Origin of the sequence: Streptomyces sp. NPDC088725, from assembly GCF_044751305.1 — a bacterium.
GTDB lineage: Bacteria > Actinomycetota > Actinomycetes > Streptomycetales > Streptomycetaceae > Streptomyces.
This window is the reverse complement of sequence record NZ_JBIVLO010000003.1, coordinates 396,157-450,254: the sequence shown is the minus strand read 5'-3', so window position 1 is coordinate 450,254 and position 54,098 is coordinate 396,157. Positions and strand designations below refer to the sequence as shown.

The 54,098-nt window shown below is 70.0% G+C and carries 63 protein-coding genes (1 of these 63 running past the window's edge); 48 read left to right on the top strand and 15 right to left on the bottom strand.

Going from position 1 to position 54,098, the window contains the following annotated elements; translation table 11 throughout:
- The 6 genes from ACIP6N_RS09115 to ACIP6N_RS09090 all read right to left on the bottom strand — a co-directional run.
- Positions 1-873, bottom strand: partial view of a lantibiotic dehydratase C-terminal domain-containing protein gene (locus ACIP6N_RS09115; protein WP_401814075.1) — the 5' portion only. Its footprint begins 285 nt before the window's first position; only the first 873 of its 1,158 coding nucleotides appear in the window; its start codon is at positions 871-873; the stop codon falls past the left edge of the window.
- Positions 870-3,665: a lantibiotic dehydratase gene (locus tag ACIP6N_RS09110; RefSeq protein ID WP_401814074.1), complete on the bottom strand. Its 2,796-nt coding sequence runs from the start codon at positions 3,663-3,665 to the stop codon at positions 870-872. Before ACIP6N_RS09110 ends, ACIP6N_RS09115 begins: the two co-directional genes overlap by 4 nt.
- Positions 3,666-3,753: 88 nt before the next feature.
- Positions 3,754-5,343, bottom strand: a complete 1,590-nt coding sequence (locus ACIP6N_RS09105; protein WP_401814072.1) for a nitroreductase family protein — start codon at positions 5,341-5,343, stop codon at positions 3,754-3,756.
- A gap of 124 nt (positions 5,344-5,467) precedes the next feature.
- Positions 5,468-7,432 carry a TOMM precursor leader peptide-binding protein gene (locus ACIP6N_RS09100; protein ID WP_401814071.1) on the bottom strand — a complete coding sequence of 655 codons (1,965 nt, stop codon included), beginning with the start codon at positions 7,430-7,432 and terminating at the stop codon, positions 5,468-5,470.
- Entirely contained in the window at positions 7,422-9,761 is a 2,340-nt protein-coding gene (locus ACIP6N_RS09095; protein ID WP_401814069.1) for a TOMM precursor leader peptide-binding protein, read from the bottom strand. The genes ACIP6N_RS09100 and ACIP6N_RS09095 overlap by 11 nt, the downstream gene beginning before the upstream one ends.
- A gap of 31 nt (positions 9,762-9,792) precedes the next feature.
- On the bottom strand, positions 9,793-10,884 hold the full coding sequence (locus ACIP6N_RS09090; RefSeq protein ID WP_401814068.1) for a BTAD domain-containing putative transcriptional regulator: 1,092 nt from the start codon (positions 10,882-10,884) through the stop codon (positions 9,793-9,795).
- 279 nt (positions 10,885-11,163) lie between these two features.
- Between ACIP6N_RS09090 and ACIP6N_RS09085 the strand changes: the two genes are divergently transcribed.
- The 32 genes from ACIP6N_RS09085 to truA all read left to right on the top strand — a co-directional run bounded on the left by ACIP6N_RS09085 (position 11,164) and on the right by truA (position 29,457).
- Complete coding sequence (locus ACIP6N_RS09085; RefSeq protein WP_401814067.1) at positions 11,164-11,364, top strand: hypothetical protein; 201 nt, start codon at positions 11,164-11,166, stop codon at positions 11,362-11,364.
- Positions 11,365-12,045: 681 nt separating this feature from the next.
- The gene (gene rpsJ / locus ACIP6N_RS09080) at positions 12,046-12,354 is read left to right on the top strand and encodes a 30S ribosomal protein S10 (RefSeq protein WP_003948644.1); all 309 of its coding nucleotides are present in this window, start codon (positions 12,046-12,048) and stop codon (positions 12,352-12,354) included.
- Positions 12,355-12,368: 14 nt separating this feature from the next.
- Positions 12,369-13,013, top strand: a complete 645-nt coding sequence (gene rplC, locus ACIP6N_RS09075) for a 50S ribosomal protein L3 (protein WP_401814066.1) — start codon at positions 12,369-12,371, stop codon at positions 13,011-13,013.
- An 8-nt stretch (positions 13,014-13,021) separates the two neighbouring features.
- Positions 13,022-13,672 (top strand): 50S ribosomal protein L4, encoded by a 651-nt coding sequence (rplD, locus tag ACIP6N_RS09070; protein ID WP_401814065.1) that lies wholly within the window; start codon positions 13,022-13,024, stop codon positions 13,670-13,672.
- Positions 13,672-14,082, top strand: a complete 411-nt coding sequence (gene rplW / locus ACIP6N_RS09065) for a 50S ribosomal protein L23 (RefSeq protein ID WP_401814063.1) — start codon at positions 13,672-13,674, stop codon at positions 14,080-14,082. Before rplD ends, rplW begins: the two co-directional genes overlap by 1 nt.
- A 39-nt stretch (positions 14,083-14,121) precedes the next feature.
- On the top strand, positions 14,122-14,958 hold the full coding sequence (gene rplB, locus ACIP6N_RS09060; RefSeq protein WP_401814062.1) for a 50S ribosomal protein L2: 837 nt from the start codon (positions 14,122-14,124) through the stop codon (positions 14,956-14,958).
- Between the two features lie 12 nt (positions 14,959-14,970).
- Positions 14,971-15,252: a 30S ribosomal protein S19 gene (gene rpsS, locus ACIP6N_RS09055; RefSeq protein ID WP_040024281.1), complete on the top strand. Its 282-nt coding sequence runs from the start codon at positions 14,971-14,973 to the stop codon at positions 15,250-15,252.
- A 41-nt stretch (positions 15,253-15,293) separates the two neighbouring features.
- Entirely contained in the window at positions 15,294-15,641 is a 348-nt protein-coding gene (rplV, locus tag ACIP6N_RS09050) for a 50S ribosomal protein L22 (protein WP_401814417.1), read from the top strand.
- A complete protein-coding gene (gene rpsC / locus ACIP6N_RS09045) occupies positions 15,641-16,507 on the top strand; it encodes a 30S ribosomal protein S3 (protein ID WP_401814061.1) in 867 nt (288 codons plus the stop codon). Before rplV ends, rpsC begins: the two co-directional genes overlap by 1 nt.
- A gap of 5 nt (positions 16,508-16,512) precedes the next feature.
- Positions 16,513-16,932 (top strand): 50S ribosomal protein L16, encoded by a 420-nt coding sequence (rplP, locus tag ACIP6N_RS09040; protein WP_014154587.1) that lies wholly within the window; start codon positions 16,513-16,515, stop codon positions 16,930-16,932.
- Complete coding sequence (gene rpmC, locus ACIP6N_RS09035; RefSeq protein WP_401814059.1) at positions 16,932-17,156, top strand: 50S ribosomal protein L29; 225 nt, start codon at positions 16,932-16,934, stop codon at positions 17,154-17,156. The genes rplP and rpmC overlap by 1 nt, the downstream gene beginning before the upstream one ends.
- The gene (gene rpsQ / locus ACIP6N_RS09030) at positions 17,156-17,440 is read left to right on the top strand and encodes a 30S ribosomal protein S17 (RefSeq protein WP_401814058.1); all 285 of its coding nucleotides are present in this window, start codon (positions 17,156-17,158) and stop codon (positions 17,438-17,440) included. Before rpmC ends, rpsQ begins: the two co-directional genes overlap by 1 nt.
- 100 nt (positions 17,441-17,540) lie before the next feature.
- Positions 17,541-17,909, top strand: coding sequence for a 50S ribosomal protein L14 (rplN, locus tag ACIP6N_RS09025; RefSeq protein ID WP_003966950.1), 369 nt, complete (start codon positions 17,541-17,543; stop codon positions 17,907-17,909).
- A gap of 2 nt (positions 17,910-17,911) precedes the next feature.
- Positions 17,912-18,235, top strand: coding sequence for a 50S ribosomal protein L24 (rplX, locus tag ACIP6N_RS09020; protein ID WP_401814057.1), 324 nt, complete (start codon positions 17,912-17,914; stop codon positions 18,233-18,235).
- Entirely contained in the window at positions 18,235-18,792 is a 558-nt protein-coding gene (gene rplE / locus ACIP6N_RS09015) for a 50S ribosomal protein L5 (RefSeq protein ID WP_401814056.1), read from the top strand. The genes rplX and rplE overlap by 1 nt, the downstream gene beginning before the upstream one ends.
- Positions 18,793-18,794: 2 nt before the next feature.
- Entirely contained in the window at positions 18,795-18,980 is a 186-nt protein-coding gene (locus ACIP6N_RS09010; protein ID WP_003948630.1) for a type Z 30S ribosomal protein S14, read from the top strand.
- 242 nt (positions 18,981-19,222) lie between these two features.
- Positions 19,223-19,621, top strand: coding sequence for a 30S ribosomal protein S8 (gene rpsH, locus ACIP6N_RS09005; protein WP_319680019.1), 399 nt, complete (start codon positions 19,223-19,225; stop codon positions 19,619-19,621).
- A 21-nt stretch (positions 19,622-19,642) separates the two neighbouring features.
- Positions 19,643-20,182, top strand: coding sequence for a 50S ribosomal protein L6 (gene rplF / locus ACIP6N_RS09000; RefSeq protein ID WP_401814054.1), 540 nt, complete (start codon positions 19,643-19,645; stop codon positions 20,180-20,182).
- 3 nt (positions 20,183-20,185) lie between these two features.
- Positions 20,186-20,569: a 50S ribosomal protein L18 gene (gene rplR, locus ACIP6N_RS08995; protein ID WP_401814053.1), complete on the top strand. Its 384-nt coding sequence runs from the start codon at positions 20,186-20,188 to the stop codon at positions 20,567-20,569.
- A 45-nt stretch (positions 20,570-20,614) separates the two neighbouring features.
- Positions 20,615-21,214: a 30S ribosomal protein S5 gene (gene rpsE, locus ACIP6N_RS08990; protein WP_401814051.1), complete on the top strand. Its 600-nt coding sequence runs from the start codon at positions 20,615-20,617 to the stop codon at positions 21,212-21,214.
- Positions 21,214-21,396 (top strand): 50S ribosomal protein L30, encoded by a 183-nt coding sequence (gene rpmD / locus ACIP6N_RS08985; RefSeq protein WP_401814049.1) that lies wholly within the window; start codon positions 21,214-21,216, stop codon positions 21,394-21,396. The genes rpsE and rpmD overlap by 1 nt, the downstream gene beginning before the upstream one ends.
- Position 21,397: 1 nt before the next feature.
- Entirely contained in the window at positions 21,398-21,853 is a 456-nt protein-coding gene (rplO, locus tag ACIP6N_RS08980; protein WP_401814048.1) for a 50S ribosomal protein L15, read from the top strand.
- A 255-nt stretch (positions 21,854-22,108) separates the two neighbouring features.
- A complete protein-coding gene (secY, locus tag ACIP6N_RS08975) occupies positions 22,109-23,428 on the top strand; it encodes a preprotein translocase subunit SecY (RefSeq protein WP_401814046.1) in 1,320 nt (439 codons plus the stop codon).
- Positions 23,428-24,093: an adenylate kinase gene (locus ACIP6N_RS08970; protein WP_401814045.1), complete on the top strand. Its 666-nt coding sequence runs from the start codon at positions 23,428-23,430 to the stop codon at positions 24,091-24,093. Before secY ends, ACIP6N_RS08970 begins: the two co-directional genes overlap by 1 nt.
- A 130-nt stretch (positions 24,094-24,223) precedes the next feature.
- Complete coding sequence (gene map, locus ACIP6N_RS08965) at positions 24,224-25,060, top strand: type I methionyl aminopeptidase (protein ID WP_401814043.1); 837 nt, start codon at positions 24,224-24,226, stop codon at positions 25,058-25,060.
- A 226-nt stretch (positions 25,061-25,286) separates the two neighbouring features.
- The gene (gene infA, locus ACIP6N_RS08960; protein WP_014047798.1) at positions 25,287-25,508 is read left to right on the top strand and encodes a translation initiation factor IF-1; all 222 of its coding nucleotides are present in this window, start codon (positions 25,287-25,289) and stop codon (positions 25,506-25,508) included.
- Positions 25,509-25,566: 58 nt separating this feature from the next.
- Positions 25,567-25,680, top strand: coding sequence for a 50S ribosomal protein L36 (rpmJ, locus tag ACIP6N_RS08955; protein ID WP_003956441.1), 114 nt, complete (start codon positions 25,567-25,569; stop codon positions 25,678-25,680).
- Positions 25,681-25,880: 200 nt separating this feature from the next.
- A complete protein-coding gene (gene rpsM / locus ACIP6N_RS08950) occupies positions 25,881-26,261 on the top strand; it encodes a 30S ribosomal protein S13 (RefSeq protein WP_401814042.1) in 381 nt (126 codons plus the stop codon).
- 67 nt (positions 26,262-26,328) lie between these two features.
- A complete protein-coding gene (rpsK, locus tag ACIP6N_RS08945) occupies positions 26,329-26,733 on the top strand; it encodes a 30S ribosomal protein S11 (protein WP_040024299.1) in 405 nt (134 codons plus the stop codon).
- A gap of 131 nt (positions 26,734-26,864) precedes the next feature.
- Positions 26,865-27,887 carry a DNA-directed RNA polymerase subunit alpha gene (locus tag ACIP6N_RS08940; RefSeq protein WP_040024300.1) on the top strand — a complete coding sequence of 341 codons (1,023 nt, stop codon included), beginning with the start codon at positions 26,865-26,867 and terminating at the stop codon, positions 27,885-27,887.
- Positions 27,888-28,008: 121 nt separating this feature from the next.
- Entirely contained in the window at positions 28,009-28,530 is a 522-nt protein-coding gene (rplQ, locus tag ACIP6N_RS08935) for a 50S ribosomal protein L17 (protein WP_401814041.1), read from the top strand.
- A 75-nt stretch (positions 28,531-28,605) separates the two neighbouring features.
- Positions 28,606-29,457: a tRNA pseudouridine(38-40) synthase TruA gene (gene truA / locus ACIP6N_RS08930; RefSeq protein ID WP_401814039.1), complete on the top strand. Its 852-nt coding sequence runs from the start codon at positions 28,606-28,608 to the stop codon at positions 29,455-29,457.
- A gap of 30 nt (positions 29,458-29,487) precedes the next feature.
- On the opposite strand, the gene ACIP6N_RS08925 is transcribed toward truA, so the two are convergent.
- Together ACIP6N_RS08925 and ACIP6N_RS08920 are read right to left on the bottom strand one after the other, a co-directional pair.
- The gene (locus tag ACIP6N_RS08925; RefSeq protein ID WP_401814038.1) at positions 29,488-29,994 is read right to left on the bottom strand and encodes a GtrA family protein; all 507 of its coding nucleotides are present in this window, start codon (positions 29,992-29,994) and stop codon (positions 29,488-29,490) included.
- Between the two features lie 129 nt (positions 29,995-30,123).
- Entirely contained in the window at positions 30,124-30,999 is an 876-nt protein-coding gene (locus ACIP6N_RS08920; RefSeq protein WP_401814036.1) for a hypothetical protein, read from the bottom strand.
- Between the two features lie 154 nt (positions 31,000-31,153).
- Between ACIP6N_RS08920 and ACIP6N_RS08915 the strand changes: the two genes are divergently transcribed.
- The 4 genes from ACIP6N_RS08915 (at position 31,154) to glmM (ending at position 35,631) form a co-directional block, all read left to right on the top strand.
- Positions 31,154-32,782: an ABC-F family ATP-binding cassette domain-containing protein gene (locus ACIP6N_RS08915; RefSeq protein ID WP_401814034.1), complete on the top strand. Its 1,629-nt coding sequence runs from the start codon at positions 31,154-31,156 to the stop codon at positions 32,780-32,782.
- A gap of 308 nt (positions 32,783-33,090) precedes the next feature.
- Positions 33,091-33,534: a 50S ribosomal protein L13 gene (gene rplM, locus ACIP6N_RS08910; protein ID WP_401814032.1), complete on the top strand. Its 444-nt coding sequence runs from the start codon at positions 33,091-33,093 to the stop codon at positions 33,532-33,534.
- Positions 33,535-33,576: 42 nt separating this feature from the next.
- On the top strand, positions 33,577-34,107 hold the full coding sequence (gene rpsI, locus ACIP6N_RS08905) for a 30S ribosomal protein S9 (protein ID WP_401814031.1): 531 nt from the start codon (positions 33,577-33,579) through the stop codon (positions 34,105-34,107).
- Between the two features lie 159 nt (positions 34,108-34,266).
- Entirely contained in the window at positions 34,267-35,631 is a 1,365-nt protein-coding gene (glmM, locus tag ACIP6N_RS08900) for a phosphoglucosamine mutase (protein WP_401814030.1), read from the top strand.
- A 170-nt stretch (positions 35,632-35,801) separates the two neighbouring features.
- Here the strand turns inward: glmM and ACIP6N_RS08895 are convergent, their stop codons facing one another.
- Entirely contained in the window at positions 35,802-36,002 is a 201-nt protein-coding gene (locus ACIP6N_RS08895) for a hypothetical protein (RefSeq protein WP_401814029.1), read from the bottom strand.
- 162 nt (positions 36,003-36,164) lie between these two features.
- The gene (coaA, locus tag ACIP6N_RS08890; protein WP_401814028.1) at positions 36,165-37,160 is read right to left on the bottom strand and encodes a type I pantothenate kinase; all 996 of its coding nucleotides are present in this window, start codon (positions 37,158-37,160) and stop codon (positions 36,165-36,167) included.
- Positions 37,161-37,323: 163 nt separating this feature from the next.
- On the opposite strand from coaA, the gene glmS reads away from it, so the two are divergent.
- The 3 genes from glmS (at position 37,324) to ACIP6N_RS08875 (ending at position 41,158) form a co-directional block, all read left to right on the top strand.
- Positions 37,324-39,171: a glutamine--fructose-6-phosphate transaminase (isomerizing) gene (gene glmS / locus ACIP6N_RS08885; protein ID WP_401814027.1), complete on the top strand. Its 1,848-nt coding sequence runs from the start codon at positions 37,324-37,326 to the stop codon at positions 39,169-39,171.
- 54 nt (positions 39,172-39,225) lie between these two features.
- Positions 39,226-39,594, top strand: coding sequence for a holo-ACP synthase (locus tag ACIP6N_RS08880; RefSeq protein WP_401814026.1), 369 nt, complete (start codon positions 39,226-39,228; stop codon positions 39,592-39,594).
- A 121-nt stretch (positions 39,595-39,715) separates the two neighbouring features.
- Positions 39,716-41,158, top strand: coding sequence for an NAD(P)H-hydrate dehydratase (locus ACIP6N_RS08875; protein ID WP_401814024.1), 1,443 nt, complete (start codon positions 39,716-39,718; stop codon positions 41,156-41,158).
- A 47-nt stretch (positions 41,159-41,205) separates the two neighbouring features.
- On the opposite strand, the gene ACIP6N_RS08870 is transcribed toward ACIP6N_RS08875, so the two are convergent.
- Entirely contained in the window at positions 41,206-42,414 is a 1,209-nt protein-coding gene (locus ACIP6N_RS08870) for a cytochrome P450 (RefSeq protein WP_401814022.1), read from the bottom strand.
- Between the two features lie 201 nt (positions 42,415-42,615).
- Between ACIP6N_RS08870 and alr the strand changes: the two genes are divergently transcribed.
- From alr to tsaE, 3 genes are all read left to right on the top strand, one after another.
- Positions 42,616-43,815 (top strand): alanine racemase, encoded by a 1,200-nt coding sequence (alr, locus tag ACIP6N_RS08865; protein ID WP_401814416.1) that lies wholly within the window; start codon positions 42,616-42,618, stop codon positions 43,813-43,815.
- 92 nt (positions 43,816-43,907) lie between these two features.
- Positions 43,908-45,161, top strand: a complete 1,254-nt coding sequence (locus ACIP6N_RS08860) for an alpha/beta fold hydrolase (RefSeq protein WP_401814020.1) — start codon at positions 43,908-43,910, stop codon at positions 45,159-45,161.
- On the top strand, positions 45,133-45,738 hold the full coding sequence (gene tsaE / locus ACIP6N_RS08855) for a tRNA (adenosine(37)-N6)-threonylcarbamoyltransferase complex ATPase subunit type 1 TsaE (RefSeq protein WP_401814018.1): 606 nt from the start codon (positions 45,133-45,135) through the stop codon (positions 45,736-45,738). The genes ACIP6N_RS08860 and tsaE overlap by 29 nt, the downstream gene beginning before the upstream one ends.
- A gap of 399 nt (positions 45,739-46,137) precedes the next feature.
- Here tsaE and ACIP6N_RS08850 read toward each other — a convergent pair whose 3' ends face one another.
- Positions 46,138-46,665 (bottom strand): hypothetical protein, encoded by a 528-nt coding sequence (locus ACIP6N_RS08850; RefSeq protein ID WP_401814414.1) that lies wholly within the window; start codon positions 46,663-46,665, stop codon positions 46,138-46,140.
- Between the two features lie 127 nt (positions 46,666-46,792).
- On the opposite strand from ACIP6N_RS08850, the gene tsaB reads away from it, so the two are divergent.
- Genes tsaB through ACIP6N_RS08825 form a run of 5 tightly spaced genes read left to right on the top strand, consistent with a single transcriptional unit; the run spans position 46,793 to position 50,275 of the window.
- Positions 46,793-47,446, top strand: a complete 654-nt coding sequence (gene tsaB, locus ACIP6N_RS08845; protein WP_401814016.1) for a tRNA (adenosine(37)-N6)-threonylcarbamoyltransferase complex dimerization subunit type 1 TsaB — start codon at positions 46,793-46,795, stop codon at positions 47,444-47,446.
- A gap of 50 nt (positions 47,447-47,496) precedes the next feature.
- Positions 47,497-48,099 (top strand): ribosomal protein S18-alanine N-acetyltransferase, encoded by a 603-nt coding sequence (rimI, locus tag ACIP6N_RS08840; RefSeq protein ID WP_401814411.1) that lies wholly within the window; start codon positions 47,497-47,499, stop codon positions 48,097-48,099.
- A complete protein-coding gene (gene tsaD / locus ACIP6N_RS08835) occupies positions 48,092-49,222 on the top strand; it encodes a tRNA (adenosine(37)-N6)-threonylcarbamoyltransferase complex transferase subunit TsaD (protein ID WP_401814015.1) in 1,131 nt (376 codons plus the stop codon). The genes rimI and tsaD overlap by 8 nt, the downstream gene beginning before the upstream one ends.
- Positions 49,219-49,473 carry a hypothetical protein gene (locus ACIP6N_RS08830; RefSeq protein ID WP_401814013.1) on the top strand — a complete coding sequence of 85 codons (255 nt, stop codon included), beginning with the start codon at positions 49,219-49,221 and terminating at the stop codon, positions 49,471-49,473. Before tsaD ends, ACIP6N_RS08830 begins: the two co-directional genes overlap by 4 nt.
- Before the next feature lie 58 nt (positions 49,474-49,531).
- On the top strand, positions 49,532-50,275 hold the full coding sequence (locus ACIP6N_RS08825) for a histidine phosphatase family protein (protein ID WP_401814012.1): 744 nt from the start codon (positions 49,532-49,534) through the stop codon (positions 50,273-50,275).
- A 46-nt stretch (positions 50,276-50,321) separates the two neighbouring features.
- On the opposite strand, the gene ACIP6N_RS08820 is transcribed toward ACIP6N_RS08825, so the two are convergent.
- Together ACIP6N_RS08820 and ACIP6N_RS08815 are read right to left on the bottom strand one after the other, a co-directional pair.
- Positions 50,322-50,918 carry an NADPH-dependent F420 reductase gene (locus ACIP6N_RS08820; protein WP_401814011.1) on the bottom strand — a complete coding sequence of 199 codons (597 nt, stop codon included), beginning with the start codon at positions 50,916-50,918 and terminating at the stop codon, positions 50,322-50,324.
- A 41-nt stretch (positions 50,919-50,959) separates the two neighbouring features.
- The gene (locus tag ACIP6N_RS08815; protein ID WP_401814010.1) at positions 50,960-51,778 is read right to left on the bottom strand and encodes an inositol monophosphatase family protein; all 819 of its coding nucleotides are present in this window, start codon (positions 51,776-51,778) and stop codon (positions 50,960-50,962) included.
- Positions 51,779-52,265: 487 nt separating this feature from the next.
- On the opposite strand from ACIP6N_RS08815, the gene ACIP6N_RS08810 reads away from it, so the two are divergent.
- Entirely contained in the window at positions 52,266-53,489 is a 1,224-nt protein-coding gene (locus tag ACIP6N_RS08810; RefSeq protein ID WP_401814009.1) for a lipase family protein, read from the top strand.
- A 104-nt stretch (positions 53,490-53,593) separates the two neighbouring features.
- Here ACIP6N_RS08810 and ACIP6N_RS08805 read toward each other — a convergent pair whose 3' ends face one another.
- The gene (locus ACIP6N_RS08805) at positions 53,594-53,911 is read right to left on the bottom strand and encodes a hypothetical protein (RefSeq protein WP_401814008.1); all 318 of its coding nucleotides are present in this window, start codon (positions 53,909-53,911) and stop codon (positions 53,594-53,596) included.
- Positions 53,912-54,098 lie beyond the last annotated feature (187 nt).

Sequence of the window (54,098 nt, the reverse complement as noted above, 5' to 3'; positions counted from 1 at the left end):
GGCCCGGTCGCGCAGTTCGGCGCAGTGCTCGGCCCAGCCCCGCAGGAACGCGGGCAGCCGTTCCGGCTCGCCCTGGGACACCGCGTCCCGGATACGGCGGAAGTGGTCGGGAAGGCTTGTGCCCATCGCGGTGTAGGCGCGGTCGTAGCCCTGGGTGGCGGTGTAGTTCGTTCCGTTGAACGCCCGGTCCCAGAAGGAGTGGTAGCGGTCGAGGAAGGCGAGCAGCGCCTCGTCGTCCTTGAGGAACGTGCCGGACATGACCATCATCAGCTGGGCGGAGAGCCCGAGGAGCACGGTGCGCAGGTGCAGGTTCATGCTGCGCGCGGCCTCGATGACCAGGTCGCTGGAGCGCTGGAAGTGCCACTCGGCGAGTGCGACACCGCTGGGACCGCCGTATTTGCCGTACTCGGGCTCGTACGGCCGGTCCTCGAAGGAGTTGTTGGGGCGCAGCCGCATCCGGCCCTCGGGGCCGAGGAACTCGGCGCGCTGGTCCTCGGTGTACTCCAGGGTGAACAGGGTCTCGTACAGCTCGGCGAGGAAGCCCGCCTTCACCTCGTACAGCGCCGGCCGTTCGCGCAGGAAAGCGGCGAGGGCGGCGTGTGCCCGGTCCCGGACGACGGGGGCGTCGGCGGCCCGGCGGGGACGCAGGCGCAGCCGCAGGTGCGGGCCCTCCAGCCAGTAGTTGATGAAGAAGTACCCGGCGAGCAGGCCCTCCTCGGTGAGGCTGTCCACCAGCGGCTTGACGCATTGCAGAAGCAGCGGGCGGGGGCTGGCGGCGTAGAAGACGTGCACGGCCAGCCAGTCGCCGGGAAGGTCGTCGGCCAGCGGGTCGGGGGCGACAGGGGAAGTGGTGGGTGCGGAGGGTGCGTTCATTGGGTTCTGTCCTCTTCGGGCAGGCGGGCCGGGCCGGGCAGCATCTCGACGGCGAGTTCCGCGACGTGTCGCCCGCGCGGTGAGGTGACGTGGAGTTCGCTCTCGCCGGGCAGCATCTCCTCGAAGACGGTGCGGGCGTGCCTGCCGGACAGGAGCCCTTCGAGCGCGGTGAGGGAGAGCGGGCTGTCGAAGTCGACGTACTGGGGCTTGGAGCCGCCGAACCAGCCGCCGCCCTCACCGGAGCTCTCCTCGTGGACGGTGGCGAAGACCCGGGCGGGCAGTCCGTGCCGGACGCGCCAGCGGTGCCAGGCGAGGTACCAGTCGCCGTCGGTGGCACCGGGAGCGCGCAGCGGGAGGCTGCCGTCGGCCGCGGTCCAGGAGCGCCGCTGGAGTACCAGGGAGTGGTGGCGGACCCGGGGCCTTCGCGTGACGCCCCCCTCCTCCGGCCCGGCCGGCACCCCGCGCCACACGTCCGGAACGGACCGGGCGGTCGGCGAGAACAGCAGCAGGGTGCGGGGGATCTCGGGCAGCACCATGGGGACGAGGTAGCCGAGATAGAGCGGGACGACCTCGCGGTCCAGGCGGCGTGAGCGCAGGACGAGCCGGTCGGTGGCCGCGTCGTGCACGGCGTGGAGGTCGTCGAGGTGCAGACGGGCCTCCTCGGGAGCGGTGCTGTGCTCACCGGGGCAGATGATCTCGTAGTCGGTGACGCGGCCGTGGAGATTGAGGTTGGTGGTGGCGGCGCCGGCGGTGATCTCGGCGAAGACCGCGCCGGGCGGCAGCAGTCGGCGCAGCTCCTCGCGCAGCGCGTCCGTCAGGCCGGTGGTGTCCGCGCCGTCGAAGCAGTGGGTGAAGCGGGTGAAGGGGAAGCACAGGCCGCCGAAGGAGTCGTTGAGCACCACCAGCGGATCGCCTTCCCGGCGGGCCAGTTGAAGGAAGTGGCTCTGCGGCTGGAAGGCGGGCGCGGCGGTGCCCAGCGCTTCGGCCACCTCGTCCACGACAGCATCGTCGAGAACGAACTCATCTGCCCCGCAAGGTAGTTCGGCCCAGAGCGTGCGCATCCTGGTGGTCAGGGCCGCGCGCGCCCGGTCGATGGCGGTGATCTCCGGCATGCCGAGCCAGTTCTCCTCCGGGGCGAGGCTGCCGTCCGGGAGACGGTCGTCCTTGGTCGCGGTGAACTGGAGGTACTGCCGGAAGATGTCCTCGTGGAAGTCGTGGACCAGCCGCAGCAGGTCCTCGCACCGCCCGCCGCGTCCGAAGCGGGCGAGGAAGAAGCCTTTGAGGGTGAGCCGCTGGGGCAGCGCCACGTCGAAGGCGGGCAGCACACGCCCGATCGAGCGGAGCGGGGCGGCGGCGAGCGCGGTCCACTCGGCGAGGCCGGCGGTGGTGGCACCGGCGGAGACGTCCTCGTAGACCAGGGTCTGCGGCAGCACGGGCCGTTCGGCACCGAGGCCGGTCTGGATGGAGAGGAGGCCGGAGCGGAGCGTTCTGAGCAGGGCGCGGCGGCCTGGGACGTCCGCCGCCGGGTACCGGGCGAGGACATCGGCCGGTCCGTCCAGGTGGGCGGCGAGTTCGTCGGCCCAGGGGCGTTCGAGTGCGCGCAGCGACCTCTGGAAGGCGCGCAGCGGCTCGGGTTCGTGAACTCCGGCGGCGAGGCCGGGCAGTTGCAGCATGCCGAGGTCGAGCAGGGCGGTGAGGTAGTGTCCTGCGGCCTCGTCGCCTGCGCCGGTGGTGGTCGCCAGCCAGCGTGCGAGGTCGCCGTGGCGGAGGGTGCCTTCGTGGTCCCGCAGCAGGGCGAGCATTCCGTCCAGGGTGCCCCGGCGGCGGAGGAACAGAAGCCGGTCCTGGGCGGCGTCGAAGCTGACCGAGGCGCTGTCGTCGCCCGCGGTGACGGCCCGCTGGACGTAGCGGATACGGTCGTCGTCCAGTTTCCATCCGGAGGCGAGGGCGACCGGCAGGCCGGCGCGGCGCCGCGGGTCGGCGGCGACCAGCTCGGCGAGCCGGGTGAGCACGACGACGTTGAGCCGGCAGTGGCCCGTCCAGTCGTCGCCGACGTGGGTGGCGGCCGGGGTGCCGTCCGCGTCCGCCGTCGCGAAACCGCCGAGGGCGACGCCGGTGAGGGTGCTGAAGGGACTGGTCTTGCACGCGGTGCGGTAGACGTAGGAGAGCAGGGAGCGCTCCATCTTGCGGGCCCGCTTGCCGGGTACGGGGGAGGGGTCGGCGGCGAACGCGTCGAGCCGTTCCTCCAGGGTGGGCGAGGCGAGCAGCAGGCCCCTGCGCAGCCGGTCGTCCAGGGCGAGTTCACGCAGGGCCGTGCGGGTGCGGGCGAGTCCGGCCGCGAGGACGGTCTCACCCTCGGCGCGCAGTTCGGCCCAGCGGACGCGGGCGTCGAGCCAGGCATCCAGGCCGGCTCCGGTGCTGCCGCCGATCCCGGCGGCCAGGGCGCGGGCCGCGTCGAGGTCCGTCGGCAGGCGGTTGTTGAAGACGTTCCGGCGCAGCGCGAGCAGACGACGGCGCTGTGTGGCGTCCTCGGTGGCGCCGACCACGGCGGACAGCGGGTCGCTGAGGACGGCGCCGAGGCCGGTGAGCCGGTCCTCCTCGGCGGCGGCCCGGACGGCCCAGTCGGCCGCCTCCGGGGCGCGCAGGGTGACCACGGTGTCGGCCGGGAGGCCCGCGACGCGCAGCATGAAGCGGCTGTGCAGGGCCGCGGACTCGCCGGCGGCGATGGGTCCCTCGGCCGGATCGCCGGCGGCGATGGGTCCCTCGGCCGGGCTGGTGGCGGTGGGGCTCATGCCCTTCCCCTTTCGTGTGGGGTGTGCTGACCTTCGCCGGAGGGCCGCCGGGGCGACGGGTGGTCCCGGGGCGGGACGGTGCTTCGGGTCATGGCGCGACGATGTCGTAGCGGTAGTCGGCGGAGCGGGAGCGTTCGTGGCCGACCATCATGATCAGCAGCGGGATCTCGCCCGACTCGGCCAGCCCGAGTTCTTCTTCGAAGGAGACGCTGTCGAAGCCGAGGGCGACGCCGCAGCCGGTGCCGACCGCTGAGGCGGTGGTGTAGACGGCCTGGGCGACGGCGCCGACGACGGCGTTGACCAGCCGGTAGCCGCGGTCCCCGACGGCGTCGAGCACCGCGTGGGTGCGGGCCACGGGCACCAGGACGGCGGCGGCCTGCTCCACGTTGTAGTTGGCGAGGAAGTAGTTCTGCTGAAGAAAGGGGCCGTAGTCGCCCGACTTCATCAGCACCAGCTCGCCGGTGTCCCGGTCGTACTCGTAGAGGCCGGCGGCCACCTCGCGGACATGGTTGACGAAGACGCACAAGCGGGTCAGGGGAGCGCCGCCGGGCGATTCGGCGTCGCTGTCCAGCGTGCCCGCGGCGACCGCGGCCCGCAGCAGGGAGGAGAGCCGGGCCGCGTCGAGCGGCTCGGCGGACGTGAACCGCCCGAAGCTGCTGCGGCGTTCGCGCAGCGCCCGGCGTACGGAGACCTCCAGCGGCGCGGGCGACGGCAGCGGGACGCGGTCGCCGGGTACGGCGGGAGAGGCGAGGGAGCCGTCGAGGACGCCGGGGGCGGGCCGGTCCGCGGCGCCGTCCAGGGTGGCGGCGTGGATGCGGCGCAGAGTCGGGAAGGGCAGTATCCGGCGGGACTTCTCGTCGGGCACCCGTCGTACGAAGGCGCCGGGCGTCGGTGGTGCCGGTGCCGCCGGAGCCGTGGCGGCCCAGCGCAGTGGTACGACGGCGAATATCCCGTCCTCCTCGGGAGCCAGCCCGAGGAGTCGGCCGAGCCGTGGCTCGTCGAACCAGAAGGCGCTGCCGAGACGCAGGCCGTGCGCGCGGGCCCACATGCGCCAGGTCTGCACCAGGGCGCCGATGTCCATCGTCACGGCGTGGTAGCAGAAGCTGTTGTACTTGAACGAGTTCTGCCAGAACGTCACGCCGAGGACGAGGAACTGGTCGGTCTCGGCGGCTTCTTCCAGATCGCCGAGCGCCGTGCGGACCTCCGCGCTCACATCGCCCGACAGGAGCCGTGTGACGCGGTGGCGCGGAGTGTCGTAGTAGTAGACGCCCGGGGTCAGGGGGCCGCTCGCGCCGCTGATCCAGTGGACGCCGATGGGGTAGAGGCCGCCGCCGGAGGCGGTGCCGCGGGACCAGTTGGCGTGGGAGTAGAACGGCAGGGAGCCGAGGTCGGTGTTGGCCTGGACGGCGAGGCGGCGCCCGGTCAGACCGTAGGAATCGCGGAGCATCGCTCCGAGCAGAGGCAGCGTGAACGCTCCGGTGCCCGACCGGCCGAACAGGCCCCGGCCGAGGGTCGCGTCCTCGGCGCAGCCGCCGTCGGGCAGCGGCACGGACGGGGCGCCGGGGAAGAACTTGCCCTTGCGGGGACGGTCGGACCAGTCGGGGACGAAGTCCGCCGGTTCCATGGGGACCCGGCCCCGCCGCATCACCGCGGTCGCGTACTCATGGGCGTATCCCACGGTCACTCCCTCTTCTTCTCGTGCTCGTCTGCGATGGCCCGCCGCGGCTGAGGTGCCCGGCGCCGGATGGTGGGTGGTACGAACGTCTGGTGCTGCTGCGTTGGTCCCGCGGGGCGCGCGGAGTTCAGGGGAACGGGTGCGGGGCCGGGTTGAGGCCGTCCGGCGGCAGGTCGCCGCCGCACAGTCCGGCCTCGCGCAGCGCGGTACGGGCCCGCGGCATCAGGGGGCCGCGCTGCCGGCTCCAGCCGAAGTCGATCGGGATCAGACCTGGCACCAGGACCTTGACCGTGTGAAAGCCGAGGGCCCGCTGTTCGGCGGCGGTCTGGTCGACCACCACCACGTCGAATCCCCGCGCCGTCACGGCACCGACGCACGCCTCCACGTCCTCCCGCAGATCGGCCGAGGCGGAAAGGGCGCCGGGCCCCGAGGCGAGCGACGACAGCGCCACCCGGTCCGCGTCGTCCCGGCCGCGCAGCAGGAAGTCGGTGTACCGGCCCATCTCGGGCAGTCCGTACAGGAGCGGGTGGTCGTGCAGCACGCGCACCTCCCCGAAGTCGTCCGCCATGCGGCGCAGCCGGGACTCCTCGCGGGCGGTACGGCGGCGGAGGTTGACGGAGTCGGTGGCGATCTCACAGAGCCCGCCGGCGAGCGCGGCCTCCGGATCGAGGGAGGCGCCCGCACCGAAGCAGAGCAGTCCCGGCCCACCGTCGACGCGTTCGGCGACCGCGGTCACCACCGGCACCGGGAAGGTGACGCGGGTGTCGAAGAACCGCGCCCGGTACCCGTACATCGCCAGCCGGTCGACCATGGCACGGGTCGCCGGCCGTGTGCTGCTCGACGGGTCGATCTCGGGCAGCCGGGCCCGGCCGAACCACGACAGCAGGAACGCGTCGCGCTCGACGGTCTCCATCAGCCCGTGGTAGACGGCCTCGGCGAGACTGCCGCCGGAGGCACAACCGTTGGAGCTCTCCTGGACGAAGCGCCGCCGGACGCCACCCGGTGCGTGGTAGTACGCCACGACCTCGGGTACGAGAACCGGCCGGTCCTCGCGCAGCGACCAGCCCCACACCCACCGCAGCGGGCGGTCCGGGGCGAAGCGCGGCGCGTCCGGTTCGGCGGCGTGGAAGGCGTCGGAGTACAGACCGGTGACCCGCGGATCGACCACCGGGTCGCCGAGGTCGGCGAGGTCGTCGACGGAGGCGGTCACCACGGTCCGCCTGGCGCGGGCCCGCATCCCGGCGTACCGCTCAAGACCCTCCAGCAGCCCCACCCGCACACTCGCGCCGTACGTCCCGGTGTGGCCACCCCAGTAGCAGTCCCGCAGGTAGTCGCCGGAACGAGTGGTGAACGCGCCGATCGCGGAGGAGGTCGAGGCGGACGTCAGATCCGGTACGGCGCCCGGGCCGAGCATGCCTGTGACGGGGTTCGCGAACGCCTCGGGCACCAGGCCGTACGCGTCCAGCGGGCGCACCCGGAAGCTGTCCGGGGCGTGCTTGGGGCTGGATTCCAAGGTGATCCGGGCGGCCTCGGCGGTGTCGTCGGGGCGTGACCCGCAGGACGGGCACTCACCGTCCGGCACCAGCGGGAACCGGGCGACGCGCAGCGTCTCCAGATCCAACAGCCAGACCCATGGATGGCGGGCGGGGCGAGGCCGCCCGGCCGCCGCCGCGACGAGGGCGGACAGGGCATCCACCGCGAAGTCGGCCCGCCACGGCGGAGTGCCGGTGGCCCGGGTCTCCCCGCCGCGCTCGACGGCGTCCCTCAGGTACCCGGCCCGCACCGACTGCCAGCGGCGGGCCAGACACCTCGGACAGCCCGGGCCGCCGGCCGCGGTCACGGGGCCGACCACGGCATGGTGCCCGTACAGCCCGACCTGAACGGTGCCGGGGGCGAGCCGGTCCGATCCGTCACCCAGCTCGTCGCGACGACCGAGCGGGACCACCACGGCCGGCGGCGTGCCGGGGTGGCGGCCCGCGCGCCGGCCGAGGGAGGCGGTCAGCGCGGCGCAGACCTCGTCCCACGGCCCGGTGGGCACCGGTTCGTGCGGCGCGGCGCGGCCACGCGGCGCGGCCGCGGTCTCAGTCGGCACAGTTCTCTCCGCGGGTCAGCAGGACGCGCACCGTGTGGATGCGGCCGGCCGCGAGGTCGGGTGCGGGCAGCGGCACCGCGAGGGCGTCCCGGCCGGCGGCGGCGAGGCCGTCGAGCACCGCGGCCCAGGTGGTGCCGGTGTCCGGCAGCGGTACGGCACCCTCGCCGACGAGGGTGGCGGCGTCCAGGTCGGCCCACAAGGGGTCGCCGGTGTCGGGGTCTTCCGTGCCGCGACGCAGCTGTTCCGCGCCGATCAGGTCGCGCAGGGCCTCCAGCGCGGCATCCCGGTGCCGCAGACCGCTCCCGGTCGCCCAGCGCACCGCCCCGGTCTCCGGATCGGTGAGGCGGGCCAGGACGACAGGCAGCAGACCACCGCCGGCGGCGGTGAGGTCGAGGATCTCGACGGTGACGCCGAGGTTGTCCGCCGAGCGCAGCAGGAAGAGCGTCTCGGGATCAGCGGCGAGGGAGGACGCGTCCACGGCGGGCACGGGGGCGGTGCGGCGGACGGCGCCGCGCAGCGCGTCGAGGGCGAGCGCGGTCGCCAGGGCACGGGCGAGCGCGGCACGCGGGCTGCCGGCGGCGCCGGTGCCGGCCGAGGTGGGCTCGAACAGGCCCAGGTCGTTCCAGCGGCCCAGCGTGCGGGCGGCGCCCACCGGCACCAGCACGGTCCGGCCGTCGGTCATGGACACGGCCTCGCTCCAGTGGGCGACCTGGTCCGCCGGGACGTCGAGACCGCTGGAGACGGCCAGTTCGGCGGGCGCGACGCGCGTCCATTTGCCCGCGGCGGCCTGGAGCGTGGCGGCGCCGAGCACGCGGGGCGGTACGACGTGTTCGGCGTACACCTCCGCGGCGCGGAAGAGAGCGGTGAGGCGGGCGCCGGCCACGGTGTGGACGTCCGCCGCGGAGATGCGGCGGATCCGGCCGGGCGCGATGCCCAGGCGGACGGTGCTGACCTTGAGCGGTGTCTGCTCCCAGTCGTCGTCGGCGAACGCGGTGAAGACACCGGTCCGCTCGTGGACGAGGACGTCACGCTCCTCCAGTGCCGCGAGCAGGATCCGGGCGGCGTCCTCGTCCGCGGCTCCGTCGGCGGGCAGCGCGGCGGGTTCGTCGTCCGCGTGGGGCGTGCGCAGCACATCGCCGGGGAGCGCGGCGGGTTCGGCGGCGCCGGTGTCCTCGGCCGCGCAGTACGGACAGCGGGGGTGCGGCAGCAGCGGCTCGGTCAGCACGTCGAGGGAGTCGAGGTCCTGGACCACGACCTGGTTGCGGGTCTCGGCGGGCAGCGCCCCGGTGGCGAGGCGGAACACCTCGAAGGCGAGGAGGTTGCCGAGCATGCCCGCGAGCGGGCCGGTGATGCCGGGCACGGGGGCGCCCAGCGGTGCGGCGGGGCCGACGGAGGCCCACAGCTCCGCACTGTCGGCGGCGTCGGCGCCCGCACCGAGCCGCAGGGCGGCGCAGCACCAGCAGCCGGGGGTGCCGGCGGTCATCAAGGGGCCGACGACGGCACGGTTGCCGAAGGTCCATGCGGCGAGCAGGCGGCGGCCCGCGGGTACGCCCTCGGCGAGCAGCCGGAGCAGCTGACGGCGCCCGGCCGCACCGGTGACCAGAACGGTGTCCCAGCCGTCGAGGTCGTGCCAGCCGTATGTCCCGTCGCCGGGACGGGCTCCTCCGGTGTACGTGGCTCCGGCGGGCGACGTCGCGGCGGCGGGCGCGGCCAGCCAGACCAGACGGGGGGCGCAGCCCGCTTCGGCGAGGATCGCGGCCTCCGCGTCGAGGCCGGCCGTGCTCTCGGCGCCGTGGGCTCCGGGGGAGCGCACGTCGTGCGGCGGGTCGGGCTCGGTGACGGCCACGGCGGCGCAGCCGTTGCGGAGAAGGCCGAGCGCTGCCCAGCGGGACAGGGCGTCGTCGCCCAGGACGGCGACCGGGGCGGAGCGGAAGCGCAGGAACCGGCCGGGCGCGTCGTCCGCGTAGTGGTCGAGGTAGTCGAGCTGATCGGCGAAACGCTTCGCCACCTGGGGCGACACGGCGTCCGCCGGAGGTATGGACCCGGCGTCCCGGGCGAAACCACGCGCGTAGAGTGCGCGCACGAGTTGGACCACCATGTCGCGCTGCTTGTCCCCCAGACCGGCGCACAGCTCCTCGACGCGGCGCTCGCCGTTGAGGTGGGGCACGATCACCGCGGCGAACCGGTAGGCGGACTGGGTGACGACGTTGAACCCGCCGTGGGCGTTGTGGAAGAGCACCCCGGACGGGGTCCGGGTGAACAGGACGTCCCTGCGGATGCGGGGCCGCGACTGAGCGATCTCCTCGTAGGGCGCGGGAGCATGAGCCATGAGGGCGAAAACCTCCGGAGAGCGGGGACGGTCAGCCGGCGGCCGACGGGGGGAGGTCCGTCGGGTCGGTGGTGGCGGCGGTCGGCAGGCTGGCCCCGGCCGCATGGACGAAGAGCCGGAGCAGGGCGTGGACGCGGTAGCAGCCGGACGGGTCCTCTTCCAGCAGCCCGGCATTGACGAGGGCGCGCAGGACCAGGGGGCCGGGGGCCGGTGGAGAGGCCCGTTCGAGACCGGTCGGTGCCTCGGCGGCGGGCGGCGGTGACAGGCCTGCGGCAGTCAGCGCGGGGTGCCCGCCGGTCGGTTCGCCGCGCAGGACGGCGCCTTGCAGGTCGCGCAGCGCGGGGCCGGGATCCACGCCCAGCTCCGAGGTGAGGTGGGCGTGGATCCTGCGGTACTCGGCCAGTGCCTCGGCACGCCGCCCGGAGCGGTACAGGGCCTCGATGAGCAGGGCGGACAGCCTCTCGTGCCCGGGATCGGCCCGGACCGCCTCGCGGACCTCGGCGATCATCTCCCGGTGCTGTCCCAGACGCAGTTCACCGTCGAAGACCCGCTCGACGGCGAGAAGCCGCTCCTCGGCGAGGCGCGGCACGAGGTCGCGATGGAGCTCGTCGGAGTGCACGTTGCCGAGGACAGGGCCCTTCCACAGGCACAGCGCGGTCCGTGCGAGGTGCAGCGCGGACTCCGGATCGTCGCTGGCACCGGACCGGGCCAGCAACTCGCGGAACCGTAAGAGATCGAGGGTGTCCGCGTCGGCGGGGAGCCGGTAGCCGCCGGGGACGGCTTCGATGGCGTGGTCGGCTATGCCGTACTTGGCGAAGAGCCGGCGCAGTCGCAGCACACAGGTGTGGAGCGCCGACCGGCCGCCGGCCGGGGGCCGGCTTCCCCAGACCACGCGCTGGAGCAGATCGGCGGAGACCACCTCGCCGGGATGCAGCAGCAGCGCGGCGAGCAGCGAAGCCGGTTTGGACGGCTGCAACACGACCGTCTCGTGGCCGTCGGTGATGGCCAGCAGGCCGAGTACCAGGAAGCGGGGCCGGCCGGTGGCCGCCGCCGCGGTCGTCGGTTCGGGGAGCGAGTCGTCAGGCGCGGGGGCACCGGGTTTCACCACCACAGCCTTTCGCATCGCACGATGGGTGGGGTTGTACACCAACGGCCTTGCGGGTAAGCGCACTTGACCACGACGGGGTGGTGTGGCGGGTGCAAGCGGGCTACCGAGGATGAAACCTAGATTCGCTCGGGCACCGCGTCCAGAGGTTGGCATGAAACATCTGGTTATATCCGAGGTCGTCGAAGCTTCTGATGCCCAAGTACGGCGATGTGGTTTCGGCGGGCGGCCGGCCTGGGCATGACTCCGGCCAGGAGTGTCGCGGCATCCCCGTACGCCGCACACAGGGGAGGATTCATGCAGTGGTGGGCGCTGATCCCAGTCGCCTCGATGGTCACCGGGCTCGCCGCTCTGTACCTCATAACCCGGCGCAAGCGCCGGGCCGAAGGTGCTGATGAGCGTTATGAGGAACTCTCGCGGAAGTACACCGCGCTGCTTGAGGACTCCACGTCGGGCGAACTGCCCAACGGCCAGTCCCGCCATCCGGATTCGCACTGAGCGTCCGGCGCACGGTCACCGGAAGACCCCGACGGGCCCGCCTGCTGGGCGAGTCCGCCGCCCGGCAGAGGTATCGATCCACGGCCTTGCGCCGCGAACGCGCTCCGCGGTGTCGCGGCGGTCTCCCTCGGGGTGTGCTCATCGGGCTCTCGCCCCGTCGCCGTATCGCTGATGCCTGACGTCCCGGTTCCACGGACGCGAAAGAAGCGGTAAAAGCGGGAAATCGGCATCCCTCGCCCGGCGCCGGTCGGCCATACGATTCGCCCGGTACCCCATGGGGTACCCTTTCGGGCCGCGATTGGCCAGGGCTGCAAGTGCTATGGCACACTGTCCAGGTTGCTCGGTTGAGCGCCAATGCTGCACGCCTCCCGCCGGGAGGACCGGAAGCGAGTCCCACTGTACTCGTCGTCCCAACTGCCTTACGGGGCAGCGCTAGGACGGACGTACGGGAATCTTCCGGGAAGTGTCAGCAGGGTGCCGGCCAGGCACCCGGTAGGTGTTCGGCCTCCGGTTCCGCGGTCTTCGGGTCCGCACCCTTCGGTTGGGAAATCCTTCGGGACTTCTCTCTGGAAGGGATGCGACACGCCCGACCTCGGGGGTCGGAGACAGAACAAGCGGTGCACGACATCGCAGCCCTACCAGGTCCCAGAGCGTTACGAGAGACAGGACTACGAAGTAGCCATGGCGGGACAGAAGATCCGCATCCGGCTCAAGGCCTACGACCACGAGGTCATCGACTCTTCGGCGAAGAAGATCGTCGAGACGGTGACGCGTACTGGTGCGTCGGTCGCAGGCCCGGTGCCGCTGCCCACAGAGAAGAACGTGTACTGCGTCATCAAGTCGCCGCACAAGTACAAGGACTCGCGCGAGCACTTCGAGATGCGCACGCACAAGCGCCTGATCGACATCCTCGACCCGACGCCCAAGACCGTTGACTCGTTGATGCGCCTGGACCTTCCGGCCGGCGTCGACATCGAGATCAAGCTCTGAGAGGCGCGGAAGAGATGGCAAAGCAGATCAAGGGCGTCCTGGGCGAGAAGCTCGGCATGACCCAGGTCTGGGACGAGAACAACCGTGTCGTCCCGGTAACCGTGGTCAAGGCCGGACCCTGCGTCGTTACCCAGGTCCGTACGAATGACTCCGACGGCTATGAGTCGGTCCAGATCGCCTTCGGCGAGATCGACCCGCGCAAGGTGAACAAGCCCCTCAAGGGCCACTTCGCCAAGGCCGACGTGACCCCCCGCCGCCACCTGGTGGAGCTCCGCACCTCCGACGCGGCCGAGTACACGCTCGGCCAGGAGGTCACTGCCGACGTGTTCGAGTCCGGCGTCAAGGTTGACGTCACGGGCAAGAGCAAGGGCAAGGGCTTCGCCGGTGTCATGAAGCGCCACAACTTCCGTGGTCTCGGCGCCGGTCACGGTGTCCAGCGCAAGCACCGTTCGCCCGGTTCCATCGGTGGCTGCGCCACCCCTGGCCGCGTGTTCAAGGGCATGCGGATGGCCGGCCGGATGGGTAACGAGCGCGTGACCACCCAGAACCTGACCGTTCATGCCGTTGACGCGGAAAAGGGCCTGATCCTGATCAAGGGTGCGGTTCCTGGTCCGAACGGCGGCCTCGTCCTGGTCCGTACCGCGGCCAAGGGGGCCTGAGGTAACTGATGAGCACCGTTGACATCCTTTCGCCGGCAGGCGACAAGGCCGGGACCGTCGAACTCCCCGCGGAGATCTTCGACGCCAAGGTCAGCATCCCGCTGATCCACCAGGTCGTTGTCGCCCAGCTGGCCGCTGCCCGCCAGGGCACGCACAAGACCAAGACCCGTGGCGAAGTCCGCGGCGGTGGCAAGAAGCCGTACCGCCAGAAGGGCACCGGCCGCGCCCGTCAGGGTTCGACCCGTGCGCCGCAGTTCGTAGGCGGTGGCGTCGTCCACGGCCCGCAGCCGCGTGACTACTCGCAGCGGACCCCGAAGAAGATGAAGGCCGCCGCCCTGCGCGGTGCCCTCACCGACCGGGCCCGTCACTCCCGTATCCACGTCGTCTCCGACGTGGTCGAGGGTGCGGCGTCCACCAAGGCCGCCAAGCTCCTGCTGGGCAAGGTCAGCGACCGCAAGAACGTGCTGCTGGTCGCCGAGCGCGCCGACGAGGCCGCCTGGCTGTCCGCACGCAACCTGCCCCAGGTGCACATCCTGGCGCCGGGCCAGCTGAACACGTATGACGTGCTCGTCTCCGACGACGTGGTCTTCACCAAGGCCGCTTTCGAGTCCTTCGTGTCTGGGCCCAAGCCCGTTGAGACCGAAGGGAGCGAAGCCTGATGGCTACGCGACACCCGAGCATCGCCAGCAAGGCCGCCAAGGCCGCAAAGGCCGCGCGCAAGGCCAAGGCCCGCCGCGAGCCCGGCCCCGTCGTTGAGACTCCGCTGAGCAAGGCCTTCTCTGACCCGCGCGACATTCTTGTCAAGCCGGTCGTCTCCGAGAAGAGCTACGCGCTGCTGGACGAGGGCAAGTACACCTTCGTGGTGCTGCCCTCCGCCAACAAGACTCAGATCAAGCAGGCCGTCGAGGCGGTCTTCTCGGTCAAGGTCACCGGGGTCAACACGATCAACCGCCAGGGCAAGCGCAAGCGCACCCGCACCGGTTTCGGCAAGCGCGCTGACACCAAGCGCGCCATCGTGACCCTCGCTGAGGGCGACCGAATCGACATCTTCGGCGGCCCGACCTCCTGACGGAGGTCGAGTCGTCCGGAATCGGACGAGGACTGAGAAATGGGTATCCGCAAGTACAAGCCGACGACCCCGGGCCGTCGTGGCTCCAGCGTCGCCGACTTTGTCGAGGTAACGCGGTCCACGCCGGAGAAGTCGCTGGTCCGCCCTCTGCACAGCAAGGGCGGCCGTAACAACGCCGGTCGTGTGACCATGCGCCACCAGGGTGGTGGCCACAAGCGCGCCTACCGCGTGATCGACTTCCGTCGTCACGACAAGGACGGCGTGCCGGCCAAGGTCGCGCACATCGAGTACGACCCCAACCGCACCGCGCGCATCGCGCTCCTGCACTACGCAGACGGCGAGAAGCGCTACATCATCGCCCCGGCCGGCCTCTCGCAGGGCGCCCGGATCGAGAACGGCCCCGGCGCGGACATCAAGCCGGGCAACAACCTCCCGCTGCGTCACATCCCGGTGGGTACGACGGTTCACGCCATCGAGCTGCGGCCCGGCGGCGGCGCGAAGTTCGCCCGTTCCGCGGGTTCTTCCGTGCAGCTGCTCGCGAAGGAAGGCTCTATGGCCACCCTTCGTATGCCGTCAGGTGAAGTACGCATGGTCGACGTCCGCTGCCGCGCCACGATCGGTGAGGTCGGCAACGCCGAGCAGTCGAACATCAACTGGGGCAAGGCCGGCCGTATGCGCTGGAAGGGCGTCCGCCCCTCCGTCCGCGGTGTCGCCATGAACCCGGTCGACCACCCGCACGGTGGTGGTGAGGGCAAGACCTCCGGTGGTCGCCACCCGGTCAGCCCGTGGGGTCAGAAGGAGGGTCGTACTCGTTCTCCCAAGAAGGCGAGCAACAAGTACATCGTCCGCCGCCGCAAGACGAACAAGAAGCGCTAGGAGCGGGTTTAGATGCCGCGCAGTCTCAAGAAGGGGCCCTTCGTCGACGACCACCTGATCAAGAAGGTGGCAGTCCAGAACGAAGCAGGCACCAAGAACGTCATCAAGACCTGGTCCCGTCGCTCGATGATCGTCCCGGACATGCTGGGCCACACGATCGCGGTGCACAACGGCAAGATCCACGTCCCGGTGTTCGTCACCGAGTCGATGGTCGGCCACAAGCTCGGAGAATTCTCGCCGACTCGCACCTTCCGCGGCCACGTCAAGGACGACCGGAAGTCGAAGCGCCGCTAACGCGGGGTGGAACGACTATGACTTACACCGAAGGGACAACCATGGAAGCCAGGGCCCAGGCGCGGTACATCCGCGTCACGCCCATGAAGGCCCGCCGAGTGGTGGACCTCATCCGTGGCATGGATGCCACGGAGGCTCAGGCGGTCCTGCGTTTCGCCCCGCAGGCCGCGAGCGTGACGGTGGGCAAGGTGCTCGACAGCGCCATTGCCAACGCCGCTCACAACTACGATCACACCGACGCCAATTCGCTGGTCATCAGCGAGGCGTATGTGGACGAGGGTCCGACCCTGAAGCGGTTCCGGCCGCGCGCCCAGGGCCGTGCCTACCGGATCCGCAAGCGGACCAGCCACATCACCGTGGTCGTCAGCAGCAAGGAAGGAACCCGGTAATGGGCCAGAAGGTTAACCCGCATGGGTTCCGGCTCGGTATCACCACCGACTTCAAGTCGCGCTGGTATGCCGACAAGCTGTACAAGGACTACGTCAAGGAAGACGTTGCCATTCGTCGCATGATGACGAAGGGCATGGAGCGGGCCGGCATCTCGAAGGTCGAGATCGAGCGCACCCGCGACCGCGTCCGCGTTGACATCCACACCGCACGTCCGGGCATCGTCATCGGCCGCCGCGGCGCCGAGGCCGACCGCATCCGCGGCGAGCTGGAGAAGCTGACCGGCAAGCAGGTCCAGCTGAACATCCTCGAGGTCAAGAACCCCGAGGTCGACGCTCAGCTGGTGGCCCAGGCCGTCGCCGAGCAGCTGTCCTCGCGTGTCTCCTTCCGTCGCGCCATGCGTAAGAGCATGCAGTCGACGATGAAGGCCGGCGCCAAGGGCATCAAGATCCAGTGCGGTGGCCGTCTCGGCGGCGCCGAGATGTCCCGTTCGGAGTTCTACCGCGAGGGCCGTGTGCCCCTGCACACGCTCCGCGCGAACGTGGACTACGGCTTCTTCGAGGCCAAGACGACCTTCGGCCGCATCGGTGTGAAGGTCTGGATCTACAAGGGCGACGTCAAGAACATCGCCGAGGTGCGTGCCGAGAACGCCGCAGCCCGCGCGGGCAACCGCCCGGCTCGTGGCGGCGGCGCCGGCGGCGACCGTCCGGCCGGCCGTGGTGGCCGTGGCGGCGGTGGCGAGCGCGGTGGCCGTGGTGGCCGCAAGCCGCAGCAGAGCCCGGCTGCCGAGGCCCCCAAGGCCGAGGCCGCTGCCGCTGCTCCGGCCGCGGAGGCGACGCCCTCTTCTACCGGCGGAACGGAGGCCTGACCGACATGCTGATCCCCCGTAGGGTCAAGCACCGCAAGCAGCACCACCCGAAGCGCAGCGGTATGTCCAAGGGTGGCACGCAGGTGGCGTTCGGCGAGTACGGCATCCAGGCGCTCAGCCCGGCGTACGTGACGAACCGCCAGATCGAGGCCGCTCGTATCGCGATGACCCGTCACATCAAGCGTGGCGGCAAGGTCTGGATCAACATTTACCCGGACCGTCCGCTCACCAAGAAGCCTGCCGAGACCCGCATGGGTTCCGGTAAGGGTTCCCCCGAGTGGTGGATCGCGAACGTCAAGCCCGGTCGGGTGATGTTCGAGCTGTCCTACCCGAACGAGAAGATTGCGCGTGAGGCGCTTACCCGCGCTGCTCACAAGCTTCCGATGAAGTGCCGGATCGTTCGGCGCGAGGCAGGTGAGTCGTGATGGCGGCCGTTACCAAGACGTCCGAGCTGCGCGAACTGGGCGACGAGGAGCTTGTCGGCAAGCTTCGCGAGGCCAAGGAAGAGCTGTTCAACCTCCGCTTCCAGGCGGCGACCGGTCAGCTCGAGAACCACGGTCGGCTCAAGGCCGTCCGGAAGGACATCGCGCGGATCTACACCCTGATGCGTGAGCGCGAGCTGGGCATCGAGACGGTGGAGAGCGCCTGATGAGCGAGAGCAACGTGACCGAGACCAACACCGACCGTTCCTTCCGCAAGACCCGTGAGGGTCTCGTGGTCAGCGACAAGATGGACAAGACCGTCGTCGTCGCTGTCGAGGACCGCGTCAAGCACGCGCTGTACGGCAAGGTCATCCGCCGTACGAACAAGCTCAAGGCGCACGACGAGCAGAACGCCGCCGGCATCGGCGACCGCGTCCTCCTGATGGAGACCCGGCCGCTGTCCGCCACGAAGCGGTGGCGCATCGTCGAGATCCTCGAGAAGGCCAAGTAATCCCTCCGAGGGGATTCCCTCGGAATAGTTCCGCCAGGCTCCGGGGGACCGCCGTACGCGGTGGTCCCCCGGGGAACCGGCAGACGATCAGGAGAAACACGTGATCCAGCAGGAGTCGCGACTTCGTGTCGCCGACAACACGGGTGCGAAGGAAATTCTCACCATCCGTGTTCTCGGTGGCTCGGGTCGCCGCTACGCGGGCATCGGTGACGTCATCGTCGCCACCGTCAAGGACGCGATCCCCGGTGGCAACGTGAAGAAGGGTGACGTCGTCAAGGCGGTCATCGTTCGCACCGTGAAGGAGCGTCGTCGCCAGGACGGCTCGTACATCCGCTTCGACGAGAACGCCGCTGTCATTCTCAAGAACGACGGCGACCCTCGCGGCACCCGTATCTTCGGCCCGGTGGGCCGTGAGCTGCGCGAGAAGAAGTTCATGAAGATCATCTCGCTCGCGCCGGAGGTGCTGTAAGCATGAAGATCAAGAAGGGCGACCTGGTTCAGGTCATCACCGGTAAGGACAAGGGCAAGCAGGGCAAGGTCATCGTGGCCTACCCCGAGCGTGACCGTGTTCTGGTCGAGGGTGTCAACCGGGTCAAGAAGCACACCAAGGCCGGTCAGACGGCTCGCGGTTCGCAGACCGGTGGCATCGTGACGACCGAGGCCCCGATCCACGTCAGCAACGTTCAGCTGATCGCGGAGAAGGACGGCAAGAAGGTTGTCACGCGCGTCGGGTACCGCTTTGACGACGAGGGCAACAAGATCCGCGTTGCCAAGCGGACCGGTGAGGACATCTGATGACTGCCACCACTTCGCCGCGTCTGAAGACGCGCTACCGCGAAGAGATCGCCGGCAAGCTGCGTGAACAGTTCCAGTACGAGAACGTCATGCAGGTCCCCGGTCTCATCAAGATCGTGGTCAACATGGGTGTGGGCGACGCCGCTCGCGACTCGAAGCTGATGGACGGCGCGATCCGCGACCTGACGACGATCACCGGCCAGAAGCCGGCCGTCACGAAGGCCCGGAAGTCCATCGCGCAGTTCAAGCTGCGCGAGGGTCAGCCGATCGGCTGCCACGTCACGCTCCGTGGTGACCGCATGTGGGAGTTCCTGGACCGTACGCTGTCGCTCGCGCTTCCGCGTATCCGTGACTTCCGCGGTCTGTCGCCGAAGCAGTTCGACGGCCGTGGCAACTACACCTTCGGTCTCACGGAGCAGGTCATGTTCCACGAGATCGACCAGGACAAGATCGACCGGGTCCGGGGCATGGACATCACCGTGGTCACCACGGCGACCAACGACGACGAGGGTCGTGCCCTCCTTCGTCACCTCGGCTTCCCGTTCAAGGAGAACTGACCGTGGCGAAGAAGGCTCTGATCGCTAAGGCCGCCCGCAAGCCGAAGTTCGGCGTGCGCGGTTACACCCGCTGCCAGCGCTGCGGGCGTCCCCACTCCGTCTACCGCAAGTTCGGCCTCTGCCGTGTGTGCCTTCGTGAGATGGCCCACCGCGGCGAGCTGCCGGGCGTCACCAAGAGTTCCTGGTAGTCCTCCCTTTCAGGGAAGCCTCCAGAAGCTCTCGGTAAGCAACTGGTTGGCGGGAGCCCTTCCCCATATGCCGTAGGCTGCTGGGGTTGGGCGCCCGCTGACTCGGACCGCCCGCGGGCTGAACAGCCCGCAGACAACGCTTACTACGCCGTAGGTCCCCGCACCGCACCCGTCCCGACTCTGATCGGGGAGAGGGATGGCGCATACAGGAAACCCCGGCGAGAGAGGCCGAAGGCCAATCAATGACCATGACTGATCCCATCGCAGACATGCTCACGCGTCTGCGTAACGCGAACTCGGCGTACCACGACGACGTCGTGATGCCGCACAGCAAGATCAAGTCGCACATCGCGGAGATCCTCCAGCAGGAGGGCTTCATCACCGGCTGGAAGGTCGAGGACGCCGAAGTCGGCAAGAACCTCGTCCTGGAGCTGAAGTTCGGCCCGAACCGTGAACGTTCGATCGCCGGCATCAAGCGCATCTCCAAGCCGGGTCTGCGCGTGTACGCGAAGTCCACCAATCTGCCCAAGGTGCTCGGCGGCCTGGGCGTGGCGATCATCTCCACGTCCCACGGTCTCCTCACCGGCCAGCAGGCAGGCAAGAAGGGCGTAGGTGGGGAAGTCCTCGCCTACGTCTGGTAGTCGGGAACGGAGGAAAAGCTAATGTCGCGAATCGGCAAGCTCCCCATCCAGGTTCCCGCCGGTGTGGACGTCACCATCGATGGCCGCACGGTCGCGGTGAAGGGCCCCAAGGGTTCCCTCTCGCACACCGTCGCCGCGCCGATCGAGGTCACCAAGGGCGAAGACGGCATCATTCAGGTGCTGCGTCCGAACGACGAGCGTCAGAACAAGGCCCTGCACGGCCTGTCCCGCACGCTGGTGGCGAACATGATCACCGGCGTGACCCAGGGATACGTCAAGGCGCTCGAGATCAGTGGTGTCGGTTACCGCGTCCAGGCGAAGGGCTCCAACCTGGAGTTCGCCCTGGGCTACAGCCACCCGATCCTCATCGAGGCCCCTGAGGGCATCACCTTCAAGGTCGAGAACCCGACGAAGTTCTCCGTCGAGGGCATCGACAAGCAGAAGGTCGGCGAGGTCGCCGCCAAAATCCGCAAGCTGCGGAAGCCTGACCCGTACAAGGCCAAGGGTGTCAGGTACGCGGGCGAGGTCATCCGCCGCAAGGTCGGAAAGGCTGGTAAGTAAGCCATGGCATTCGGTGTGAAGATCGCCAAGGGCAAGGCCTACAAGGCCGCTGCCATCAAGCGCCGTCACATTCGCGTCCGCAAGAAGGTGTCGGGCACGCAGCAGCGTCCCCGCCTGGTTGTGACGCGATCCAACCGCCACATGGTGGCTCAGGTCGTGGACGACGTCGCGGGCCACACGCTCGCTTCGGCGTCGACCCTGGACACGTCGATCCGCGGAGCCGAGGGCGACAAGAGCGCCCAGGCCAAGCAGGTCGGGGCCCTGGTCGCCGAGCGCGCCAAGGCCGCCGGTATCGAGGCCGTCGTCTTCGACCGTGGTGGTAACCAGTACGCCGGGCGGATTGCCGCTCTGGCTGACGCCGCCCGCGAAGCCGGGCTGAAGTTCTAGCCCCGGTTCCCACGCAAAGCGGACGTAACAGAGAGAGGTAATCCAATGGCTGGACCCCAGCGCCGCGGAAGCGGTGCCGGTGGCGGCGAGCGGCGGGACCGGAAGGGCCGTGACGGCGGAGCGGCCGAGAAGACCGCGTACGTCGAACGCGTCGTCGCGATCAACCGTGTCGCCAAGGTCGTGAAGGGTGGTCGTCGCTTCAGCTTCACCGCGCTGGTCGTGGTGGGCGACGGTGACGGCACCGTAGGTGTCGGTTACGGCAAGGCCAAGGAGGTGCCGGCCGCCATCGCCAAGGGTGTTGAGGAGGCCAAGAAGCACTTCTTCAAGGTCCCCCGTATCCAGGGCACCATCCCTCACCCGATCCAGGGTGAGAAGGCGGCCGGTGTCGTACTGCTCAAGCCGGCGTCGCCCGGTACCGGTGTTATCGCCGGTGGCCCGGTGCGTGCCGTACTCGAGTGCGCGGGCGTGCACGACATCCTGTCGAAGTCGCTCGGTTCCTCGAACCCGATCAACATCGTGCACGCGACCGTGGCGGCCCTCCAGGGCCTGCAGCGTCCCGAGGAGATCGCGGCTCGCCGTGGTCTGCCCCTCGAGGACGTCGCCCCCGCGGCTCTGCTTCGTGCGCGTGCGGGAGCGGGTGCGTAATGGCTCGCATGAGGATCACGCAGACGAAGTCGTACATCGGCAGCAAGCAGAACCACCGCGACACCCTTCGTTCGCTCGGGCTCAAGCGCCTGAACGACGTGGTTGTCAAGGATGACCGCCCCGAGTTCCGCGGAATGGTGCAGACCGTCCGCCACCTCGTGACGGTTGAGGAGGTCGACTGACATGGCGGAGAACAACCCGCTGAAGGTCCACAACCTCCGTCCTGCCCCGGGCGCCAAGACCGCCAAGACCCGTGTGGGTCGTGGTGAGGCGTCCAAGGGTAAGACCGCAGGTCGTGGTACCAAGGGCCAGAAGGCTCGTTACCAGATCCCGGAGCGCTTCGAGGGTGGGCAGATGCCCCTCCACATGCGTCTCCCGAAGCTCAAGGGCTTCAAGAACCCGTTCCGTACCGAGTACCAGGTCGTGAACCTGGACAAGCTCGGCGCTCTCTACCCCGAGGGCGGCGAGGTCACGGTGGCCGACCTGGTCACCAAGGGTGCGGTTCGTAAGAACAGCCTCGTCAAGGTCCTTGGCCAGGGCGAGATCTCCGTGGCGCTGCAGGTTTCGGTTGACGCCGTTTCCGGCTCCGCCAAGGAGAAGATTGCCGCTGCCGGCGGCACCGTCACCGAGCTCGTCTAAGACAACTCGATGGCTTGAACATCCGACCGGGGATGCCTCTCAAATGGGGCATCCCCGATTGGTCGTTCCAAGGGGGGCACTCTCGCCGGTAAGGTGGCGTGGGTTGTTGCTGTATTGAAGCCCGGGGCTCGCCCCGGGACCCCCACCGCGCGGTGTGTCCGCAGGGGTTCCCCGTGCGGTATCGCTCGTTCCTTATTCGTCGATCCTCAATACCGTCACCTCTGACGCGTTAGCGCGGGGGTCGCAGGAGGCACCGTGCTCACCGCGTTCGCCCGGGCGTTCAGGACGCCCGACCTGCGCAAAAAGCTGCTCTTCACACTCGGCATCATCGTGCTGTACCGGCTCGGGGCCCATATCCCTGTACCCGGTGTCAGCTACGAAAACGTCCAGACGTGTGTCGACGCGGCTCAGAAGGGCAACAACAGCCTCTTCGGGCTGGTGAACATGTTCAGCGGCGGGGCGCTGCTGCAGATCACGATCTTCGCGCTCGGCATCATGCCGTACATCACCGCGAGCATCATCCTGCAGCTGCTGACCGTGGTCATCCCCAAGCTGGAGACCCTCAAGAAGGAGGGCTCGTCAGGTCAGACCAAGATCACGCAGTACACGCGTTATCTGACGATCGCTCTCGCCATTCTTCAGGGCACCGGCCTTGTCGCCACCGCGCGCAGCGGTGCACTGTTCAGCGGCTGCCCGGTCGCGTCCGACATCGTCCCCAACCAGTCGATCTTCACCACCGCTGTGATGGTCATCACGATGACCGCGGGTACCGCGGCCGTCATGTGGCTCGGCGAGCTGATCACCGACAAGGGCATCGGCAATGGCATGTCCATCCTGATGTTCATCTCGATCGCCGCCGGCTTCCCCGGCGCGCTGTGGGCCATCAAGCAGAGCGGCACGCTCGCCAAGGGCTGGATCGAGTTCGGCACGGTCATCCTGATCGGCTTCGTCATGGTGGCCCTGGTCGTCTTCGTCGAACAGGCGCAGCGCCGGATTCCCGTCCAGTACGCGAAGCGCATGATCGGCCGCCGCTCGTACGGCGGTACGTCGACGTACATCCCGCTCAAGGTGAACCAGGCGGGCGTCATCCCGGTCATCTTCGCGTCGTCGCTGCTCTACATCCCGGCACTCGTCGCGCAGTTCTCCAACTCCACCGCGGGCTGGAAGACCTGGATCGAGGGTCACTTCGTCAAGGGTGACCATCCGTACTACATCGCGACGTACTTCCTGCTGATCGTGTTCTTCGCCTTCTTCTACGTGGCTATCTCGTTCAACCCCGAGGAAGTCGCTGACAACATGAAGAAGTATGGTGGGTTCATCCCGGGTATCCGGGCCGGTCGACCTACCGCCGAGTACCTGAGCTACGTGCTCAACAGGATCACTTGGCCGGGCTCGCTGTATCTGGGCCTGATCGCTCTCGTGCCGACCTTGGCGTTGGCGGGGTACGGCGGCGCGAACCAGAACTTCCCGTTCGGCGGGACGAGCATCCTGATCATCGTGGGTGTGGGTCTGGAGACCGTGAAGCAGATCGAGAGCCAGCTTCAGCAGCGCAATTACGAAGGGTTCCTCCGCTGATGCGAATCGTCCTCGTCGGACCGCCCGGTGCCGGCAAGGGAACGCAGGCCGCGTACCTTGCCAAGATCTTGACGATCCCGCACATCTCTACGGGCGACCTTTTCCGCGCCAACATCAGCCAGGGAACTGAGCTGGGCAAGACGGCGAAGTCGTACATGGACGCGGGAAACCTGGTGCCCGACGAGGTCACGATCGCGATGGCGCGGGACCGCATGGCCCAGCCGGACGCCGAGAAGGGCTTCCTGCTGGACGGCTTCCCGCGCAACGTGTCGCAGGCGGTGGCGCTCGACGAGGCGCTGAAGGCGGACGGCGTGAAGCTGGACGCCGTGCTGGACCTCGAAGTGCCCGAGGACGAGGTCGTGAAGCGGATCGCCGGCCGGCGCATCTGCCGCAACGACAGCGCGCACGTCTTCCACGTGACGTACAGCCCGCCGGAGCAGGACGGCGTCTGTGACGTCTGCGGCGGAGAGCTGTACCAGCGGAACGACGACTCCGAGGACACGGTCCGTACGCGGCTCGAGGTCTACCACACGCAGACCGAGCCGATCATCGACCACTACCGGGGCCAGGGCCTCGTGGTCACGATCTCCGCGCTCGGCAAGGTCACCGATGTGACCGACCGCGCGATGGAAGCGCTCGGATCCGACAGGGCCGCCTCGGCCTGAGCAGCGTTTTTCAGACAGAACGGCCGTGGTGTCCGTCAGGACACCGCGGCCGTACTGTTGAGTACGGCGTTTTGAGTACAGCGGTTGTGCGAGTACGGCTTCGTTCGAGCGGGTGGAAGGCAGTGCGGTAATGGTGGAGATCAAGACCCCCGAGCAGATCGCGAAGATGCGTGAGGCAGGGCTGGTCGTCGCCGCGGTGCACGCGGCCACCGCCGAGGCGGCGGTGCCGGGGGCCACCACGAAGGACCTGGACATGGTCGCCCGCAAGGTGCTGGCCGAGCACGGCGCGAAGCCGAATTTCCTGGGCTACGGCGGGTTCCCGGCGACGATCTGCACCTCGGTGAACGAGGTCGTCGTGCACGGCATCCCGGACGACAAGACCGTCCTGAAGGACGGCGACATCATCTCCGTGGACGCCGGGGCGATCATCGACGGCTGGCACGGCGACGCGGCCTTCACCGCGTTCGTCGGCGAGGGTCACGCACCGGAGCTGATCGAGCTGTCCCGGGTGACCGAGGAGTCGATGTGGGCCGGCATCGCGGCGATGCGCGGCGGTAACCGGCTCATCGACGTGTCGCGCGCGATCGAGACGTACATCCGCCGCCAGCCCCGTCCCGGCGGTGGCAAGTACGGAATCATCGAGGAGTACGGCGGCCACGGCATCGGCACCGAGATGCACATGGACCCGCACCTGCTGAACTACGTCACGCGCAAGCGCGGCAAGGGTCCCAAGCTGATCCCCGGCTTCTGCCTGGCGATCGAGCCGATGGTCTCGCTCGGCACGCCGCGCACCGAGGTGCTGGAGGACGAGTGGACGGTCATCACGACCGACGGCACCTGGTCCTCGCACTGGGAGCACTCCATCGCCCTGACGGAGGAGGGACCGCTGGTCCTGACGTCCCCGGACGGCGGCAAGGCGAAGCTCGCCGAGCTGGGCGTCACGGCCGCCCCGGACCCGCTGGCCTGAGCCGCGCCGCTCCGCGCGCCCGAGGCCGATCCGTGTGCCCGAACCCGTGTGCGTGCCGCTCAGAGGGTTGGGCGCCTGGAGGGTTGAGCGCTCTGGTAATGGGCAAGCTGCACGGATTCGTCTTTTCGAGGGTGCTGTCGTAGACTGACGCGTCGGATCTGGTGTACCCGTGTGTCTTCACGCGGCTGCCGGAATCGATCAAGGTAGCCGATTCGAAGGGCGAAGCGTGGCCAAGAAGCAAGGTGCCATCGAAATTGAGGGCACCGTGATCGAGTCCCTCCCGAATGCGATGTTCAGGGTGGAGCTCCAGAACGGTCACAAGGTCCTCGCGCACATCAGCGGCAAGATGCGGATGCACTACATCCGTATCCTTCCCGATGACCGGGTCGTGGTGGAGCTGTCTCCGTACGACCTGACGCGTGGCCGGATCGTCTACCGGTACAAGTAGATCTTGTCGGCGCCCCTTCCACGGGGTGCGGACACCTGACCCGGAGAACCTCAATCCCATGAAGGTCAAGCCGAGCGTCAAGAAGATCTGCGACAAGTGCAAGGTGATCCGCCGTCACGGCCGGGTCATGGTCATCTGCGACAACCTGCGCCACAAGCAGCGCCAGGGCTGACGCACGACCACCTGCCTTTTCGCAGTACTTCGCGCGACGCGAGCAAAGTAATACGTACATACGCAGTGTCCGGCGTCCCTATGAGGGAGGTCGACACCTCCGGCGGAGGCCGGAGACCTGGATTTCGCCTGCGCACTCACGCGCCTGCCGCTCCTCCAGGACGACACTGCGGAAGACCTCCGAATCAACAGGAGCCATGAATGGCACGCCTCGCAGGCGTTGACCTCCCGCGCGAAAAGCGCGTCGAGGTCGCCCTTACCTATGTCTTCGGTATCGGGCGCACCCGGTCCAAGGAGACCCTTGCCGCGACGGGCGTCAACCCTGACACCCGCGTCCGCGACCTTGCCGAGGAAGACCTCGTCAAGATCCGCGAGTACGTGGATGCCAACCTCAAGACCGAGGGTGACCTCCGTCGCGAGGTCGCTGCCGACATCCGCCGCAAGGTCGAGATCGGTTGCTACCAGGGTCTGCGTCACCGCCGTGGCCTGCCGGTGCACGGTCAGCGCACCAGCACGAACGCTCGTACCCGCAAGGGCCCGCGTCGCGCCATCGCCGGTAAGAAGAAGCCGGGCAAGAAGTAGTCCTCAGCCGGACGCTTATCAGCGGTCTTCGCTGTAGGACCGACCACCTCCACGCTGGAGTAAAAACATGCCTCCTAAGGGCCGTAGTGGTGCAGCCAAGAAGGTGCGCCGCAAGGAAAAGAAGAACGTCGCTCACGGGCACGCCCACATCAAGAGCACGTTCAACAACACCATCGTCTCGATCACGGACCCCTCGGGCAACGTGATCTCCTGGGCCTCCGCCGGCCACGTCGGCTTCAAGGGCTCGCGCAAGTCCACTCCGTTCGCCGCGCAGATGGCCGCCGAGTCGGCTGCCCGTCGCGCGCAGGAGCACGGCATGCGCAAGGTCGACGTCTTCGTCAAGGGTCCCGGCTCCGGCCGTGAGACCGCGATCCGCTCCCTCCAGGCCACCGGCCTCGAGGTGGGTTCGATCCAGGACGTCACCCCCACCCCGCACAACGGCTGCCGTCCGCCCAAGCGCCGTCGCGTCTGAGGCTCGGTTGTCCTGAGTGTCCGGGCGGTACGACTCGTTAGAGTCGTGCCGCCCGTACCCTTGTGGTAATGAGCAGTGCGCAGTACTGAAGGACGTCAAATAGCGGGCGTCCCTGACAAAAGGAAATCCCCATGCTTATCGCTCAGCGTCCGTCGCTGACCGAAGAGGTCGTCGACGAGTACCGCTCCCGGTTCGTCATCGAGCCGCTGGAGCCCGGCTTCGGTTACACGCTCGGTAACTCCCTCCGGCGTACGCTCCTCTCCTCGATCCCCGGCGCTGCTGTCACCAGCATCCGGATCGACGGTGTCCTGCACGAGTTCACCACCGTGCCGGGCGTCAAGGAAGACGTCACCGACCTCATCCTCAACATCAAGCAGCTCGTCGTCTCCTCGGAGCACGACGAGCCGGTCGTGATGTACCTGCGCAAGCAGGGTCCCGGCCTGGTCACCGCCGCCGACATCGCCCCGCCGGCCGGTGTCGAGGTGCACAACCCGGACCTCGTCCTCGCCACGCTGAACGGCAAGGGCAAGCTGGAGATGGAGCTGACCGTCGAGCGCGGTCGCGGTTACGTCTCCGCCGTCCAGAACAAGCAGGTCGGCCAGGAGATCGGCCGTATCCCGGTCGACTCCATCTACTCGCCGGTGCTGAAGGTCACGTACAAGGTCGAGGCGACCCGTGTCGAGCAGCGCACCGACTTCGACAAGCTGATCGTCGACGTCGAGACCAAGCAGGCCATGCGGCCGCGCGACGCCATGGCGTCCGCCGGTAAGACGCTGGTCGAGCTGTTCGGCCTGGCGCGCGAGCTGAACATCGACGCCGAGGGCATCGACATGGGCCCGTCGCCGACGGACGCGGCGCTCGCCGCCGATCTCGCCCTGCCGATCGAAGAGCTCGAGCTGACGGTCCGGTCGTACAACTGCCTCAAGCGCGAGGGCATCCACTCCGTGGGTGAGCTCGTGGCGCGGTCCGAGGCCGACCTGCTCGACATCCGCAACTTCGGCGCGAAGTCGATCGACGAGGTCAAGGCGAAGCTGGCCGGTATGGGCCTCGCGCTCAAGGACAGCCCGCCCGGATTCGACCCCACCGCCGCCGCTGACGCCTTCGGCGCCGACGACGACGTGGACGCCGGGTTCGTGGAGACCGAGCAGTACTGAGCCTCCGGGCTTGAGCTGCGGGCTTGAGCCCGCGGGCTCCGAATCTTCCGCTTGGCGGCCGCCTCGCGGGAACTGACACCGGTACCTGATACGGCCGGTGCAGATATGAAGGAGTAACACCATGCCGAAGCCCGCCAAGGGTGCCCGTCTGGGCGGCAGCGGCGCGCACGAGAAGCTGCTCCTCGCGAACCTCGCGAAGTCGCTCTTCGAGCACGGCCGCATCACCACGACCGAGGCCAAGGCCCGCCGCCTGCGTCCGGTCGCGGAGCGTCTTGTCACCAAGGCGAAGAAGGGCGACATCCACAACCGTCGCCTGGTGCTGCAGACGATCACGGACAAGAGCATCGTGCACACGCTCTTCACCGAGATCGCGCCGCGGTACGAGAACCGCCCCGGTGGCTACACCCGCATCACCAAGATCGGCAACCGTCGTGGCGACAACGCCCCGATGGCGGTCATCGAGCTGGTCGAGGCCCTGACCGTGGCGCAGGCCGCCACCGGTGAGGCCGAGGCCGCCACGAAGCGTGCGGTCAAGGAAGACGCCGCCAAGAAGGACGCGAAGCAGGACGACGCGTCCGACGAGGCTGTTGTCGAGGACACCAAGCCGGCCGCCGAGGCCGACGAAGAGTCCAAGGACGCCTGAGCGCGTCAACGGCTGACGGACGGGCCCGCTCCCTCACGGGGGCGGGCCCGTTCCGCGTGAGGGAGGGAGCTGAGCGTGAGTGACGAGGTGGAACCCGGCTCCGTACGGGTGCGGCTTGATCTTTCGTACGACGGCAAGGACTTCTCGGGCTGGGCCAGGCAGGCCACCCGGCGCACCGTCCAGGGCGAGATCGAGGACACGCTGCGTACGGTGACGCGCTCTTCGCGTACGTACGATCTGACCGTCGCCGGGCGTACGGACGCGGGTGTGCACGCGCGCGGCCAGGTCGCGCATGTCGATCTGCCGGAGTCCGTGTGGGCCGAGCACGGGGACAAGCTCCTGCGCAGGCTCGCGGGACGGCTGCCGCACGACGTACGGGTCTGGAGCGTGGCCGAGGCGCCCGCCGGGTTCAACGCGCGCTTCGCGGCGGTCTGGCGGCGGTACGCGTACCGGGTGGTCGACCACCCCGGCGGCGTCGATCCGCTGTTGCGCGGTCATGTGCTGTGGCACGACTGGGCGTTGGACATGGACGCGATGAACGCGGCCGCCGCAGGACTGCTCGGCGAACACGACTTCGCGGCCTACTGCAAGCGGCGCGAGGGCGCGACGACCATCCGTACGCTCCAGAAGCTGGAGTGGGCGCGCGGCGACGACGGCGTACTCACGGCAACCGTCAGGGCCGACGCGTTCTGCCACAACATGGTGCGTTCGCTGGTGGGCGCCATGCTGTTCGTGGGCGACGGGCACCGGCCCGTGGAGTGGCCGGCGAAGGTACTGGCGGCGGGAGTCCGGGACTCGGCCGTCCATGTCGTACGGCCGCACGGCCTCACACTGGAGGAAGTCGGCTACCCGGCAGACGAGTTGCTGGCGGCCCGGAGCAAAGAGGCCCGCAACAAGCGGACGTTGCCGGGAGCGGACTGCTGCTGACCGCCGGGCCGGACAGGGAGCGCCCGGTGGTTACTGAGCTCCCTGTCCGCCCGCCAGGCGGACCTGTGGCAGCGTCAGGTCCATCGACTCCGCTGCCTGGCGAGCTCCTTGGGCCTTGAAGACCCAGGTGCGGTAGGACCAGAAGCGGAAGAGCGTGGCGACGCCGATGCCGACGAACTTGAAGAAGTTGTTCAACAGCGGGCTGTCCAGGCCGAGTTCGTAGGTTGCCGTGAACAGGACCGCGTTCTCGATCAGCAGGCCGACGGCGCTGAAGCCGAGGAACAGGCTCAGTTCACGGCGCCGGCTGCTGCGCGGGCGGTCGCGGTAGGTGAAGTACCGGAAGCCGATGTAGTTGCCGAGGACGGCCGCCGCGGTGGCGAGCACGCTCGCCCGCACGGTCTGCAGGCCGGTGGAGCTCCTGACGAGGTTGAACACCAGGATGTTCACCACGATCCCGGAGAGCCCCACCATCCCGAACTTCGCTATCTCGCCGTACAGCTTCCCCAGGCGCGAGGAACGCGCGTGCCGCTCGTTCATGCCGATTCCCCGCCCCGTCTGTCGGGGAGCGTCGCGGGAGAGCACCCGAGAGACACGACCCACATATGAACTTCACACCGGATGCTGAGTCTAGGTGACGACCGGCCGCTGTGAAGGGGTGAACGTGAGTCAGTTCACCGGGGCCGTGGCCGCCGCCGACGCCTGCGCCTGACCGCGCGCCAGGATCTGGCGGAACGTGAACTCCGCGACGTCGTCCCCGGCGGTGAAGACGTTCTTGTCCTTCACGGTCACGTTCTTGCCGCTGGTGAAGCCGCCGACCGTGAAGTACACATACCTGCCGTACGAGTTGGTCGTCTTGCGGCAGATCGACGGCGCCCGGCAGAAGGTCGGGACGCCGGCGCCGGGGAGCGACGCGATGCCGTCCTTCGCCTCGTTCTTCGCCTTCAGCGCCTGTGCCTCCTTCTCGAAGACCGCGACTCCGACGGTCACCGCCACCCCGTCCTTGTGGAACGTGGCACGGATCACCTGGCCGCAGCCGTCCGAGGAGAGGACCGCGCCCAGCCGTCCCTGGGCCGCCGCCGCACAGGCGGTGGTGCTGCTCGTGGCGCCCTTGGCGTACGTATGGCCGTTCAGCGCCAGCGCGGCCGACGGGAACAGCGTTCCCGCGCTCAGCGGAGCCTTGTCCTTGTCGGCGCTGGAGATGTAGTCCTTCGGGTTCGGCGGCGGCAGCGCGCTCGCCGAAGGGAACGAAGGCTCGGCCTCGGTGGGTTCGCTCGGCAGCGCGCTGGCCGGAGGCAGCGCGCCGGTGTCCTTCCCGCCGGAGCCGTCGTCACCGCTGTTCGCCGAGACGACCGCGGTCGCGACGATCGCGGCGATCGCCACGGTCGCGAGCCCGCCGCCACCGATCATCAGCCAGCGCTTACGGCGTGCGCGTGACTCGGAGGCGTCGGCGAGCGCGCCCCAGTCCGGTGTCCGTGTGCCGTGCGGTCCCTGTCCCGGTGCCCCGGAGCTGTCCCACGAGGGTCCCCCTTGCCCAAAGCTCATGCCGCGCAGTTTACGGCCGGGCGTAGGGCGTTGACGCCGGGAGCCGGAGAAAGGCCGGGCGGTGGTGGCGACGGGGTGAGGAGAGCCGCACAGGAGACGGTGGAGCGGCCCGTCCCCGGAAACGAGTTGGGCCTGAGCGGCGACTGCCCTGACAATGCCCAGCATGGGACATCTAGAGGCAGCGCACCTGGAGTACTACCTCCCCGACGGACGGGTGCTGCTCGGCGACGCCTCGTTCCGCGTGGGAGAGGGCGCCGTCGTCGCCCTCGTGGGGGCCAACGGCGCGGGCAAGACGACACTGCTGCGGCTGATCGCCGGAGACCTCCAGCCGCACGGCGGCACGGTCACGGTCACCGGCGGGCTCGGCGTGATGGAGCAGTTCGTCGGCTCGGTGCGGGACGAGCGTACGGTCCGCGACCTGCTCGTCTCGGTCGGCCACCCGCAGCTGCGCGCGGCCGCGCGCGCGGTGGACGAGGCCGAGCACGCCATCATGACGGTCGACGACGAGGCCGCGCAGATGCGCTACGCGCAGGCGCTCAGCGACTGGGCGGAGGTGCGCGGCTACGAGGCCGAGACGCTGTGGGACATGTGCACCACGGCCGCGCTCGGTATGCCGTACGACACGGCGCAGTGGCGGCTCGTACGGACCCTGAGCGGCGGCGAGCAGAAGCGGCTCGTGCTGGAGGCGCTGCTGCGCGGGCCCGACGAGGTGCTGCTGCTGGACGAGCCGGACAACTACCTCGACGTGCCCGGCAAGCGCTGGCTGGAGGAGCGGCTGAAGGAGACCCGTAAGACGGTCCTCTTCGTCTCCCACGACCGGGAGCTGCTGGCCAGGGCGGCCGAGAAGATCGTCAGCGTGGAGCCGAGCCCGGCCGGGTCTGACGTCTGGGTGCACGGCGCCGGGTTCGGTACGTACCACGAGGCGCGCAAGGAGCGCTTCGCGCGCTTCGAGGAGCTGAAGCGCCGCTGGGACGAGGAACACGCGCGTCTCAAGGCGCTGGTGCTGCGGCTGCGGCAGCAGGCGGCGATCAGCCCGGACATGGCCTCGCGCTACCACGCGATGCAGACGCGCTTCAAGCGGTTCGAGGACGCCGGAGCACCGCCGGAGCCGCCGCGCGAGCAGGAGATCAGGATGCGGCTGCGCGGCGGGCGCACCGGCGTACGGGCCCTCACCGTCGAGAATCTTGAGCTGACCGGCCTGATGAAGCCGTTCTCGCTGGAGGTCTTCTACGGCGAGCGCGTCGCGGTTCTCGGCTCCAACGGATCCGGGAAGTCGCACTTCCTGCGGCTGCTCGCGGGCGACGACGTGGCGCACACGGGACAGTGGCGGCTCGGCGCGCGGGTCGTGCCGGGCCACTTCGCGCAGACCCACGCGCACCCCGAACTGCGGGGCCGCTCGCTGGTCGACATCCTGTGGAGCGAGCACGCGAAGGACCGGGGCGCCGCGATGGGGGTGCTGCGCAGGTACGAGATGGAGCGCCAGGGCGACCAGGCCTTCGAGAAGCTGTCCGGTGGCCAGCAGGCGCGGTTCCAGATCCTGCTGCTCGAACTGCGCGGGACGACGGCGCTGCTCCTGGACGAGCCGACGGACAACCTGGACCTGGAGTCGGCTGAGGCCCTTCAGGAGGGTCTTGAGGCGTACGAGGGGACGGTCCTCGCGGTCACCCACGACCGGTGGTTCGCGCGGAGCTTCGACCGGTATCTGGTGTTCGGCTCGGACGGGGTCGTACGGGAGACGCCGGAGCCGGTGTGGGACGAGCGGCGCGTCACGCGCGTACGGTAGGGAGCCGGCCCACTCTCAAGAGTGGGTACCAGGCGTCCGGAACATCACCCGTCCGGCGGTCGCGGACCTGCGCGGCCGCAGGTCGTGGACCCGCGTTTTGACCCGTGTGGGGGCTCCCGGGTATTCTGCTGGTTCGTTATGCGTATTGGCTTGGTCGTTCTCACGCGAGGGGCCCTTACGCCGGTCCACCGGGTCGATGGACAGCGGTAGGTGCACGGGTTGCGTCCCCGTAGTACCACCAGGGCTGTCGTGATCTACCGGGTGGCCTTGTCAGGACTCCACTCACTGAAGAAGCGAAGGCTACGACCGTGCGTACGTACAGCCCCAAGCCCGGCGATGTGACACGCCAGTGGCACGTCATCGACGCGCAGGACATCGTCCTGGGCCGTCTGGCGACCACCGCCGCCAACCTTCTGCGCGGTAAGCACAAGCCGATCTACGCGCCCCACGTCGACACCGGTGACTTCGTCGTCATCATCAACGCCGACAAGGTGCACCTGTCCGGCAACAAGCGCACCCAGAAGATGGCGTACCGCCACTCCGGTTACCCGGGTGGTCTGCGTTCCGTCCGTTATGACGAGCTGCTCGCGAAGAACCCCGAGAAGGCCGTCGAGAAGGCCATCAAGGGCATGATCCCCAAGAACACCCTGGGCCGTCAGATGCTCTCGAAGCTGAAGATCTACTCGGGTGACCAGCACCCGCACGGTGCTCAGCAGCCCGTCCCGTTCGAGATCACCCAGGTCGCGCAGTAATTCCGGCCACCGCCTAAGACGAAAAGAAATCTGAGGAGCATCGTGGCCGAGACCACTGCCGAGACGACCCCTGTGGACGCCCCCGAGGGCGAGGAGACCTACGCCGAGGTGACGACGTTCGAGTCCGAGACCCCGGTCGAGGGCGAGTACACCTCCGAGTCGCTCGCGTCCCGCTTCGGCGACCCCCAGCCGGCCGCCGGCCTGGGCCGCCGTAAGAACGCCATTGCCCGTGTCCGGATCGTTCCGGGCAGCGGCAAGTGGAAGATCAACGGTCGCACCCTTGAGGACTACTTCCCCAACAAGGTGCACCAGCAGGCTGTCAACGAGCCCTTCAAGGTGCTCGAGCTGGACAACCGCTATGACGTCATCGCCCGCATCTCGGGTGGCGGCGTCTCCGGCCAGGCCGGCGCCCTGCGCCTCGGTGTGGCCCGCTCGCTGAACGAGGCGGACGTGGACAACAACCGCGCCACGCTGAAGAAGGCCGGCTTCCTGAGCCGCGACGACCGCGCGGTCGAGCGCAAGAAGGCCGGTCTCAAGAAGGCCCGTAAGGCCCCGCAGTACAGCAAGCGCTAAATCGCGGCTGTACGGCATACGTTTCGCCCCGGCGGCACTCCGTGCTGCCGGGGCGTTCGTTTTTCTCCGCACACGTAGGCGTATAACAGGATCAAGCGCACAGAGCGCTGCAAAGCGTTCAGCGGGTTGCATTTTCGGAGCATTTTCGGAGGGAGAGCTGTGGGACGACTCTTCGGCACGGATGGCGTGCGCGGTGTCGCCAACGCTGATCTGACGGCCGAGCTGGCGCTCGGTCTGTCGGTCGCGGCGGCACATGTGCTCGCTGAGGTCGGGACGTTCGGGGGACATCGGCCGACCGCCGTGGTGGGGCGCGATCCCCGGGCCTCCGGCGAATTCCTCGAAGCCGCCGTCGTGGCGGGTCTCGCGAGCGCGGGCGTGGACGTCCTGCGCGTCGGTGTGCTGCCCACCCCCGCGGTGGCGTACCTCACCGGGGCGCTGGGCGCCGACCTCGGCGTGATGCTCTCCGCGAGCCACAACGCCATGCCGGACAACGGGATCAAGTTCTTCGCGCGCGGCGGCCACAAGCTGCCCGACGATCTCGAGGACCGGATCGAGGCCACGTACCTGGAGAACACCAACCTCTCGGGCCCCCCGTGGGAGCGGCCCACCGGAGCGGGTGTCGGCCGGGTCCGCACGTACGACGAGGGCTTCGACCGGTACGTGGCCCACCTCATCGGGGTGCTGCCGAACCGGCTCGACGGGCTGAAGATCGTCCTCGACGAGGCCCACGGCGCGGCGGCCCGCGTCTCGCCCGAGGCGTTCGCGCGCGCGGGCGCCGAGGTGGTCACCATCGGCGCGGAGCCCGACGGTCTCAACATCAACGACGGCTGCGGTTCGACCCACCTGGGCCTGCTGAAGACCTCCGTGGTCGAGCACGGCGCCGACTTCGGCATCGCGCACGACGGCGACGCCGACCGCTGCCTCGCCGTGGACGCGGCGGGCAACGAGATCGACGGCGACCAGATCCTCGCCGTCCTGGCCCTCGCGATGCGCGAGGCCGGCACGCTGCGCGGGGACGCCGTGGTCGGGACGGTCATGTCCAACCTCGGCTTCAAGATCGCGATGGAACGCGAGGGCATTCACCTCGTACAGACCGCGGTCGGCGACAGATATGTCCTGGAGTCGATGAAGGAGCACGGCTACGCGCTCGGCGGCGAGCAGTCCGGCCACGTCATCGTCCTCGACCACGCCACGACCGGCGACGGCACGCTCACCGGCCTGCTGCTCGCGGCGCGGGTGGCCGCGACCGGCCGTAGCCTCGCCGACCTCGCGAGCGTCATGGACCGGCTGCCGCAGGTGCTGATCAATGTGCCCGACGTCGACAAGGCGCGCGTGCACACCTCGGCGGAGCTGGCCACGGCTGTTGCCGAGGCCGAACACGAACTGGGTTCCGCGGGAAGGGCGTTGCTGCGCCCCTCGGGCACGGAACCGCTGGTACGCGTGATGGTCGAGGCAGCCGACATCGAGCAGGCGCGGGCGGTCGCGGGCCGGCTGGCCGACGTGGTGAAGTCGGCGCTGGGCTGACGGCGTTGTTCCGGCTCGTGGCCGGGCCGGACGAGGACGTGAGCGGGGGCGGGGTCTCGGGACGAGGCCCCGCCCTTTCGCGCGCCGCGGCAGCGACGGCACCGGACGCGGCGGGGCAGGCTCGCGGTGGGACGGCTGTCAAGCCACTCGGTCCCCGCCACCCCGCCGGGCTACGCGATCTGCTTCCAGCCGTCCGGGGAACGGGTGAACAGGCCGAAAACCCGGTAGACCTCGCGGGTCCAGATCGTGGCGCCGGCGCCGTATTCGGGGAGCGAGGCCCTCGCCTCCCGCTCGGAGTCGAAGATGTGTTCCTTGCCCTCGCCCGTGCGGATCTTCACCTCGCGCGTCGGTATCTGCGTCAGGCCCTGCATGGGGTCTCACCCTTCCGATCGATCGTGCGATGCCGGCCAAATGCTTGAAAGTGTAGTGAGTGGTGGAGGAATTGGACAGGGTCGGGCAGTTCCGACGGGGCGAGCACCCCACCGCGATCACCGGACCCAACACGTCAGCGGCCGGAACGGGCTGACGCGCTCTCAGAGCTTGCGCAGGGAGAGCCGCTGCACCTTGTGGTCCGGGCCCTTGCGCACGACCAGCGTGGCGCGCCCGCGTGTGGGCGCCACGTTCTCCAGCAGGTTGGGCTTGTTGATGGTGCGCCACATCGTGCGGGCGTACTCCAGGGACTCCTCCTCGGAGACCTGGGTGTGCTTCCTGAAGTACGAGGACGGGTCCTGGAAGGCCGTCTCGCGCAGCTTGAGGAACCGGTTGAGGTACCAGGACTCGATGTCCTCGCTGCGGGCGTCGACGTACACGCTGAAGTCGAAGTAGTCCGCGAGCCCGACCCTGGTCCTGCCGTCCTGCCCCGGCAGGGCCGGCTGGAGGACGTTGAGCCCTTCGACGATCAGGATGTCGGGCCGCCGCACGGTCAGCAGCTCGCCGGGCACGATGTCGTAGATCAGGTGGGAGTAGACGGGCGCGGTGACCTCGTCCTTGCCGGCCTTGATGTCGGCGACGAAACGGGTCAGGGCGCGGCGGTCGTACGACTCGGGGAAGCCCTTGCGCGCCATGAGGCCGCGGGCCTTCAGCTCCTTCATCGGGTACAGGAAGCCGTCGGTGGTGACCCGCTCGACCCGCGGGTGCTCCGGCCAGCGGGCCAGCAGCGCCTGGAGGAGCCGGGCGACGGTCGACTTCCCGACGGCCACACTGCCCGCCACGCCTATGACGAACGGCGTGCCGCGCTGGGCGCCCTGGCCGCTGCCCGCGTCGCCGAGGAAGGTGTTCAGGGCGCCGCGCAGGCCCGCCGTCGCCTGGACGTAGAGGTTGAGCAGCCGGGACAGCGGCAGGTAGACGTCCCGGACCTCGTCGAGGTCGATGACGTCGCCGAGTCCGCGCAGCTGCTCGACCTCCTGGGCGGTCAGCGGCAGCGGCGTCTTCTCGCGCAGGGCGCTCCACTCGGCTCTGGTGAGGTCGACGTAGGGCGTCGGGCCGTGCTCGGACCTGCGCGGGGCGCTTCGTGGCGGCGAAGTGATCACCCATCCATTGTCGGGGGTGCGGGTCGGCGAGGAACGACCGAGGGGGGTGTGCCGGCTCACGCGCCGCTCGCGGGCCGTCGTCGTACGCCGCTGTCGTGTGCCCGTCGCGCGCCGACTCTCCCGCTTGCGGGGGCGGCGAGGCCGCACACCGTAGGCTGCCGATATGTGCGGAATCGTGGGATATGTCGGTGGGCAGTCGGCGCTCGATGTGGTCGTCGCGGGTCTCAAGCGGCTTGAGTACCGGGGGTACGACTCGGCCGGGGTCGCGGTACTCGCCGACGGAGGCATCGCGGCGGCGAAGAAGGCGGGCAAGCTCGTCAATCTGGAAAAACTGCTGGTGGAACGGCCGCTGCCGAGCGGCCTCACCGGCATCGGACACACCAGGTGGGCCACGCACGGCGCGCCGAACGACGCCAACGCGCACCCGCATCTGGACAACGCCGGCCGCGTGGCCGTCGTGCACAACGGCATCATCGAGAACTTCGCCGCGCTGCGCTCGGAGCTGACCGGCCGCGGCCATGCCCTGGAGTCGGAGACCGACACCGAGGTCGTGGCGCATCTGCTCGCCGAGGCGTTCTCGTCCTGCGGCGATCTCGCCGAGTCGATGCGGCAGGTGTGCCGGCGGCTGGACGGCGCCTTCACCCTCGTCACCGTCCACGCGGACGAACCCGGTGTGGTCGTCGGCGCGCGCCGCAACTCGCCGCTCGTGGTCGGCGTCGGGGAGGGCGAGTCCTTCCTCGCGTCGGACGTCGCCGCCTTCATCGCCCATACGCGTTCCGCGATCGAACTGGGCCAGGACCAGGTGGTGGAGTTGCGCCGGGACGGTGTGACGGTGACCGGCTTCGACGGCGCGCCGGCCGAGGTGCACGCGTACCACGTGGACTGGGACGCCTCCGCCGCCGAGAAGGGCGGCTACGACTACTTCATGCTCAAGGAGATCGCCGAGCAGCCGAAGGCCGTCGCCGACACGCTCCTGGGACGCATCGACGGGGAGGGATCGCTGCACCTGGACGAGGTCCGGATTCCGGCGTCCGTGCTGCGTGAGGTGAACAAGGTCGTCATCGTGGCGTGCGGGACGGCCTTTCACGCCGGTCTCATCGCCAAGTACGCCATCGAGCACTGGACGCGCATGCCGTGCGAGGTGGAGCTGGCGAGCGAGTTCCGCTACCGGGACCCGATCCTGGACTCCCGCACGCTGGTGGTCGCGATCTCGCAGTCGGGCGAGACGATGGACACGCTGATGGCGCTGCGGCACGCCCGGGAGCAGGGCGCGAAGGTGCTGGCCATCTGCAACACCAACGGCTCGACCATCCCCCGCGAGTCGGACGCCGTCCTGTACACGCACGCGGGCCCCGAGGTCGCCGTCGCCTCGACCAAGGCGTTCCTGACGCAGCTGGTGGCGTGTTACCTCGTGGCCCTGTACCTGGGGCAGTTGCGCGGCACCAAATGGGGCGACGAGATCCGGGCCGTGATCCGCGATCTGTCGCGGATCTCGTGCGAGGTCGAACGCGTGCTGGAGACGATGGGGCCGGTACGGGAGCTGGCGCGCTCGCTCAAGGACAAGAAGACCGTGCTGTTCCTCGGCAGGCATGTCGGGTATCCGGTCGCCCTGGAAGGCGCGCTCAAGCTCAAGGAGCTGGCCTACATGCACGCGGAGGGCTTCGCGGCGGGCGAGCTGAAGCACGGCCCGATCGCGCTGATCGAGGAGGACCTGCCGGTGGTGGTGGTCGTACCGTCGCCGCGCGGGCGCTCGGTGCTGCACGGCAAGATCGTGTCGAACATCCAGGAGATCAGGGCCAGGGGCGCGCGGACGATCGTGATCGCCGAGGAGGGCGACGCGGAGGTGGAGCCGTACGCCGACCACCTGATCCGTATCCCGGCGACGCCGACGCTGCTCCAGCCGCTGGTCGCGACCGTGCCGCTCCAGGTGTTCGCGTGCGAGCTCGCGACGGCCCGGGGCAACGAGGTGGACCAGCCGAGAAACCTGGCGAAGTCCGTGACGGTGGAATGATCCGGTCCGTGGTCGCGGGTGGTCCGTGACGGCGGAACGAGAGGGAGTTTCCGGGTGATCATCGGGGTGGGGATCGACGTGGCGGAGATCGAGCGGTTCGGGGAGTCGCTGCGACGCACTCCCCAGCTGGCCGGCCGGCTCTTCCTGGAGGCGGAGTTGCTGCTGCCGAGCGGTGAACGCCGTGGCACGGCCTCGCTGGCGGCCCGCTTCGCGGCGAAGGAGGCCGTGGCGAAGGCGCTCGGCGCACCGGGCGGCCTGCACTGGACGGACGCCGAGATCTACGTCGAGGACAGCGGCCGCCCACGTCTGCGGGTGAGCGGCACGGTGGCGGCCAGGGCGGCGGAACTGGGCGTACGGACGTGGCACGTCTCGCTGAGCCATGACGCGGGGGTGGCGTCGGCGGTGGTGATCGCGGAGGGGTGAGGGCGGTCGCGGGCCCGGGCTCCCGGGGAGCGGTCCGGGGGAGGCGCTTCGTGGAGTGCTCCGGGTGGGGCGGAGTGCCCGGGAGTGGCGTGGGCATCTGTGATCGCGGAGGGTTGAACCTATGCGTAGTGCGTACAGCGTGGAGACGGTACGGAAAGCCGAGCGCGAGCTGATGGCGCGGCTGCCCGAGGGAGCGCTCATGCAGCGCGCGGCCGCCGGGCTCGCGGCGGCCTGCGCGGGGCTGCTGGGGCGGGTGTACGGGTCCCGGGTCGTGCTGCTCGTCGGGAGCGGGGACAACGGGGGCGACGCGCTGTACGCCGGCGCACGCCTCGCGCGGCGCGGTGCCGGGGTGTCGGCGGTGCTGCTCGCGCCCGGACGCACGCACGAGGGCGGCCTCGCGGCGCTCCTCGGCGCGGGCGGCCGGGTCGCGGACGACCCGTTCGAGGTGCTTGCCGCCCCCGACCTTGTCCTGGACGGCATCACCGGCATCGGCGGACACGGCGGGCTCAGGCCCGACGCGGTGCCGGTCGCGCGCGCGGCGCAGGCGGCGCGGCACGCCGGAGCGGTGCTGGTCGCCGTCGATCTGCCGAGCGGGGTGGAGGCGGAGAGCGGTGAGGTGGAGGGCGAGGCCGTACGCGCGGACGCGACGGTGACGTTCGGCGCGTACAAGCCCGGTCTGCTCATCGACCCGGCGCGCGAGCACGCGGGGGCCGTACGGCTCGTGGACATCGGGCTCGGCCCCCACCTGCCGTCCCTGCCCGGCCTGGAGGCGTTGCAGCACGCGGATGTGGCGCGGCTGCTGCCGGTGCCGTCGGGGGAGAGCGACAAGTACCGGCGGGGCGTCATCGGCATCGTCGCCGGTTCCGCGCGCTACCCGGGCGCCGCGGTGCTCGCGGTGGCGGGCGCGCTGCGCGGCGGCGCGGGCGCGGTGCGGTACGTGGGCCCGGGCGCCGACGCGGTGCTCGCCCGCTACCCGGAGACGCTGGTGCACGCGGGCCCGCCGTCGGAGGCCGGCCGCGTACAGGCGTGGGCGGTGGGGCCGGGGCTGGGCGACGACCCGGGCGTGGCGGAGGTGCTGGCGTCGGACGTGCCGGTGCTGGTCGACGCGGACGGCCTGAAGCAGCTCGACGCGGCCACCCTGCGGGCCCGTACGGCACCGACGCTGCTCACCCCGCACGCGGGTGAGGCGGCGGCGCTGCTGGGCGTCGACCGCGCGGAGGTGGAGGCGGGCCGTCTGACGGCCGTGCGGGAGCTGGCCTCCCGCTACGGCGCGACGGTCCTGCTCAAGGGCTCGACGACGCTGATCGCCGCGCCGGAGGCGGACGTACCGGTCCGGGTGAACCCGACGGGCACGTCCTGGCTGGCGACGGCCGGCAGCGGTGACGTCCTGACGGGCCTGGCGGGATCACTCCTGGCCACGGGCCTGCCACCCCGGGACGCGGCCTCGGCTGCCGCCTACCTGCACGGCCTGGCGGCCCGCCTCGCGTCGACCGGCGCGCCGGTCGCGGCACATGACGTGGCGGAGAGGGTGGGGGAGGCGTGGCGGAACGTGAGTGAGGGCTGAGGCGACGCGGCAAGGTCTGCCGTCACCGCGCGCCTCACCAACCGCCTTCACCACGCGACGGGAAGCGTGACCGGTCCTCTGAGCAGGGCGTCCTTCTGGAAGTCGACCTCGTCGGCGGGCACCGCGAGGCGGAGACGGGGGAAGCGGGCGAAGAGGGCGGGCAGGAAGACCTGCGCCTGGAGGCGCGCCAAGTGCGGGGCCACGCAGTAGTGGGGGCCGAAGCCGAAGGAGAGATGGCCCGGTCCCTCGCGGTCGGCGTCGATCTCGGCGGGGCAGGCGAACACCTTGGGGTCGCGGTTGGCGGCCCAGTACTGGACGTAGATGAAATCCCCGGCGCGGATGGTGACCTCGCCCAGCTCCACGTCCTCGGTGGCCACGCGGGGCTGCCCGATGCCGTTCTTGTGGGGGATCCAGCGCAGCAGTTCCTCGACCAGCCGGGGTACGGAGATGTCCTCGCCGCGCAGCGACTCGGCCAACTGGGGCCGCTGCAGCAGCGCGAAGACCATGTTGGAGAGGTTGTTGCGCACCGGGTGCCAGCCATTCAGCGCGGTGAGGGAGGCCATGGCGAGCGCTTCTTCTTCGCTGACGCGGTCTTCCTCGACGGCCCGGGCGAAGTCCGCCATCAGGTCCTGGGTGGGCGTGGTGTGGCGCTGTCCGAGCAGGTCGCTGAAGTACTGGGCCGCCTCGTCGCGCAGCGCCCTGGCCCGCGCCGCGTCCGCCTCGTCGCGCGGCCGTACGAGGATGCCCTCGGCCCAGCGCCGGATCTGCGGGCGCTCGGCCGGAGGGATGCCGAAGATCTCTCCGACCAGCGTCAGCGGCAGCGGGGCGATGGCCTCCTCGATGAGGTCGGCGGGTGAGCCCGCCGCCTCCAGACGGTCCAGCAGCTCGGCCACCAGCGTTTCCACATGGGGACGCAGCTTCTTCATACGGGCGTCGGAGAAGGCCGGAGCGACCACGGAGCGGATCCGCGTGTGGTCGGGCGGATCGATGAAGCTGACGCTGGCGCCCATCGGGATCAGGTGGCGGTTCATCGTCGGGAAGGCCCGCTGCGTGATCTGCCGGCTGAAGCGGGAGTCCGACGTCACGAACCGGACCTCTTCGTACCGGGTGACCAGCCAGCACTCCGCCAGCGCGTCGCCCTGGGGGAGCAGGATCTTCAGCGCGGGTCCCTGCTCCAACGCGTCGGCCAGGAACGGATCGAACTCCAGGCCGGGCAGATCGGGCGGCCCGTACTCGGGCGGGCTCAACGTAGACACACCTTGTCCTCTCCGTGGTCCTTTCCCCATGTCTGCCCACTGATCCTTTTCCGCGCGCCCCCCAAAGGAGTGACGGCGCGGGCGTGCGAGGGACGGACCGGGGCAGCGCCCGCCGACGTCCGCGAGCTTCGGAGACCCGCGCCGCGCGGGGGCGGACCGGCTGTGTCGGCGGCCTCTGAGAGACTGAGCGCGATGACCGGAATGACGCACAGGACTCACACACCGCCGTCGCCCCCCAGGGCCCGTGCCGAGATCGATCTCGGTGCCCTCCGGGCCAACGTGCGCGCTCTGCGTGCCCGCGTGGGGGTGGGGACCGCGCTCATGGCCGTCGTCAAGTCCGACGCGTACGGGCACGGCATGGTGCCCTGCGCCCGAGCCGCCCGGGAGGCGGGCGCCGAGTGGCTGGGGACCGCCACGCCGCAGGAGGCGCTGGCCCTGCGGGCCGCCGGGGTCGGCGGGCGGCTGATGTGCTGGCTGTGGACGCCCGGTGACCCGTGGCGGGACGGTATCGAGGCCGAGCTCGACATGTCCGTCAGCGCGATGTGGGCGCTGCGCGAGGTCGTCGAGGCCGCGCGTGAGGCCGGCCGGCCGGCGCGTATCCAGCTGAAGGCCGACACCGGCCTCGGCCGCAACGGCTGCCAGCCCGCCGACTGGCCGGAGCTGGTCGCCGCCGCCCTCGCCGCCCAGGAGGAGGGCCGGGTCACGGTGACCGGCCTGTGGTCGCACTTCGCGCGCGCCGACGAGCCCGGCCATCCGTCCATCGCCGCGCAGCTGGACGTGTTCCACGAGATGGTCGCGTACGCCGAGAAGCAGGGCGTCGAGCCCGAAGTGCGGCACATCGCCAACTCCGCGGCCGCCCTCACCGTCCCCGAGTCGCACTTCGACCTCGTACGCGCGGGCGTCGCGACGTACGGCATCTCGCCCAGCCCGGAGCTGGGCACCTCGCGGGACTTCGGGCTGCGGCCCGTGATGACGCTCTCCGCGTCCGTCGCGCTGGTCAAGCAGGTACCGGCTGGACACGGCGTCAGCTACGGCCATCAGTACCTCACCCCGCAGGAGACGATCCTCGGGCTCGTCCCCCTCGGATACGGGGACGGCATCCCGCGCCACGCCTCCGGCCGTGGGCCGGTTCTCGTGGGCGGGGCATGGCGGCGGGTGGCCGGGCGGATCGCGATGGATCAGTTCGTGGTCGATCTCGGTCATGACACGGTCGAACCAGGCGCTCCCGCGGTCCTTTTCGGACCCGGCGATCGCGGTGAGCCCACCGCCCAGGACTGGGCCGACGCCGCCGACACGATCGCGTACGAGATCGTCACCCGTATCGGCCCGCGCGTTCCCCGCGTCTACTCCGGCGAGACGGCGGAGAACAGCGCGCTGGGCGGGACCGGCGCGTCGGAATGACCGGGCGCGTGACCGACCCCGGATCTCCGGCCTCGGGTGAACGGCCGCGCGACGGGGAAGAAAGAAGCCAGGACGACTAGGAGAGCGGCAGGGTGAGCGAGAGCAGCGCGGCGGGGGACGCCGTGGCCCGGGCGGCGGCCGCGGCCGCCGCATCCACGGGCCCCGCGGGTAACTGGCGCAAGGCAGGCGTCGTCGGCGGCGCCATAGGCGTGATCGCCGCGGGCGCCGCGGCCGGGCTCGCGATCGAGAGACTGACGGTCGGCCGCGGCATGCGCCGCAGGGCGCGGCTCGCGCTCGACACGTCAGGGCCGTACGGCACCCTGCGCGGCACCCCCGGTGAAGCCGTCGCCGACGACGGCACGCGGCTCTCCTACGAGATCGACGACATCGGCAAGCCCGACCCGCAGACCGCCGGGCCGCGCCGCCGCCGCCTCTTCGGCGGCAAGCCCCCGGCGCCCGTGACCGTCGTCTTCAGCCACGGTTACTGCCTGAGCCAGGACTCCTGGCACTTCCAGCGCGCCGCGCTGCGCGGCATCGTCCGTACGGTCCACTGGGACCAGCGCAGCCACGGCCGTTCCGCGCGCGGCGCGGGTCAGCGCGGCCCCGGGGCCGTTCCGGTCACGATCGACCAGCTCGGCCGCGATCTGAAGGCCGTCATCGACGCGGCGGCGCCCGAGGGGCCGCTCGTCCTCGTCGGCCACTCCATGGGCGGCATGACGATCATGGCCCTCGCGGACCAGTACCCCGAGCTGATACGGGACCGGGTCGTCGGTGTGGCCTTCGTCGGTACGTCGAGCGGGAGGCTCGGTGAGGTCAATTACGGTCTGCCGGTCGCGGGCGTCAACGCCGTACGCCGTGTCCTGCCCGGGGTCCTCAAGGCGCTCGGCTCGCAGGCGGAGCTGGTCGAGCGGGGGCGGCGCGCCACCGCGGATCTGTTCGCGGGGCTGATCAAGCGGTATTCGTTCAGCTCGAAGGACGTGGATCCGGCGGTCGTACGGTTCGCCGAGCGGCTCATCGAGTCGACGCCGATCGACGTCGTCGCGGAGTTCTATCCGGCCTTCATCGAGCACGACAAGGAGCAGGCGCTCCCGGTCTTCCTGGAGGTTCCGGCGCTGGTTCTGGCCGGGGAGAGCGATCTGGTGACACCGAGTTCGCACAGCGAGTCCATCGCGGACCTGCTGCCGGACGCCGAGCTGGTGCTCGTGCCGGACGCCGGGCATCTGGTGATGCTGGAGCATCCGGAGGTCGTCACGGACCGACTGGCCGACCTGCTGGTGCGCGTCGGCGCGATGCCGTCAGCGGCTAACGTTGGCACGCATGGAAGCACCGCACCGCCCAGCAGATGAGTCCGCTCGGGCCGCCGAGGCAGCCCGCACCGCCGACACGGCTCGCGCCGAAGCCGCCGAAGTCGCCGAAGTCGCCGAAGTGAAGCTCACGGTCCGTTCCCCCGAGCAGATGCGGGAGCTGGGCCTCAGGCTCGCCGCGCTCCTGCGCCCCGGCGATCTGGTGATGCTCACCGGCGAGCTGGGCGCGGGCAAGACGACGCTGACGCGCGGTCTCGGTGAGGGCCTGGGTGTCCGGGGTGCCGTCACGTCACCCACCTTCGTGATCGCTCGTGTCCACCCCTCCCTGGCCGGCGGGCCCGCGCTGGTCCACGTCGACGCGTACCGGCTCGGCGGCGGTCTTGACGAGATGGAGGACCTGGACCTCGACGTGTCGCTGCCCGACTCGGTGGTGGTCGTGGAGTGGGGCGACGGCAAGGTGGAGGAGCTGTCGGACGACCGGCTGCACGTCGTGATCGACCGGATCGTCGGCGGTACGGGAGAGGAGGTTCCCGAGGAGGACGACCGGCGCGAGGTCACCCTCAGGGGTTATGGCACGAACAGGTGGTCGGACGTGGACCTTGCGGTTTTGCGTCCCTGAGCGTGTTTTCCGACGCATTCCGACACAGTGTCGGCAAAGTGTTGCGCGCACGGCGTTGCGCATGGTGACATGGATACCGAGACCTGGTTAGGTCTACCTAACCACGCCTGCCCCCGGAGCCCCAGGAGGCATCCATGTCGGCGACAGAGCGCGAAGCGCGGCCGCAGCACACACCTTCACCGTCCGTGACGTCCATGAGAGATCTGCTCGCGTCGTGCGCCTCCGCGGCAGCCGTGTCGAGGCCTCCGCAGGATCCCGCGGCGGCGGCCTCCGCAGAGCCCGCGGGCGCCGCAGAGTCCGGAGTGACCGGCGAACGGTGCCGCGAGGCCGCATAGGCGTTACGACGACTGTCGGAGGCGTCGGAGGCGCGGCGCCCGCCGAACGGTGCCCGGAAAGCGCCTACGGAACGACGACGACCTTCGATCCCACCGAAGCGAACGACCACAGCGCATCGCCGTCCGCCCGCTGCATCCGTACCCCGCCCGTCCGCAGCTTCGGGTCCGGGCTCGGCATGGAGCCGTCCACCGCCGCGCTGAAGCCGATCGTCACGCCCTCCACCGTGGTGAAACGCACCACATGCTCGATCGTCACCCCGTCCGAGCCTGGTGTCTCCTCCGTGCGCGAGGTCACCGCGTACGAGCCAGGCACCGGGTTGAGGGTGCTCGGCATGACCGCGAACGTCCGCATCCGCTCGCCCTTCGGCCCCACCAGCCACACCCGCCGGTCGTGCAGCGCGTAGACGACCCGCTGGCCCGTGCCCGACCCCTCGGGCACCAGCAGTGGGTCCTTCTTCGGCGGCGCGGGGGCGGCTGAGGCAGCCGGGCCGCTCGGGGGCTTGGGCTTTCCGAGGTTGTCGGGTGCGTTCGCCGACGCCTGGACGGCGAGGAAACCGACACCGGCCAGAGCCAGCGCGGTGAGCCCGGCCACGAATACCGTGCTGCTCCTAGACACCTTGATCCACCTCTCGTACGTACGACTGGGAGGTGACGTTAGCAGCAGCCGGGTGACGGGGTTCGGCGCCGTGCCTCCCGTCCGGGAGCCGTAGGCTGTTTGCGTGCTTCTGCTCGCCGTTGATACCGCCACGCCCGCCGTCACCGTCGCCCTGCACGACGGCTCCTCCGTCATCGCCACGGAGAGCCAGGTCGACGCCCGCCGGCACGGGGAGCTTCTGCTGCCCGCCGTAGACAAGCTCCTCGCCGGGGCCGGGCTCGCGCTCGGCGCCGTGACCGACGTGGTCGTCGGGGTCGGGCCGGGTCCGTACACCGGGCTGCGCGTCGGGCTCGTCACGGCCACGACCTTCGGGTCCGTACTCGGAGTGCCGGTCCACGGACTCTGCACGCTGGACGGCCTGGCCTACGCGTCCCAGCTCGACGAACCCTTCGCCGTTGCGACCGACGCGCGCCGCAAGGAGGTCTACTGGGCGCGGTACGGAGACTCCCGTACGCGCCTCACCGATCCCGCCGTCGACCGGCCCGCCGACATAGCCGAACAGCTCGCGGGGCTGCCCGTCGTCGGCGCGGGCGCGCTCCTCTACCCCGGCTCCTTCCCGGACGCGCGTGAGCCCGAGCACCAGTCGGCCGCCGCACTCGCCTCCCTCGCGGCGGAAAAACTCGCCGCCGGTGAGACGTTCCTGCCACCGCTGCCTCTCTACCTGCGCCGTCCCGACGCGCAGGTGCCGAAGAACTACAAGGTGGTCACGCCGAAGTGACCGTGCCCGTGACGGATACGACGAACCAGCCCCCAGCCGTGCTGCGTGAGATGCGCTGGTGGGACATCGAGCCCGTGCTCGCACTCGAACACGCCCTCTTCCCCGAGGACGCCTGGTCGCCCGGCATGTTCTGGTCCGAGCTGGCCCACGCGCGCGGCCCGCACGCCACGCGCCGCTACGTGGTGGCCGAAGCGGCGCGGGCGTCGGAGGACGCGCGGACCGACGGGGAGGCGGACGGCCCGGCCGGCAGCCGGATCGTCGGCTACGCCGGTCTCGCGGCCGCCGGTGGTCTCGGCGACGTACAGACCATCGCCGTCGCCCGCGAGTACTGGGGCGCAGGCCTCGGCTCCCGCCTCCTCACCGAGCTGCTGCGCCACGCCACCGCGTTCGAGTGTGCCGAGGTGCTGCTCGAAGTGCGCGTCGACAACACCCGCGCGCAGAAGCTGTACGAACGCTTCGGCTTCGAGCCCATCGGCTTCCGGCGCGGTTACTACCAGCCGGGCAATGTCGACGCGCTCGTCATGCGCGTCGACCTGCACGGAACCCCCGCCCAGGGGACAGAACCCCAAGGACTCCAGGATCTCCAGGGTTCCGAGGCACCTCAGGCGCCTCAGGAGACCGAGTCCGAGACAGAAACTGAGACCCATGGCTGACGAACCCCTCGTCCTCGGCATCGAGACCTCCTGCGACGAGACCGGCGTCGGCATCGTGCGCGGTACGACCCTGCTCGCCGACGCCATCGCGTCCAGCGTCGACGAGCACGCGCGCTTCGGCGGTGTGGTGCCCGAGGTGGCGTCCCGCGCCCATCTGGAGGCGATGGTCCCGACCATCGAGCGCGCGCTCAAGGACGCCGGGGTCAGCGCCCGCGACCTCGACGGCATCTCCGTGACGGCGGGCCCCGGTCTCGCCGGCGCGCTGCTGGTGGGCGTCTCGGCGGCGAAGGCGTACGCGTACGCCCTCGGCAAGCCGCTGTACGGCGTGAACCACCTCGCCTCGCACATCTGCGTCGACCAGCTCGAACACGGCCCGCTGCCCGAGCCGACGATGGCGCTGCTGGTGAGCGGCGGCCACTCCTCGCTGCTGCTCGCGCCCGACATCACGGCCGACGTACGCCCGATGGGCGCGACGATCGACGACGCGGCGGGCGAGGCGTTCGACAAGATCGCGCGCGTGCTCCAGCTCGGCTTCCCCGGCGGCCCGGTGATCGACCGGCTCGCGAAGGAGGGCGACCCGGCGGCGATCGCCTTCCCGCGTGGTCTGACCGGTCAGCGCGACGCGCCGTACGACTTCTCCTTCTCCGGCCTCAAGACGTCGGTGGCGCGCTGGATCGAGGCGAAGCGGAACGCGGGGGAGGAGGTGCCGGTACGGGATGTGGCGGCGTCGTTCCAGGAGGCGGTCGTGGACGTACTGACCCGCAAGGCGGTCCGCGCATGCAAGGACCAGGGCGTGGACCATCTGATGATCGGCGGCGGAGTCGCCGCCAACTCCCGGCTGCGCGCGCTCGCCGCCGAACGCTGCGAGCGCGCGGGCATCAAGCTGCGTGTGCCGCGCCCAGGGCTGTGCACGGACAACGGGGCGATGGTGGCGGCGCTGGGCGCGGAGATGGTGGCGCGCAACCGTCCGGCGTCGGACTGGGACCTGTCGGCGGACTCGTCTCTGCCGGTGACGGAGCCCCACGTACCGGGCGTCGCCCACGACCACGGCGACGACGACCACGCGCATGACCACGATCACGATCATCTGCACGAGCTGAGCAAGGACAACCTCTACTCATGACGGTCGCGCTGATGTGGGAGGCCAAAGCAGCCCCGGGCCGGGGCGCGGAGCTGCTGGACTGGGTGCGGTCGCAGGAGCCGTCCCAGCCTCTTCCGCTGCGACGGGAAGTGCTGTGCGCGCCGCAGGACCGGGTCCTGGTCATCACGTGGTGGGACGCGTCCTACGACGCCGAACTCCCCGAACTCACGGATCCGGAAGCTGAGTTGATCGCGCGCCCGGCGCACCGCTGGCGGTTCGAGTCCGTGGAGTAGAGACTCCGGCCGAGGACGCAGAGGACGAGGACACAGAGGACAAGGACGGCGCAGGCATATGAACCGTTCCGCCGGACAGCCGGACGATCCCGCCGAGCGGCCGGATGAACAGCCCGCCCTCGCCGCGCCCTTCACCCTCGGCGCGGTCACGGCGGTACGCCACGGCCAGAGCGTCGCGAACCTCGCATTCGCCGAGGCCGCCCGTACCGGTGCGACCGGCCTGCCGGTGGACGGCACCGATGCCGACGTCGCCCTGTCGGACCTGGGTCTGCGCCAGGCCACGGCGCTCGGCCGCTGGCTGGCCGCGCTGGACGAGGCCCCGGACCTTGTCGTCTGCTCGCCGTACCGACGCGCCCGCCAGACCTGGACGGTGATGGAGCGTACGGCCGGGGGACTGGGCCGTACCTCACCCCGGGCGCTGGTGGACGAGCGGCTGCGCGACCGCGAGATGGGCGTCTTCGAACTCCACCCGCCCGCCGCCGTCCAGCGCCGCGCACCCCAGGAGGCCGAACGCCGCGCCCGCCTCGGCGACTGGGCCTACCGGCCGCCGGGCGGCGAAGCGCTCGCGGATGTCGTGCTGCGGGTGAGGGACCTGCTCGCGCAGCTCGACCGCTCCGCGCCCGGACAGCGCGTGCTGCTGATCGCCCACGACGCCGTCGTCGTCGCCCTGGGCCACATCATCACCGGCATCGGCGCCACCGTCCCGGACGACGTCCCGCCGGTGCCGAACGCCTCCGTCTCCCACTGGCGTGGCGACGGCCGGCACCTCCGCCTCACGTCCTGGGCCGCCACCGATTGGTGAGTGTGAGGCGGGTGCCGACGGCCGCCGTGGGTACGGGCGGTGCGGATCAGCGGGCGATCGAGATCGAGAAGGGTGCGAATCCGCTGGCCCGGATGACGTGCGGCACGAACAGGATCGCGGCCTCCGTGGCACGGGCGGTCTGGATCCCGCCGAGATCAACGATCCATTCCTCGTGCCAGCCGAGGTCGACGAGCAGTTCGCGGACGGTCTGCTTGGCCTGCGCGTCCTCGCCGGAGAGGAAGACGTCCGGCGCCTGGCTGAGCGTGGCGGGCGCGGTCATCACCGGAAAGAGCATGGTGTTGAGGGTCTTGACGACGTGCGTCTCGGGAAGCGCTTGCTGAAGTTGCTCGGCGAGGCTTGAGCCGGGGTAGATCAGGTCGGCGGGCAGTCCGTCCGGTCCGTCGAAGGTGGCGTTGGAGACGTCGACGAGGATCTTGCCGTGCAGCTCCTCGCGGTGAGCGACGAGCAGGTCCAGCGAGCCGGCGCCCGGAGTGGCGTTGATGACGATCTGTGCGGTCCGGGCGGCGTTGGCGACGGCGCCCGGCGCGCGGTCCGCCACGGTCACCTCATGCCCTGCCCCGGTGAGGGCTTTGGCCAGGTTGCCGCCGACGCGGCCGTTTCCGAGTACTGCGATCGTGGTCATGATGATGTGGTCCTTTCGTACGTGCGGGATGTGGTGTGCGGTCAGAGGGAGAGCGTGGCGACGGCCTCGGCGTGGATGCCGGGCGCGGTGGCCAGGAAGCTCTCGCTGCGCGTGGTCCAGGGGTTGCCATCCACGTCGGAGATCTGTCCGCCGGCCTCGGTGACGAGCAGCGAGCCGGGGAACATGTCCGCGCGGCCGCCGGAGAACTGCCAGAAGCCTTCGAGCCGGCCGGCGGCCACATTCGCCAGGTGCAGGGTCGCGGGCACGGAGGTGCGGATGGAGAGCGCGCCGAGGAGCATCGCGGTGATCGAGGAGCCGACGCGTCGCATGACCGTCTCGTCCTCGTCCGGCCGGGCCTGGCTGGTGGCCACGATGCTCAGGCCGAGGTCCGTGAGCTGTGAGACCCGCAGCGGCCGGCCGTCGAGGTAGGCGCCCCCACCGGCGAGCGCGGTGTAGGTCTCGCCGGTCAACGGCACGTGGACCGCGGTGAGCACCGGCTTGTTCTCGCGCACGAGGGTGGCGGTCACTGCCCAGTCCGGGATGGTGCGCAGGTGGTTGACGTTGCCTTCGGCAGGGTCCACGACCCACCATTCGCCGGCCGGGAGCTCTCCGCCGGCCAGCTCGTCCTCCACCCAGCCGGCCTCCGGGCGCAGACGCGTGAGGGTGGGGCGCAGGATGGCGAGGGAGACGTCGTCGTTGGCGTCGAGCGCCTGCACCAGCTCTTCGCGGGTCTGGTAGCGGACGATCTCACCGAAGCGCTCGCGCAGTACCGAACCCGCCTCACGCACGGCGTTCGCGGTCTGTTCGAGCAGGTCGGCGTCGGAGATGGCGACGTCAGTGGTCTGAGGCGTTCCGGACATGGCGGTACTCCCGTGCGAGAAGGGGGTGAGGAGGCGGAGGGGAAGGCGGATGAGGCCGGTGGAGCCAAGCGGTTCGTTCCGTCTTGCGCTCTGATATCGAAGGTATAGAGCGTTGTCGTTAACTTCAACTGCATGTTAAGCATGGCAAGGATTACTCAAACGCAATCGATTCTGGCCGCCGTGTTTTCCGCGCCGCGGAGGCGGAAATGCGGCCGGGGCGGTCGCGCGCCTGCGTGTCACCGCCCGAGCGACGGGCCGGGCGACGGGGCGAATCCGGCGCACGACCGGGGGAGCGCCGGCCCTGAAGCGACCCAGCCCCTTGGCCGGAGCGTCCCTTGGCCGGACCGTCCCGCTCGTTCCGGCTGCCTCTCGTTCCGGCCGTCCCTCATTCGGGTCACACACAGGACACTCCGCCGGATCTCCCCAGTCGGCCGCCGCCTTTCGGATACGCAGTGGATCTTCCTTTTCCCGTGACCGAGGAGCCCCCGTGCTGCGTCGTCGTGCTCTCAGCAGGCGTGCCGTAACAACACTGATCGCCGCGACCTCCGCGGTTCTTCCCCTCGCCCTGCCTGCGGGCGCGGCAGCCGCCGCCGACCGGCCGTACTTCTACGAAGCGCCGAAGGACCTGCCCGCCAACAACGGTGACGTGCTCCGCTCGGAGCCGGCCGTCTTCTTCCTGGATCCCCTCAAGGCGGTCAAGTCCAGAGCGAGCGTCACCCGGATCATGTACCGCTCGACCGACCGCGCCGGGAAGCCCATCGCGGTCACCGGCACCGTGCTCACCCCCAGGACGGTCCAGTACGGCCCCCGGCCGATCATCGCCTTCGCCCCCGGCACGCAGGGACTTGCGGACAAGTGCGCGCCCTCCCGCCAGCTGGCCGAGGGCACCGAGTACGAGGCGCTGCCCATCAAGAAGCTGCTCGATCAGGGCTACGCCGTCGTGGTCACCGACTACCAGGGCCTGGGAACGCCAGGCGTCCACACGTACATGAACCGCGAGGCGCAGGGCCGCGCCGTCCTGGACTCCGTCCGAGCGGCCCAGCGCCTGGATTCGGCGGATCTCCCGGACGCCGGTCCGGTCGCGATCTACGGCTACTCCCAGGGCGGTGGCGCGGCGGCGTCCGCGGCCGAGCTGGCCCGGACGTACGCGCCCGAACTGAAGATCACAGGCGCGGTCGTCGGCGCCCCTCCGGCAGATCTGGACACCGTGGCCGAGAGCCTCGACGGCTCCGCCTACTCGGCGTTCTTCAACTACGCCTTCTCCGGTCTCGCCGCCGGATACCGCATCGACACCGACCCGTACCTGAACGCCCGGGGGAAGCGTGTGACCGCCGACCTGCGGGACAACCAGTGCACGACGCAGGCCATCGGCGCGTATCCGTTCCTGCGGTCCCGCTCACTGACCGTGGACGGACGCCCGCTGACCGAACGCCTCAAGCATGCCCCGTGGGACACGATCATGGCCGAGCAGCGGCTCGGCAAGCGCAGGCCCGCGGTGCCGGTCCTGCTCTCCCACAGCGTCCTGGACGACGTCATCCCGCACCGGGTCGGCAAGGAACTGGCCGCCGACTGGTGCCGCTTGGGCGCGACGGTGAAGTTCTCCAGCAACTACCTCCCCACGCACATCGCCGCCGCAGCGGGTACCAGCGCCGAGGGCGTCCCCTGGCTCGCGGACCGCTTCGCCGGCAAGACGGCCCCGAGCACCTGCTGACCGTCCCGGCCGACCACCCGGCCGGGACGGCGCGCCCACGAGCGCACGCCGCCCCGGCCGCCTCTGGTCGCGTCCCGGCGGACAGCGCTACAACGCGGACAGCGCTACAACACGGCTCCGCCACCTGACTGTTCGCAGCCGAAGACCCCGACGACGATCAACTTGCCCGGATGTGCCTCGTCCTTGCCGGTGCCGAGGAGCGCGCACCGCCAGACGCTGCCGCCGTCCGTGTCCTTGATGCTCCCCTCACCCTGGTAATCGGCAGGCGTGCCGGTGCAGTTCTCTCCGGCGACGCGGTTGATCGAGTCGACCAGAACGGTCTGGCAGGTATAGACGGGCCCCGGGGCTGCCGCATCGGCGATGCCGGAACCGGACAGGATGGCTGCCACGGCCAAACCGGCCGCGACGATCGTGGTGCGCATGCGTTCTCCCGAAAGGTGGTCACGAAGCGAACCGCGATCGAACCAGAACCGGCTTTCCCCGAGAAGGAATTCACCACACCGTGGGCGTTTCAGCTCAAGGGACTCACGGACCCATTCGGCTCACGGAGTTGAACCGATGGCGGTGCCGGCTTCCCGTGTTGTGCGGGCAGACTGAAGAGAGCTGACG

Bases quoted from the DNA above. Each gene is read 5' to 3' on its own strand.
- rplO (WP_401814048.1), top strand. From the start codon at position 21,398: ATGGCGGAGAACAACCCGCTGAAGGTCCACAACCTCCGTCCTGCCCCG.
- ACIP6N_RS08915 (WP_401814034.1), top strand. From the start codon at position 31,154: ATGCCCAGCATGGGACATCTAGAGGCAGCGCACCTGGAGTACTACCTC.
- ACIP6N_RS08875 (WP_401814024.1), top strand. From the start codon at position 39,716: ATGCGTAGTGCGTACAGCGTGGAGACGGTACGGAAAGCCGAGCGCGAG.
- rimI (WP_401814411.1), top strand. From the start codon at position 47,497: ATGCGCTGGTGGGACATCGAGCCCGTGCTCGCACTCGAACACGCCCTC.
- rplW (WP_401814063.1), top strand. From the start codon at position 13,672: ATGGCTACGCGACACCCGAGCATCGCCAGCAAGGCCGCCAAGGCCGCA.
- ACIP6N_RS08925 (WP_401814038.1), bottom strand. From the start codon at position 29,994: ATGAACGAGCGGCACGCGCGTTCCTCGCGCCTGGGGAAGCTGTACGGC.
- rplF (WP_401814054.1), top strand. From the start codon at position 19,643: ATGTCGCGAATCGGCAAGCTCCCCATCCAGGTTCCCGCCGGTGTGGAC.
- rpsK (WP_040024299.1), top strand. From the start codon at position 26,329: ATGCCTCCTAAGGGCCGTAGTGGTGCAGCCAAGAAGGTGCGCCGCAAG.
- glmS (WP_401814027.1), top strand. From the start codon at position 37,324: ATGTGCGGAATCGTGGGATATGTCGGTGGGCAGTCGGCGCTCGATGTG.
- rpsM (WP_401814042.1), top strand. From the start codon at position 25,881: ATGGCACGCCTCGCAGGCGTTGACCTCCCGCGCGAAAAGCGCGTCGAG.
- rplE (WP_401814056.1), top strand. From the start codon at position 18,235: ATGACTGCCACCACTTCGCCGCGTCTGAAGACGCGCTACCGCGAAGAG.
- rplP (WP_014154587.1), top strand. From the start codon at position 16,513: ATGCTGATCCCCCGTAGGGTCAAGCACCGCAAGCAGCACCACCCGAAG.
- alr (WP_401814416.1), top strand. From the start codon at position 42,616: ATGACGCACAGGACTCACACACCGCCGTCGCCCCCCAGGGCCCGTGCC.
- tsaE (WP_401814018.1), top strand. From the start codon at position 45,133: ATGGAAGCACCGCACCGCCCAGCAGATGAGTCCGCTCGGGCCGCCGAG.
- ACIP6N_RS08820 (WP_401814011.1), bottom strand. From the start codon at position 50,918: ATGACCACGATCGCAGTACTCGGAAACGGCCGCGTCGGCGGCAACCTG.
- rpsS (WP_040024281.1), top strand. From the start codon at position 14,971: ATGCCGCGCAGTCTCAAGAAGGGGCCCTTCGTCGACGACCACCTGATC.
- rplR (WP_401814053.1), top strand. From the start codon at position 20,186: ATGGCATTCGGTGTGAAGATCGCCAAGGGCAAGGCCTACAAGGCCGCT.
- ACIP6N_RS08815 (WP_401814010.1), bottom strand. From the start codon at position 51,778: ATGTCCGGAACGCCTCAGACCACTGACGTCGCCATCTCCGACGCCGAC.
- rplQ (WP_401814041.1), top strand. From the start codon at position 28,009: ATGCCGAAGCCCGCCAAGGGTGCCCGTCTGGGCGGCAGCGGCGCGCAC.
- map (WP_401814043.1), top strand. From the start codon at position 24,224: ATGGTGGAGATCAAGACCCCCGAGCAGATCGCGAAGATGCGTGAGGCA.
- rplD (WP_401814065.1), top strand. From the start codon at position 13,022: ATGAGCACCGTTGACATCCTTTCGCCGGCAGGCGACAAGGCCGGGACC.
- rpmJ (WP_003956441.1), top strand. From the start codon at position 25,567: ATGAAGGTCAAGCCGAGCGTCAAGAAGATCTGCGACAAGTGCAAGGTG.
- rpsE (WP_401814051.1), top strand. From the start codon at position 20,615: ATGGCTGGACCCCAGCGCCGCGGAAGCGGTGCCGGTGGCGGCGAGCGG.
- ACIP6N_RS08830 (WP_401814013.1), top strand. From the start codon at position 49,219: ATGACGGTCGCGCTGATGTGGGAGGCCAAAGCAGCCCCGGGCCGGGGC.
- ACIP6N_RS08940 (WP_040024300.1), top strand. From the start codon at position 26,865: ATGCTTATCGCTCAGCGTCCGTCGCTGACCGAAGAGGTCGTCGACGAG.
- rpsH (WP_319680019.1), top strand. From the start codon at position 19,223: ATGACCATGACTGATCCCATCGCAGACATGCTCACGCGTCTGCGTAAC.
- tsaD (WP_401814015.1), top strand. From the start codon at position 48,092: ATGGCTGACGAACCCCTCGTCCTCGGCATCGAGACCTCCTGCGACGAG.
- ACIP6N_RS08920 (WP_401814036.1), bottom strand. From the start codon at position 30,999: ATGAGCTTTGGGCAAGGGGGACCCTCGTGGGACAGCTCCGGGGCACCG.
- rpmC (WP_401814059.1), top strand. From the start codon at position 16,932: ATGGCGGCCGTTACCAAGACGTCCGAGCTGCGCGAACTGGGCGACGAG.
- ACIP6N_RS08805 (WP_401814008.1), bottom strand. From the start codon at position 53,911: ATGCGCACCACGATCGTCGCGGCCGGTTTGGCCGTGGCAGCCATCCTG.
- rpsJ (WP_003948644.1), top strand. From the start codon at position 12,046: ATGGCGGGACAGAAGATCCGCATCCGGCTCAAGGCCTACGACCACGAG.
- rpsC (WP_401814061.1), top strand. From the start codon at position 15,641: ATGGGCCAGAAGGTTAACCCGCATGGGTTCCGGCTCGGTATCACCACC.
- ACIP6N_RS08970 (WP_401814045.1), top strand. From the start codon at position 23,428: ATGCGAATCGTCCTCGTCGGACCGCCCGGTGCCGGCAAGGGAACGCAG.
- ACIP6N_RS09085 (WP_401814067.1), top strand. From the start codon at position 11,164: ATGCAGTGGTGGGCGCTGATCCCAGTCGCCTCGATGGTCACCGGGCTC.
- ACIP6N_RS09090 (WP_401814068.1), bottom strand. From the start codon at position 10,884: ATGCGAAAGGCTGTGGTGGTGAAACCCGGTGCCCCCGCGCCTGACGAC.
- rplC (WP_401814066.1), top strand. From the start codon at position 12,369: ATGGCAAAGCAGATCAAGGGCGTCCTGGGCGAGAAGCTCGGCATGACC.
- rplX (WP_401814057.1), top strand. From the start codon at position 17,912: ATGAAGATCAAGAAGGGCGACCTGGTTCAGGTCATCACCGGTAAGGAC.
- rplB (WP_401814062.1), top strand. From the start codon at position 14,122: ATGGGTATCCGCAAGTACAAGCCGACGACCCCGGGCCGTCGTGGCTCC.
- rplV (WP_401814417.1), top strand. From the start codon at position 15,294: ATGGAAGCCAGGGCCCAGGCGCGGTACATCCGCGTCACGCCCATGAAG.
- rpmD (WP_401814049.1), top strand. From the start codon at position 21,214: ATGGCTCGCATGAGGATCACGCAGACGAAGTCGTACATCGGCAGCAAG.
- ACIP6N_RS09095 (WP_401814069.1), bottom strand. From the start codon at position 9,761: ATGGCTCATGCTCCCGCGCCCTACGAGGAGATCGCTCAGTCGCGGCCC.
- ACIP6N_RS08825 (WP_401814012.1), top strand. From the start codon at position 49,532: ATGAACCGTTCCGCCGGACAGCCGGACGATCCCGCCGAGCGGCCGGAT.
- ACIP6N_RS09110 (WP_401814074.1), bottom strand. From the start codon at position 3,665: ATGAGCCCCACCGCCACCAGCCCGGCCGAGGGACCCATCGCCGCCGGC.
- rpsQ (WP_401814058.1), top strand. From the start codon at position 17,156: ATGAGCGAGAGCAACGTGACCGAGACCAACACCGACCGTTCCTTCCGC.
- ACIP6N_RS08895 (WP_401814029.1), bottom strand. From the start codon at position 36,002: ATGCAGGGCCTGACGCAGATACCGACGCGCGAGGTGAAGATCCGCACG.